Consider the following 57270-nt stretch of genomic DNA (forward strand, 5'->3'; position numbering starts at 1 on the left):
GCGACATCAGCGGCACCTGGATCAACCAGGTGGCGATCGATGCTGCCGCCAAAGGCGTCCCCCTGCGTGAAGCGCTCCAGGCCTATGGCCCGAACCTGGAATGGGACATCAACACCAAGGCCGGTCAGGCCCGCTACACCAACGGTTTTGAAAATGTCGACGGCAAGCTGCTGGGTGAACAGTCCGGCGCCTGGAAAGTCGACTTTTATGGCAGCTCGGCCAGTGAGCTCAAGCGTGACGGCAAGCAACTGAGCCAGTCCGCCAGCGACAACGAGCCCGAGCAAGTCTTCGACCGCGTACAGATCCAGGTACCGGATGGCGCACCGATGGGCGCCAGCTTCGAACGCGCGCTGTATTCCGCCTACATGGGCGGCGGCTGGACAATCGTCAACGGACCTGGCGAAGGCAACACGGTTCAATTCCAGGCCGACGGCCAGGTGACCGGCCTTCCCGGCAGCGATCGCTATGCGTTGTGCCTGGCCGGCGATTGCGCATCCATGAGCGGCGGCAATGACAACATGTGGTTGCAACTCAATGGCCAGGGCAACGCCTGGATCTTTGCGCGCAAGGGCAAGGAGCTGGAGATTTTCCAGACCGTAAACACGGCGCAGGGGGACGAGATGCCTTCGTTCACCCCGGGTGAACGCAAGTGGTTGCTGGAAAAGCAATAAGTACTTGAGAAGATCGCAGCCTGCGGCAGCTCCTACAAGGTTTTCTACACATGTAGGAGCTGCCGCAGGCTGCGATCTTTTTTACTGTTAGCAGCGCCCGTCAATGATCGCCGCATACCCCTCGCGAAAACTCGGGTACTTCGGCGCCCAGCCCAACGCCTTGGCCCGCGCATTGCTGCAGCGCTTGCTGCCAGTGCGACGTACGCTGTCGTCATCGGCCCATTCGGTCACACCCAGATACTCACGCAACCAGCCCACCACATCGGCCAGCGCTGCCGGCGCGTCATCGACGCCGATGTAGACATCATCCAGCGCCACGCCACGCCGATCCGCCTCAAGCAGGCACGCCATCAATCCTGCGGCGTCGTCGGCATGAATCCGATTGGCATACAACGGCGGATCAGTTACCACGCGATACCCCCGACGAACCTGAGTCAACAGCCACTCACGGCCCGGGCCATAAATGCCGGTCAGACGCACGATGCTCGCCGGAATGCCGCTCTTGAGGGCAAGTTGCTCAGCTTCGAGCATCACTCGCCCGGAATAGCCCGCCGCCACGGCCGGTGAAGCCTCGTCGACCCATTCGCCATTCTGCTGACCGTAGACACTGCTGCTGGAAACGAACAACAGGCGATTGGGCACCTGCCCGTAGTCGTCCAGCCACTCCAGCACGTGCTCCAGGCCCTGGACATACGCAGCGCGGTAACCGGCTTCGTCGTGATCGGTGGCCGCCGCGCAATACACCAGGTAATCCACTGCGCCGATTGGCCAGGTAGCCGGGCAATCTTTGTTGAACAGGTCACCGGCCACGCCGATGACGCCCTTGGGCAGGCGTGAAACGTCGCGTCGCAGACCATGGACCTCCCACCCCGCCGCCAGCAATTGCGTGGCGAGGCGGCTGCCGACATCACCACAACCGGCGATCAAAACAGTAGGCGCAGACATCAGAAAACTCCCATCGGAAAGCCACAGACTAGCGCCGGCAATAGACAGGCGGCTAGCAATGCAGGAAAAAAAGAGACGCTATTACTTTTGTTAACAAGAATTAATTGCAATAATGCCTCCCCACTTTTGTTCTCGGCCTTCGAGGCCTGGAAGAACATCACCCGTTTTTTCTCTCAGGTCCGGCCAGCATGACACGCAATCAATTCTCCGCTTCGCCAACCAAACGACCTCGCGCCTGGAGCGCGGTGGCCGCCCTGCTCCTCGGCCTGATGCTCGCGCCAGTCGCCGCATTCGCCGATGTCCAGGCGCCAGCCACACCGGCCGCCACCGCGCCGGCTCCGGCCGATCACGCCGCCCCGGCCGTTGCTCCGGTCGCGACCGATCCTGCCCAGGCCGCACCGGCAGAAACGCTGGGTGAAGACGTCCCTGAAGTCCTCGAAGCCGACAACACCCTGGGCATGGCCCATGACCTGTCGCCGTGGGGCATGTACAAGAATGCCGACATCATCGTGAAAATCGTGATGATCGGCCTGGCCATCGCCTCGATCATCACCTGGACCATCTGGATCGCCAAGGGTCTTGAGCTGATGGGCGCCAAGCGTCGCCTGCGCGGTGAAATCGCCCAACTGAAAAAATCCGCCTCCCTCAAGGAAGCCAGCGCCACCGCGGCGAAGGAAGGCACCCTGGCCAACCTGCTGGTACATGACGCCCTCGAAGAGATGCGCCTGTCGGTCAACAGCCGTGAGAAAGAAGGCATCAAGGAACGCGTCAGCTTCCGTCTTGAGCGCCTGGTCGCGGCCTGCGGTCGCAACATGAGCAGCGGCACCGGCGTGCTGGCCACCATCGGTTCCACCGCGCCGTTCGTCGGCTTGTTCGGTACCGTGTGGGGCATCATGAACAGCTTCATCGGCATCGCCAAGACCCAGACCACCAACCTCGCCGTCGTCGCCCCCGGTATCGCCGAAGCCCTGCTGGCTACCGCGCTGGGTCTGGTTGCAGCGATCCCTGCGGTCGTGATCTACAACGTCTTTGCCCGCTCCATCGCCGGTTACAAGGCCCAGGTGTCCGACGCGTCGGCACAGGTCCTGCTGCTGGTCAGCCGCGACCTCGACCACCAGCCTGAGCGCAGCTCGCAACCGCACATGGTGAAAGTGGGGTAATCGGCCATGGGCCTGCATTTGAAAGAAGGGGCAGACGACGATCTGTCCGAAAACCACGAAATCAACGTTACGCCGTTCATCGACGTGATGTTGGTGCTGTTGATCATCTTCATGGTGGCAGCCCCGCTGGCCACCGTGGACATCAAGGTCGACCTGCCCGCCTCGACCGCCAAGCCGGCGCCGCGGCCAGAGAAACCGGTGTTCCTCAGCGTCAAGGCTGACCAGCGCCTGTTCCTCGGCGAAGACGAAGTGAAGGCCGAAGCACTCGGCGCCACCCTCGACGCCAGGACCCAGGGCAAGAAAGACACGACAATCTTCTTCCAGGCTGACAAAGGCGTGGATTACGGCGACCTGATGAGCGTGATGGACAACCTGCGCTCTGCCGGTTACCTGAAGGTAGGTCTGGTCGGTCTCGAGTCGGCAGCCAAGAAATGATCACGACGCGCCATAAGCTGACGCGTTACGGCGGTAGCCTGGCAGTAGTGCTGGGCGTTCACGCACTGGCCATCGCGCTGGCGCTGAACTGGTCCGCCCGTCCGCCCATCGAATTGCCTCCCCAGGCAATGCTGGTCGAACTGGCACCGGTTCCTGCCCCACCACCGCCTGCTCCGCCGAAGGTCGTCACCCCGCCGCAGCCACCGACTCCGGTTGAAGAACTGCCGATACCCAAGCTCGCCGAAGCGCCGAAAGCTGAAATTGCCGTGCCCAAGCCCGTCAAGCCAAAGCCCAAGCCGCAGCCGCCCAAGCCGGTAGAGAAGAAACCCGAGCCGCCGAAGGAAAAACCGGCCGAAGAAAAACCGGCCGAAACCCAGCAGACTCAGGCACCGACGGAGAAATCCGCCCAGCCTGCGCCGGGCCCGTCGCCTGCTCAAATGGCGGCCAAGGCCAGCTGGCAAGGCACCTTGCTGGCGCATCTGCAGAAGTACAAAAAGTACCCTGCAAGTGCACAGGCACGGGGCAAGGAAGGCATGAACCGTCTGCGTTTCGTCGTGGATGCCGAAGGCAATGTGTTGTCGTTTGAGCTGGTAGGCGCCTCGGGCACTGCCGATCTGGACCGGGCCACCCTGGAAATGATCCGCCGCGCCCAACCGCTGCCCAAGCCACCGGCTGACATGCTGACCAACGGCTCCATCGAAATCGTTGCCCCGTTTGTGTATTCGCTGGAGAAACGCCGCCGGTAAGCGCACCACAACCCCATGTGGGAGCGAGCTTGCTCGCGATAGCGGTCTAACATTCAACGTAGATGTCGAATGCTGGGCCCTCATCGCGAGCAAGCTCGCTCCCACAGTGGTTTCTGCCAGCAGGAAGGTCGCGTTCCAAGCCTAAAAGGCACCGAAAGGTGCCTTTTGCATATCTGCCAGCGGCAAACCGGCATTGTCCGGTGTCACTCGACGCACTCAGTCTGATAACGTGCGTCTATCGATTGCAGCCGGTATGCTTGGCCCGCAACTACATGGACGCTAGCTATGACCCTCACAGAATTACGCTACATCGTTACCCTCGCCCAAGAGCAGCACTTCGGCCACGCGGCCGAGCGTTGCCACGTCAGCCAGCCGACCCTGTCGGTGGGCGTGAAAAAGCTTGAAGACGAACTCGGTGTGCTGATTTTCGAGCGCAGCAAAAGCGCCGTGCGCCTGACGCCGGTCGGCGAAGGCATCGTGGCCCAGGCGCAAAAAGTGCTGGAGCAGGCCCAAGGCATCCGCGAACTGGCCCAGGCCGGCAAGAACCAACTGACCGCCCCACTCAAGGTCGGCGCGATCTACACCGTCGGGCCGTACCTGTTTCCGCACCTGATCCCACAACTGCACCGGGTCGCCCCGCAGATGCCGTTGTACATCGAAGAAAACTTCACCCATGTGCTGCGCGACAAGCTGCGCAACGGCGAACTCGACGCGATCATCATCGCCCTGCCGTTCAATGAAGCCGACGTGCTGACCCTGCAGCTCTACGACGAGCCGTTCTACGTGCTGATGCCGGCGCAGCACCCGTGGACTCAAAAGGAATCCATCGACGCCAGCCTGCTCAACGACAAGAGCCTGCTGCTGCTCGGCGAAGGCCACTGCTTCCGCGATCAGGTGCTGGAAGCCTGCCCGACCCTGGCCAAAGGCAACGACGGCGCCAAGCACACCACAGTGGAATCCAGTTCCCTGGAAACCATTCGCCACATGGTCGCCTCGGGCCTCGGGATTTCGATCCTGCCGTTGTCGGCGGTCGACAGCCATCACTACGCCCCCGGCGTGATCGAAGTGCGACCGTTGTCGGCACCCGTACCGTTCCGCACCGTGGCCATTGCCTGGCGCGCCAGCTTCCCGCGCCCGAAAGCGATTGAAATCCTCGCTGACTCCATTCGCCTGTGCTCGGTGGCCAAGCCAGCGACGCAAGTCGCTGCGGGCTAAGCAACGGTCATGAGCGAGTTGTCGCAAGTGTCGGTGACGGCACTCAAGGGTGTCGGTGAAGCCATGGCCGAGAAACTGGCCAAGGTCGGCCTGGAAAACCTCCAGGACGTGCTGTTTCACCTGCCGTTACGCTATCAGGATCGCACCCGTGTCGTGCCGATCGGCGCACTGCGGCCCGGGCAGGATGCGGTCATCGAAGGCACCGTCAGCGGTGCCGATGTGGTCATGGGCCGGCGGCGCAGCCTGGTGGTCCGGTTGCAGGATGGCACCGGGGGCTTGAGCCTGCGGTTCTACCATTTCAGCAACGCGCAAAAGGAAGGCCTCAAACGCGGCACGCGGATTCGCTGCTACGGCGAGGCGCGACCCGGTGCTTCAGGGCTGGAGATCTACCACCCGGAGTACCGCGCCATCACCGGCGACGAACCGCCGCCAGTGGATGAAACCCTGACCCCGGTCTACCCGCTCACCGAAGGCCTGACCCAACAGCGCTTGCGCCAGTTGTGCATGCAGACCCTCACCCTGCTCGGCCCCAGCAGCCTGCCCGACTGGCTGCCAAACGAACTGGCTCGCGACTACCAATTGGCGCCGCTGGCCGATGCGATCCGCTACCTGCACAACCCGCCCGCCGATGCCGACGTCGATGAACTGGCCCTCGGTCACCACTGGGCGCAGCACCGCCTGGCTTTCGAAGAACTGCTGACCCATCAGCTGTCGCAACAGCGCCTGCGCGAAAGCATGCGCGCCCTGCGTGCGCCCGCGATGCCCAAAGCCACCAAGCTGCCGGCCAAATACCTGGCCAACCTCGGCTTCAGCCCGACCGGTGCCCAGCAGAGGGTCGGCAACGAAATAGCCTATGACCTCAGCCAGCACGAACCGATGCTGCGGCTGATTCAGGGCGACGTCGGCGCCGGTAAAACCGTGGTCGCCGCCCTTGCCGCGCTGCAAGCGCTGGAGGCCGGTTATCAGGTCGCGCTGATGGCGCCCACCGAGATTCTCGCCGAACAGCACTTCATCACCTTCAAGCGCTGGCTCGAGCCGCTGGGCATTGAAGTCGCGTGGCTGGCCGGCAAGCTCAAGGGCAAGAACCGCGTCGCCGCGCTGGAGCAAATCGCCAGCGGCACGCCAATGGTGGTCGGCACCCACGCGTTGTTCCAGGACGAAGTGCAATTCAAGAACCTGGCGCTGGTGATCATCGACGAACAGCACCGTTTCGGCGTACAGCAGCGTCTGGCCTTGCGGCAGAAAGGCGTCGGCGGGCGCATGTGCCCGCACCAGTTGATCATGACCGCCACGCCGATTCCGCGCACGCTGGCCATGAGCGCCTACGCCGACCTCGACACCTCGATCCTCGACGAACTGCCCCCCGGCCGAACCCCGGTCAACACCGTGCTGATCACCGACACCCGGCGGGTCGAAGTCATCGAACGGGTGCGCAGCGCTTGCGCCGAGGGGCGTCAGGCCTATTGGGTGTGCACGCTGATCGAAGAGTCGGAAGAACTGACCTGTCAGGCCGCGGAAACCACGTACGAAGATCTCACCGCCGCCCTCGGCGAGTTGAAAGTCGGGCTGATCCACGGTCGCATGAAGCCTGCGGAAAAAGCTGCGGTGATGGCCGAGTTCAAGGCCGGCAACCTGCAACTGTTGGTCGCGACCACGGTGATCGAAGTCGGCGTGGACGTGCCCAACGCCAGCCTGATGATCATCGAAAACCCCGAGCGCCTGGGCCTGGCGCAATTGCACCAGTTGCGCGGCCGCGTCGGCCGGGGCAGCGCCGTCAGCCATTGCGTGCTGCTCTACCATCCGCCGCTGTCGCAGATCGGCCGCCAGCGCTTGGGCATCATGCGCGAAACCAACGATGGTTTCGTCATCGCCGAAAAGGATCTGGAACTGCGCGGCCCCGGCGAAATGCTCGGCACCCGGCAAACCGGCCTGCTTCAGTTCAAGGTCGCCGACCTGATGCGCGATGCCGATTTGCTGCCCGCCGTGCGGGATGCCGCCCAGGCATTGCTCGAGCGCTGGCCGACTCACGTCAGCCCGCTACTCGACCGATGGCTGCGTCATGGCCAACAATACGGCCAAGTGTGACAACCATCACGGTTTCTGAGGCGTGGCCCCAAGCAAGCTGGTTATACTCCTGCAATTGTTTTAGTCCGGATACAGACCATGACCGAAGTTGCCTTCGCACCCGACACCCCGCACGCTCCGTCGGTTATTCGGCTGATGCTGGGCAAGTTGGGCATTGCCTACGAAGAAGTGCTGGACCGTCACGGCCTCAATGCCGCGCGCAAAGTGCAGGCCGTTCTGCTGGAAGACAGCGTTGGCGTGCTGATGGTGCTGTTCCCGCAGAGCCAATTGCTGGACCTCAATCGCCTCACTGAGCTAACCGGCCGCCGCCTCGCCGCCGTACCCACCGAACGCCTGACAAAAATGCTCGGCAAGCACAACCTCAGCTTGCTGCCGGGCCTGCCGGCGCTGACCAGTTCACCGTGCCTGTACGACGAAAGCCTGCTGCGCGAGCCGAAGTTGCTGATCAACTCCGGTGAGCCGGGCGTGCTGCTGGAAATCACCAGCGAAGACTTCAAGGTGACCATGCTGACCAAGGCCAGTGCCGCCAATTTCGGCGAAAACCTGACCAGCATCCGACCCAACCTCGACCGCCCCGATGACGACCGCGAGGAAATCACCCAGGCCGTCCAGGCGTTCACCGCGCGGCGCATCCAGCAGCGTCTGGAAGCAACCATCGAAATTCCGCCGCTGGCCGAAACCGCGCAAAAAATCATCAAGCTGCGCGTCGACCCCAACGCCACCATCGACGACATCACCGGCGTGGTCGAAACCGACCCGGCGCTGGCCGCACAAGTCGTGAGCTGGGCGGCATCGCCGTACTACGCCTCGCCGGGCAAGATCCGCTCGGTGGAAGACGCCATCGTCCGGGTGCTGGGCTTCGACCTGGTGATCAACCTGGCGCTGGGCCTGGCCCTGGGCAAAACCCTGAGCCTGCCCAAGGACCACCCGCAACACTCCACGCCGTACTGGCAGCAATCGATCTACACCGCCGCCGTCATCGAAGGCCTGACCCGCGCCATGCCGCGCGCCCAGCGTCCGGAAGCCGGCCTGACCTACCTGGCCGGCCTGCTGCACAACTTCGGCTACCTGCTACTGGCCCATGTGTTCCCGCCGCACTTCTCGCTGATCTGCCGCCACCTGGAGGTCAACCCGCACCTGTGCCACAGCTTTGTGGAACAACACCTGCTGGGCATCAGCCGGGAACAGATCGGCTCGTGGCTGATGCGCTACTGGGACATGCCTGAAGAACTGGCCACCGCCCTGCGCTTCCAGCACGATCCTCACTACGACGGTGACTTCGCTGAGTATCCGAACCTGGTGTGCCTGTCTGTGCGCCTGCTGCGCAGCCGAGGCATCGGATCCGGCCCCGACGAAGACATCCCCGACGCCCTGCTCGAACGCCTTGGCCTGAGCCGCGAAAAGGCTAATGACGTGGTCAGCAAGGTTCTGGAAGCTGAAGTGCTGTTGCGCGAACTGGCTTCGCAATTCACTCAGTCATAAAAAGCGGCTCCCACACTCGGTCAAGTGTGGGAGCCGCTTTGCTCGCGAAGAGTTCCAATTAATTAACTGACGCATTCAAGCCAGATAGCGCAACACCCAACCTCCATCAGCCGCACTATATCCAGAGACTACGATTCGACCGTCTTGCGTTATTACCATTGTCCCTGAGTCATTGTAGTCCGGGTTTTCTGGCTCATCTTTATAAACATTCCAACCTTTACCATTAAACGCCGGATCCAGAGTTCCATCAGGCAGGAAGCGGGCAATCGGCACCCGACGGTAATATGGGGCTGCAACCCCCTTAAGCTCACCAATGACAACGATTGCCCCATCTTCCTGAATTTCGCAGTGCCGCCAAACCGTATGTTCATCATTACTCAGATGGGTTAACAACGGCTTCCCGTTGTTGAAAACCTGATTGAATGACCCGCTAGCATTGAGTACTAAGACCAACCCCGCGTGAAGGACGTTAGTATAGTCGGCGCATACAATAACAATCCTTCCATCAGTGTCTCTGACGGTTATTTTGAAATTGAAGACCCAATAAATAAATGACATGAGGATCAAAGCGCGTCCATCATTGAAGTCTCTATCGACGCTTCCGTCCTGATTATAGCGCACCAGATACAGATTACTGGCTCCTGGATTTCCTCTCTCGTCATATCCAGCAAGTACCAAAATTTTGCCGTTTTCCAATAGCGTCGAGTCCTGAAGAGCATTGCCCTCATACTCAAAGCCCACAGGCTTAATGGGTACATAGCCAATACCATTGAAAGATGTATCCACCGAGCCATCTGGATTCAATCGCCATACAGCTGGTGCGGATGGATTAGGCCAATCGAGCCCCCTACCGTTGAAGGAAATTTTCCCCGTCGACCGATCAATCGCAACCCCCCCATCACTACCTGCGATGTGGGTGCCTTCTTCAGTGAGTTTATTTCTCGCTATATACACTGACGCCGTCGGGATTGGAGCGGAAAGGTCCTGAGGAGAATCGTACATGACGACTCGTATTCCCCCCTCTCCGAACGACTCATCCAACGTTCCATCCTGAAGCTGCCGACATAAGACCCTTCCCCTTGAAATCGGGTAATGGATCAACCATCCACCATTCATGGCCGGAATGATTCGAGGAAGTAAATTGTGATACAGCGGCAATTCTACAACGCCCTTGTCACCGAACTCTTGATCAATTGTTCCATCCACATTCAACCTGATGGTTGCTAACTGATAGCTTTCCGGTTTGGTCGTAACAACGAGCAACTTGCCCTCGGGCAATGGCAGAGCGGCTACCGGCTCTGGCGACAACAACACCCTACCGTTGTTGCCAAATGATGGATCGAGGGTTCCTGCGTTTGCTATTGCATGCAAGTCATTCATGGTGGCATTACTCTGGGGTTACTGAGTGTCCGCAAAGGACGCCGCACCAATGAAACCCCCAAATGCATCATGAATCACCTGTCAACAATGACAGTTCGACCTTCGTCAGAAGCCAAGTTAATGACCCCTTGAGCCACCCAGAGCAGGAACACTTACTTTTTTCGAGGCTTCAAATACTTGGTCAACCCCTGGAACCAGATCACCAGCGCCGGGTTGCCCTTGATCTGGATCGTCTTGTCCTGAATCCCCGTCATGAACGCCAGTTGCTTGTTCTTCGCCTGCATCGTGGCGAAGCCGTATGCGGCGTCTTTAAAGGCAATCGCAAACGCAGGCTCGGCATGCACACCCGATTGGCTGGTGATGCGCTGGTCCTTCACGCGGAAGTGCCGCGCCACCTTCCCGTCCAGGGTCTGCAACTGAAACACCAGATCCTTGTCACCCAACTGCTGCTGAAACGCCGGATTGGTCCGGCTGGCCTTACCCATCAACAAACCCAGCATCCACAGCAGAAAACGAAATTTCATGCGCACAGCCTCAGAAGAAAAATGAACGGCTGGGGCAGTTTAACGGCTTCAGGCGATAACACCAGTATCTGCTTGCGTTAGAAGAAGATCAGAACCATCACCCTCACGATGACCACCAAGTCACAATTATCCAAACTTCCCTCCAGACCACTCCACACGCCACTCCTACACCAAACGAAACACATTCTGTAGGAGCTGCCGAAGGCTGCGATCTTTTGATCTTCAACCCTGCGAACTTATCGGAAACTTCCTTCAAAATGCTGCGCTATGCAGGAACTAGGCGAGTTTTGGATTCATCGATAACCTCTGATCGTCACCGCCAAAAACGGCGACCGGATGTGCAAGTCCGAAATCGGGAGCAAAACTTCTTAACCAAGGATTTACACCAATGACTCCGATACCCGACGCATCCGAAAACGAAGCCACATCCCCCTACGAATCCCTCGATTCCAAAAAACTCCACGAAGCCGCCGAACGCGCCCTCGATCACTATCTCGCCCCACCAAAAGAGACACCAACGAAACGCAGCGGCCAACTCTTCAGCGTCTGCCCGGACATCAATACCGAAGCACTCTTGGCCAACGCCTCGGAAGATCTGCTGTCCATCAGCGCCATCGCCGCGGACCTGGCCGATGATGTAGACGGCTCGCGCCGCTCAGTAGCCCTGGCGATCAGTCGCGTGGCTGAGGGGGCGCATTTGCTGGTAGAGCGGGCGCTGGATCATCTGGATGAGCCGCAAATGGCGGCGACTCTCGCCAAGCAACAAAGCGGGCTCGGCTGATTCACCACCCACAAAAAATGGGCACCCAACCTGGTTGGCGTGCCCATTTTTTATTCCACTCCCCCGCTGCGCGGGAGGTGAAAACGGATTACGGATTAACGCTGTCTTTCAACGATTTGCCTGGCTTGAATGCAACGGTGTTGCTGGCCTTGATTTTGACGGGTTCACCGGTTTGCGGGTTTTTGCCGGTGCGGGCACCGCGATGGCGTTGCAGGAAGGTGCCGAAGCCCACCAGCGTCACGCTGTCTTTGCGGTGCAGGGCACCGGTGATTTCTTCAAGAACGGCGTTGAGAACGCGGTTGGCTTGTTCTTTGGTGAGGTCTGCTTTTTCAGCAATGGCTGCGGCGAGGTCTGGTTTACGCATGTGAGTGAAGCCCCTTTGACGGTTTGTTGTTGTTATGTCCGTGCTGCTCTCTGCGGAGCAGCGCCAAAAGCGCCGCAGGTGCTCTACTCTGCGGCAGACGGGAGTGAGGATGGCACGCAGTGAGGCCCCGCGCCAGTATCGGCGCGGCCATTGTTAGGGCAAAAGGGGGGTGATTCCGACAGAACGACCGGTATTTACGCCAACAGGGCCGGAAGCTCTTTGTTCAGGGCCAGTTTTTCCATCACGGCGGCACCGGTGAGGGCGTAACCGAGCAGCTTGCCCGCGGCATCGCGGCATAAAACCTTGATGTCGGCGCCCTGCCCTTCGACTGTCCAGATGCCCTCTGCACCCCGTGGTGGCGGGGACACCACCAACGGGCAGACCGGGGTTTTGACGGTGATCGGCATCGGGCCATAGGTGACGGCGGCCGGGTTGCCGGCCAGGGTTTGCGCCAGCGCCCTCGCACAGCTCATCAGGGGCATGACGTACAGCAGATTCAGCCCATCGACCTCGGCACAGTCGCCCAGGGCGTAGATGTTGGCGTGGGAAGTCTTCAGGTGCCGATCGACCATGATGCCGCGGTTGACCTGCAAACCGGCCGCAGCCGCCAGGTCGACGCGCGGGCGCAGGCCAATGGCCGAGACCACTACGTCGCACGGGATCACCTGGCCATCGGACAGGTGCGCTTCCAGGCCGTCAGCCACGCGTTGCAGGCGGTTGAGCACCGGGCCGAGGTGGAAACGCGCACCGAGGCTTTCGAGGCCAGCCTGCACCGCAGCGGCGGCCGCCGGGTGCAGCAGGGTCGGCATGACTTGTTCGCACGGCGCAACCAGTTGCACTTCGTAGCCGCCCAGGGTCAGGTCGTTGGCGAACTCGCAGCCGATCAGGCCCGCGCCGAGCAGTAGCACGCGGCGCTTGCCGGCCGCCGCCGCACGGAAACGTGCGTAGTCTTCCAGGTCGTTGATCGGGAATACGCAATCCGCCGCGTCGCCCTCAATGGGCACGCGCACGGTTTCGGCGCCCCAGGCCAGGATCAGGTCGCGGTAGATCACCGCTTCTTCACCGATCCACAGGCGCTTGTGGCCCGGGTCGATGCCGCTGATGCGCGTGTGGGTGCGTATTTCGGCCTTGAGCTGTTCAGCCATGGCGCCGGGTTCGGCCATGCTCAGGCCGTCGGCATCCTTGTTTTTGCCGAAGCCGGTGGAGAGCATCGGCTTGGAGTAGGAGCGCCCGTCATCGGCGGTAATCAGCAGCAGCGGGGTTTCGCTATCGAGTTTGCGAAACTCGCGGGCCACGTTGTAGCCAGCCAGGCCGGTGCCAATGATTACGACAGGTGCGTTCATTCCTTACTCCTCAATTATTCAGGCAGCGATTTCGATCATTTCAAAATCCATTTTGCCCACACCGCAGTCCGGGCACAGCCAGTCTGCCGGGACGTCTTCCCAACGGGTGCCCGGCGCAATGCCGTCATCCGGCCAACCGTCGGCTTCGTTGTAGATCAGGCCGCAGACGATACATTGCCACTTTTTCATCAAGTACTTCCTCAGGGTTCAGGCGTTTTGCCGGCCGGACGGTCGATGGTTGCAGCACTGCCGTCCAACTCAGCGCGTTTTGTACTGATCGGGGCCGCCGGATGCAAGCCTGTTCGGCGCAACGGCAGGCCATTTCAATCGATATCGGCGGCTGACATGTTAAGCTCGCCGCCTCATTTGCTGCCAATAATGACTCATTGTGCATCACACAGAATCCCCCTCTCCAGCTCCTCTCTGGCTCTCGCGCAGCGAACTGGCACCCCTCCCCGATGCCTCCACCCTCGACTGGCTATTCGACGAAGGCTCGCTGACCAGACGTCTGATTCATCTGTCGAATGATGCCTTCAGCGTCTCGCCGATGTTCGAAGGCTGGCAACCCCTGCGTGCCGACGAGTGCGCAGCACTGGACCTGGCCGATGGCAGTGAGGGCTGGGTGCGCGAGGTGTATTTGCGCGGTCATGGCCAGGCGTGGGTGTTTGCGCGTAGCGTGGCGTCACGCAGTGCATTGCAAGGCGACGGTTTGCACATGGACGAACTGGGCAGCCGCTCGCTGGGCGAATTGCTGTTTTGCGATCAGGCCTTCCAGCGCCGGGCCATCGAGGTTTGCCATTATCCGCAAGCGTGGCTGCCCGCCGAGGTGCAATCGCCTGGGCTGTGGGGCCGTCGCTCGCGCTTCGACCGAGGTGCCTTGAGCGTTTTGGTGGCCGAAATTTTCCTGCCTTCCCTGTGGGACGCCGCCTGCGCCCAATCGGAGAACCGTTGATGTACCAAAGCCTGCTCAAATCCTTGAACCGCTTGAACCCTCGGGCCTGGGATTTCATTCAGCTGACCCGCATGGACAAGCCGATCGGCATTTACCTGCTGCTCTGGCCAACGCTGTGGGCGCTGTGGATTGCCGGCAAGGGTTCGCCGTCCCTGGCCAACATTGTGATTTTCGTCCTCGGCGTGGTGCTGACCCGCGCCGGCGGCTGCGTGATCAACGACTGGGCGGACCGCAAGGTCGATGGTCATGTGAAGCGTACCGAGCAGCGGCCGCTGGTGAGCGGCAAGATCAGCTCCAAAGAGGCGCTGGTGTTCTTCGCATTGCTGATGGGCGTGAGCTTCCTGCTGGTGCTGTGCACCAATGCCGCGACCATATGGCTGTCGTTGGGCGGCCTGGCGCTGGCATTCAGTTACCCGTTCATGAAGCGCTACACCTATTACCCGCAAGTGGTGCTGGGTGCCGCATTTTCGTGGGGGATGCCGATGGCGTTCACCGCAGAAACCGGTGAACTACCGGCAGTTGCATGGCTGCTGTGGATTGCCAACCTGATGTGGACTGTGGGTTACGACACGTATTACGCGATGACCGACCGCGATGATGACCTGAAGATCGGCGTGAAATCCACGGCAATCCTGTTCGGCGACGCGGACAGGGTGATCATCCTGGCCCTGCAAGGGCTGGCGCTGGGTAGCCTGTTGCTGGCGGGTTCGAAGTTCGACCTTGGTGGCTGGTTCCACCTCGGATTACTGGTGGCGGCGGGCTGCTTTGCGTGGGAGTTCTGGTACACCCGCGGCAAGGACCGGATGCGCTGTTTCAAGGCGTTTTTACACAATCACTGGGCAGGTTTGGCGATTTTCGTCGGGATTGTGCTGGATTACGCGCTGCGTTGAAGCATCAAAAAGATCGCCGCCTTCAGCAGCTCCTGCAGAGCAACGAAGGCAGCGATCTGGTGCGGCAGGCTACATCCGTTACATATGCTCGTGAACGACGTGCCAGACGTCTTTCTTCTTGTCACCCGTCATGTCTCCGGGTTTCTTGTCGTCCTCGTAGTAGTACAGCGGCTTGCCGTCATAGGCCCATTGCATCTTGCCATCGTCACGCTTGATGACTGTCCATTTACCTTCGGCCTTGGCACCCGCCGGCGCCATCATTGGCGGCCAGTATTTGGCGCAGTCGCCGTTGCACATCGACTTGCCGCCCGCGTCCTTGTCGAACGTGTACACAGTCATGCCCTTGTGATCGACCATCATGCCGTCTTTCATCATCGCCGGGTCGGCGGCAAAGGCCAGTGTCGGCAGCGTTAACGCAGCAGTGACCAGCAAAGCCTTCCAAGATTGAGCCATGTAGTTCATGGAAACCTTCCTTTTGTGGTTGTCAGGATTCGGAATTAGAGCTTAGTCCAGGTTCGCTACAATCGCAGGGCAACTAAAATACTGTCACACGACTGCAATAATTCCGTTATCTAATGCGGCGCAAGACAGTTAAATGACAAGAGGATTAAGGGCATGGTTGGCAGGAGCATTCTGATCGTCGACGACGAAGCGCCTATTCGCGAAATGATCGCCGTTGCGTTGGAAATGGCCGGCTATGACTGCCTGGAGGCTGAAAACTCCCAGCAGGCCCACGCCATTATCGTCGACCGCAAACCGGACCTGATCCTGCTCGACTGGATGCTGCCCGGCACGTCCGGCATCGAACTGGCCCGTCGCCTCAAGCGCGATGAACTGACCGGGGACATCCCGATCATCATGCTCACCGCCAAGGGTGAAGAGGACAACAAGATCCAGGGCCTGGAAGTCGGCGCCGACGACTACATCACCAAGCCGTTTTCCCCCCGTGAGCTGGTCGCGCGCCTGAAGGCCGTGCTGCGCCGTGCCGGTCCGACCGACGGCGAAGCGCCAATCGAAGTCGGCGGCCTGCTGCTGGACCCGATCAGCCACCGCGTGACCATCGACGGCCGTCCTGCCGAGATGGGCCCGACCGAATACCGCCTGCTGCAATTCTTCATGACCCACCAGGAACGTGCCTACACGCGTGGCCAGTTGCTGGATCAGGTCTGGGGCGGCAACGTCTACGTCGAAGAGCGTACCGTTGACGTGCACATTCGACGCCTGCGCAAAGCCCTCGGCGATGCTTACGAAAATCTGGTACAAACCGTGCGCGGCACTGGCTACCGGTTCTCAACCAAGGCCTGATGACCGCAGCGGTTCCACTTTCAAGGACGTATTTTTTTCGTGAACCAAAACTGGCATGGCACCCTGATTCGCCACATGCTGCTGCTGGTCACCGCCTGCCTGGTGATCGGCCTGATCACCGGCTATTACGGCTGGAGCCTCGCCGCAGGCCTGGGTCTTTACCTGGCCTGGACCCTCAAGCAATTGCTGCGTCTGCACGAGTGGCTACGCCTGCACAAACCCGATGAAGCGCCACCCGACGGCTACGGCCTGTGGGGCGAGGTGTTCGACAGCATCTACCACTTGCAACGCCGCGACCAACGGGTACGCGGGCGCCTGCAAGCGGTGATCGACCGGGTTCAGGAATCCACTGCTGCGCTGAAAGACGCGGTGATCATGCTCGACACCGACGGCAACCTGGAATGGTGGAACCGCGCCGCCGAAACCCTGCTGGGCCTCAAGACGCCACAAGACAGCGGCCAACCGGTGACCAACCTGGTACGCCACCCGCGCTTCAAGGAATACTTCGAGCAAGACAGTTACGCCGAGCCGCTGGAAATCCCTTCGCCAACCAACGACCGCGTGCGCATTCAACTGTACATCACCCGCTACGGCAACAACGAACACTTGATGCTGGTGCGCGATGTGACGCGCATCCATCAGCTGGAACAGATGCGCAAAGACTTCATCGCCAACGTTTCCCATGAACTACGCACGCCGTTGACGGTGATCTGCGGCTACCTGGAAACCTTGCTCGACAACGTCGACGAGGTGAACCCGCGCTGGAGCCGTGCCTTGCAGCAGATGCAGCAACAAGGCGGACGCATGCAAACCCTGCTCAACGACCTGTTGTTGCTGGCCAAGCTGGAAGCCACCGATTATCCGTCGGACAACCAGCCGGTGCCGATCGACGGCTTGCTGCAATCGATCAAGAGCGACGCGCAGCAGTTGTCCGGCCAGAAAAACCAGAAAATCACCCTGGAAGCCGACCCGACGATTCTGCTCAAGGGCAGCGAGGCGGAGTTGCGCAGCGCGTTTTCCAACCTGGTGTTCAACGCGGTGAAATACACCCCGGCCGAAGGCAACATCCGTATTCGCTGGTGGGGCGATGACCAAGGGGCGCACCTGAGCGTGCAGGATTCCGGAATCGGCATCGATAACAAACACCTGCCGCGCCTGACCGAACGCTTCTACCGCGTCGACTCCAGCCGCAACTCCAACACCGGGGGCACCGGCTTGGGGCTGGCGATCGTCAAACACGTCTTGTTACGACATCGGGCACGAATGGAAATCAGCAGCGTACCGGGCCACGGCAGCACCTTCACCTGCCACTTTGCCCCGGCCCAGGTCACCAAATCCCGGGTTATCAGCACCGCCGACTGATACCGGTCAGCACGCACCACTAGGCAACTGGCCGGTCAGCCGCTACATTGGCTGACTTGCGCCTGCCTTTCAGGCGCGGTTTTTTACTTCCCTCTCGAATATACGGAACCCGCAAAACTCCATCATGGACCCTTCCCCTGGTTTGACCCTCGCTACCATTTTCGCCGACTTCGGCATGATTCTTTTTGCTCTGATCCTGGTTTTGCTCAACGGATTTTTCGTTGCGGCGGAATTTGCCATGGTCAAGCTGCGCTCGACCCGGGTCGAGGCCATCGCTGACAAAAACGGCTGGCGCGGGCACATCCTGCGCACCGTGCACAGTCAGCTCGATGCTTACCTGTCGGCCTGCCAATTGGGTATCACCCTCGCCTCCCTGGGCCTGGGTTGGGTCGGTGAACCCGCGTTTGCCCACATTCTTGAGCCGCTGTTGAGCGCGGTCGGCGTCGAGTCGGCCGAAGTGGTCAAGGGCATCTCGTTCTTCACCGCCTTCTTCATCATTTCGTACCTGCACATCGTGGTCGGCGAACTGGCCCCCAAATCCTGGGCGATCCGCAAACCCGAGTTGCTTTCGCTGTGGACCGCCGTGCCGCTGTACCTGTTCTACTGGGCCATGTACCCGGCCATCTACCTGCTCAACGCCAGCGCCAACACCATCCTGCGCATTGCAGGCCAAGGTGAGCCCGGCCCACATCACGAACACCATTACAGCCGTGAAGAACTGAAACTGATCCTGCACTCCAGCCGTGGCCAGGACCCGAGCGACCAAGGCATGCGCGTGCTGGCCTCGGCGGTGGAAATGGGCGAACTGGAAGTGGTCGACTGGGCCAACTCCCGCGAAGACCTGGTGACCCTGGAGTTCAACGCGCCGCTCAAGCAGATCCTGGCGATGTTCCGTCGCCACAAGTTCAGCCGTTACCCGGTGTACGACAGCGAACGCCAAGAGTTCGTCGGCCTGCTGCACATCAAGGATCTGCTGCTGGAACTGGCAGCGCTGGACCACATTCCCGAGTCGTTCAACCTGGCCGAACTGACCCGCCCACTGGAGCGCGTATCGCGGCACATGCCGCTGTCGCAGTTGCTGGAGCAGTTCCGCAAGGGCGGCTCGCACTTCGCCGTGGTCGAAGAGGCCGACGGCAACATCATCGGCTACCTGACCATGGAAGACGTGCTGGAAGTACTGGTAGGCGACATCCAGGACGAACACCGCAAGGCCGAACGCGGGATCCTCGCGTATCAGCCGGGCAAGCTGCTGGTGCGGGGCGATACGCCGCTGTTCAAGGTTGAACGACTGCTGGGCATCGACCTCGACCACGTCGAAGCCGAAACCCTTGCCGGGCTGGTCTATGAAAGCCTGAAGCGAGTTCCGGAAGAGGAAGAAGTGCTGGAAGTCGAAGGACTGCGGATCATCATCAAGAAGATGAAGGGGCCGAAGATCGTTCTGGCCAAGGTGTTGATGCTGGACTGATCTGCGGCTGAAGGACCTTTTGTGGCGAGGGGGCTTGCCCCCGTTGGACGGCGAAGCCGTCCCAAGACCATTGATCGCGGTATTTCAGCAAAAACGTGGTCACTGGATTCAGGGCTGCGTCGCAGCCCAACGGGGGCAAGCCCCCTCGCCACAATTGATCGCCGTCGCCTTCACTGCTTGCCCAACGCAAAGTTGGGCAGCGCGCTGACCGGCTGGTTGAACTGATACGGAATCGATACCAGCCCCAGCCCCGTATTGCGCTGCACCACGAAGTGCAAATGCGGCCCGGTGCTGTTGCCGGTGTTGCCGGACAACGCCAGCGCGCTACCGACCGTTACCCGCTGACCTTCCCGAACGCAGACCGAGCCTTTCTTCAGGTGCAGGTAAACACCCATGGTCCCGTCATCGTGCAGCACCCGCACGAAATTGCCGGATGCATCGGTGCCGCGCCCGCTCTGTCTGTTCTCGGTTTTCACCACCACCCCGCCTCGCGCGGCAATGATCGGCGTGCCCTCAGGCATCGCGATGTCTATGGCGTAACGGCTCTTGGGCCCGAAGTGGCTGTAGGGGCCATTGGCGCCCTGGCTTATCCGGAACGGTCCGCCACGCCAGGGCAACGGGTACCGATAGCCCACCGTGGGCCCTGAGGGGTCGCCCAGGGAGTAATTGAACTTCGGGACGTACGCTATCGGCTTCCCACCTTTAGTCGCCGTGAACTGCGCCAGGCGAACGCTGCTGCGTAGCGGTATCACGCACCGAATCGTCCCGCCCGGCACACCGTTGGCGTTCTTCACCCCGGCAAAACTCAATTCGACTTCTACCGGCGCATACAGGTCATTGCGCACGTACACGCTGTGCACGCCGTTCTTCTTCATGATGATGAGGCGCACCTGACGCTCAAGGTGCTCGACCATGCCATCGCGAAAAACGAACACATGGGCGCCTTTGCTGGGGCGGTCGCTGTAGGACACCACGCCATAGACATCTTTGGATTTGTAGATGGTCATGGCCATGGCCGAGTTGGCGACCATGAACAGGCCACATAAAAGCAGCAGGCGCGTGAACATGAGCAAAGATTCTGTCGAGTGAGATCTGGGATGGAGCCTAGCAGCTGCAATGGACCCGGGTAGTCGGCAGATGTTTCAGAAAAGGTGTTCAACAGATGTGCGGTAGCCGTGATAGCCCCTTCGCGAGCAGGCTCGCTCCCTCATGAGAACGCATTCCAAATGTGGGAGCGAGCCTGCTCGCGTAAGCGGACTTGCAGGCGACGCTAAATCAAGCGCCAGGAATGAAGTGCTTCTGCGCAGTACCACGCGCAATCAGGCGCGAGATGTAATCGAGCTTCTGCGCATCCTGGTCGACAAAACGAAAGGTCAGTTGCAGCCAGTCGCTGTCGGGCTTCGGTTCGTGGGCCACGACGGCGTGCAGGTAACCGTTGAGGCGGGCGATTTCGGCGTTGTCGCCCTGCTCCAGGTCCAGCACGGCGCTGTCGAGGATCTGCGGCAGGGCCTCGGTGCGCTTGACCACCAACAGGGCTTCCTTGAGGCTCAAGGCCTTGATCACGCATTGCGTGATGCCGTTGGGCAATCGCAATTGACCCTGGCCACGGCCACTGGAGGGCGCCGAAGAGGCCGCAGGCGCCTTGACCGGCGGGCTGCTGAGCAAGCCTTTGGACGGTGCGGATGCGGGTGCGGTCGTTGGCATGGCGACGGGGGCCTTGCCACCGGTCAACGCAGCGAGGGAGTCGTTAGCGAATGCAGGACTGGTCTTGGTCGCGGCAACGTTGATCAAGGCATCGAGTTTGCCGACCTTGTGCAGCGCCTGCTTGACCTTGGTGATCAGTTGCTCGTTGGTGAACGGCTTGCTGACGTAACCGGAAACTCCGGCCTGGATCGCTTGGACAACGTTCTCCTTGTCGCCACGGCTGGTCACCATCACGAAGGGCATGGATTTGAGGTTGTCCTGTTCGCGGCACCAGGTCAGCAATTCCAGACCGGACATTTCCGGCATTTCCCAGTCGCACAGGACCAGGTCGAAGGCTTCCTTGGCCAGCATGGCCTGAGCCTTTCTGCCGTTGATCGCGTCTTCGATCCGCATGCCCGGGAAATAATTGCGCAGGCACTTTTTCACCAGGTCACGAATGAACGACGCATCGTCCACGACCAATACACTGACCTTACTCATCCAAAACCCCCTTTAAAAAATCCCGGCCAGCATACCGCCTTGCTGATGGCACATTGCCAAAAACCTTCAGTCACGCCGGACTTTTCGTTCGCGGGTGCTGCTTTTCGAATTTGTAAGCCACAAACAAAAACGCCCGGCCAAAAGGCCGGGCGCTTTACTTGGGCAACCTTACTTATCGTCAGTTTTGCCCGGAACATTAGCGCTTTCGCCACTGGTTCCTTCAACTTCTTCCTTCATGCGCTTGAGCCCGAGGTGCCGCACGTCGGTGCCGCGTACCAGGTAAATCACCAACTCCGAGATATTGCGCGCGTGGTCACCGATACGCTCCAGTGAACGCAGCACCCAGATAATGCTCAGAACCCGCGAAATGGAACGCGGATCTTCCATCATGTAGGTGGCCAGTTCACGCAGGGCGGTCTTGTATTCGCGGTCGATGATCTTGTCGTACTGCGCCACCGACAAGGCCAGTTCGGCGTCGAAACGGGCAAAGGCGTCCAGTGCGTCACGGACCATGTTGCGCACCTGGTCACCGATGTGGCGCACTTCCACGTAACCACGCGGCGCTTCGCCTTCTTCGCACAACTGGATGGCGCGACGGGCGATCTTGGTCGCTTCGTCACCGATGCGCTCCAGGTCGATCACCGACTTGGAAATGCTGATGATCAGGCGCAGGTCGGACGCTGCCGGCTGACGACGGGCCAGAATGCGCAAGCATTCTTCGTCGATGTTGCGTTCCATCTGGTTGATCTGGTCGTCGATCTCGCGCACCTGCTGGGCCAGGCCGGAGTCGGCCTCGATCAGCGCGGTGACCGCGTCGTTGACCTGCTTCTCGACCAGCCCGCCCATGGCCAGGAGGTGGCTGCGCACTTCCTCCAGTTCGGCGTTGAACTGCTGGGAGATGTGGTGTGTAAGGCCTTCCTTAGAAATCATGTTGTCTGCTCCGCAAAAGCTGTGAGCTGCAAGCTACAAGCTGCAAGCTGATGTGTGTCGTACCCGAACCGCTCTGACTTGCCGCTTGAAACTTGCGGCTCGTGGCTGCTGCTAGCCGTAGCGACCGGTGATGTAGTCTTCGGTCTGCTTCTTCGCCGGGTTGGTGAACAGGGTATCGGTGTCGCCAAACTCGACCAGCTTGCCCATGTACATGAACGCGGTGTAGTCAGACACCCGCGCCGCCTGTTGCATGTTGTGGGTCACGATCACGATGGTGAACTTGGATTTCAGTTCGTAGATCAGCTCTTCGACTTTCAGCGTGGAAATCGGGTCGAGTGCCGAGCACGGTTCGTCGAGCAACAGCACTTCCGGCTCGACGGCGATGGTGCGGGCGATCACCAGACGCTGCTGCTGACCACCGGACAGGCCCAGTGCCGACTCGTGCAGACGGTCCTTGACCTCATCCCACAGTGCCGCGCCTTTCAACGCCCACTCGACGGCTTCGTCGAGCACGCGCTTCTTGTTGATGCCCTGGATGCGCAGGCCGTAAACCACGTTTTCGTAGATGGTTTTCGGGAACGGGTTGGGCTTCTGGAACACCATGCCGACGCGACGACGCAGCTCGGCCACGTCTTCGCCCTTGCGGTAGATGTTGTTGCCGTACAGGTTGATCTCGCCTTCAACGCGGCAGCCGTCAACCAGGTCGTTCATGCGGTTGAAGGTACGCAGCAGCGTGGACTTGCCGCAGCCGGACGGGCCGATGAAGGCGGTCACGCGCTGTTTCGGGATGTTCATGCTGACGTCGTACAGCGCTTGTTTTTCGCCGTAGAACAGGCTCAGGCCCGGCACTTCGATGGCTACGGTTTCCTGCTCGAGGTTCAGGCTCTGCTTGTCGCGACCCAGGGCCGACATGTTGATGCCGTGGGTATGTGCTTCGTGCTGCATGGGAGGCTCCCTGTGCTAACAAATTCGGTTCGTTTTCCGCTGGCCAAGGCCTGCGGTTACACAATTCTTTCTGTAGGAGCGATCCTGCTCGCGATGGTCGTTCAGACACAGAAAATGTGTCGGATGTACCTTCTTCGCGAGCAGGCTGGCTCCTACAGGGTTATCAGCTATCCAGCGCCTTGTACTTCTCGCGCAGGTGGTTACGGATGTACACCGCCGACAGGTTCAATGTCGCGATCACCAGCACCAGCAGCAACGCCGTGGCGTACACCAGCGGTCGCGCGGCTTCGACGTTCGGGCTCTGGAAGCCGACGTCATAGATGTGGAAGCCCAGGTGCATGATCTTCTGGTCCAGGTGCAGGTACGGGTAGTTACCGTCCACCGGCAGCGACGGCGCCAGTTTCACCACGCCCACCAACATCAGCGGCGCCACTTCACCCGCGGCGCGAGCCACCGCGAGGATCATGCCGGTCATCATCGCCGGGCTGGCCATCGGCAACACGATCTTCCACAAGGTTTCAGCCTTGGTCGCGCCTAGGGCCAACGAGCCTTCACGCACGGTGCGAGGGATCCGCGCCAGGCCTTCTTCGGTGGCCACGATCACCACCGGCACCGCCAGCAGTGCCAGGGTCAGAGAAGCCCAGAGCAGACCCGGTGTGCCGAAGGTCGGTGCCGGCAGTGCTTCCGGGAAGAACAGACGGTCGAGCGAGCCACCCAGCACGTAGACGAAGAAGCCCAGGCCGAACACGCCGTAAACGATCGCCGGAACGCCCGCCAGGTTGTTCACCGCGATGCGGATCACCCGGGTCAACGCGTTCTGCTTGGCGTATTCACGCAGGTACACCGCCGCCAGCACGCCGAACGGGGTCACGATCATCGCCATGATCAGGGTCATCATCACGGTGCCGAAGATGGCCGGGAAGATCCCGCCCTCGGTGTTCGCTTCACGCGGGTCGTCGCTCAGGAACTCCCAGACCTTGCTGAAGTAGAAACCGATCTTGGTGGTCGTGCTCATGGCGTTCGGCTGATAGGCGTGAACCACTTTGCCGATGCCGATTTCGATTTCCTTACCGTTCGCATCGCGGGCGGTCAGGCTGTCGCGGTTGAACTGCGCATGCAGATCGCTCAGGCGCGCTTCAACATCCTGATAGCGAGCATTGAGTTCGGCGCGCTCGGATTCCATGTCCGCTTGTGCGGTGGCGTCGAGCTTGCCATCCAGCTCCAATTTGCGACCGTGCAGACGGATGCGCTCGAGACCGGCGTTGATCGCGCCGATGTCGGTTTTTTCCAGGTTCTTGAGCTGTGCAGCCAGCTTGTTGACGCGGTCGACACGGGCCTGCAACTCAGGCCATGCGGCTTCGCCTTCAGCGACAACCTTGCCATCCTGTTTGACGTTGACCAGGTAACCGTAGAAGTTGCCCCACTCGCGACGCTCAATGGCCATCAGCTCCGGCGGCGTCGTCTGCTTGGTCAGCCACTCGCCGACGATCCAGGTGAAGTCGTTGCCGTTCAGGTCACGGTTGCCGACCTTGATCAGCTCGCGGGTCATGAACTCCGGGCCTTCGTCAGGCACCGGCAGTCCGGCGCTCTTCAGGCGGGCACGTGGCACTTCTTCCTTCTGTACGATTTCGCCGATCACCAGGTGATTGGCCTGGCCCGGTACGTCGTAACTGGCATGCACCAGGTCAGCCGGCCAGAAGTGACCCAGGCCACGCACGGCAATCACTGCCAGCAGGCCAATGGTCATGATGACCGCGATGGACACCGCGCCACCGCTGATCCAGACGCCGGGGGCGCCGCTCTTGAACCATCCTTTCAGGGAGTTCTGTTTCACAGACTTCTACCTTTGCTTAAAGCGACGAGTATTTCTTGCGCAGACGCTGACGAATCAGTTCCGCGAGGGTGTTCATGACGAAGGTGAACAACAGCAGCACCAGCGCCGAGAGGAACAGCACGCGGTAGTGGCTGCCGCCGACTTCCGATTCGGGCATTTCCACTGCAACGTTGGCTGCCAGGGTGCGCAGGCCTTCGAACAGGTTCATTTCCATGACCGGGGTGTTACCGGTGGCCATCAACACGATCATGGTTTCACCGACCGCACGGCCCATGCCGATCATCAGCGCCGAGAAGATGCCCGGGCTCGCGGTGAGGATCACCACGCGGGTCATGGTCTGCCACGGCGTGGCACCGAGGGCCAGGGAGCCCAGGGTCAGGCCGCGAGGCACGCTGAACACGGCGTCTTCGGCGATCGAGTAGATGTTCGGGATGACCGCGAAGCCCATGGCCAGGCCGACCACCAGGGCGTTGCGCTGGTCGTAGGTGATGCCCAGGTCGTGGGAGATCCACATGCGCATGTCGCCACCGAAGAACCAGTTCTCCATGAACGGGCTCATGTACAGCGACAGCCAGCCCACAAACAGGATCACCGGAATCAGCAGCGCACTTTCCCAGCCATCCGGGACTTTCAGGCGGATCGACTCAGGCAGGCGGCTGAAGGTGAAACCGGCGACCAGGATGCCGATCGGCAGCAACATCAGCAGGCTGAAGATGCCCGGCAAGTGCCCTTCGACATAAGGCGCGAGGAACAGACCGGCGAAGAAACCGAGGATCACCGTCGGCATCGCTTCCATCAGCTCGATCACTGGCTTGACCTTGCGGCGCATGCCCGGAGCCATGAAGTACGCGGTGTAGATCGCCGCGGCAACGGCCAGAGGAGCGGCCAGCAGCATGGCGTAGAACGCGGCTTTCAGGGTACCGAAGGTCAGCGGCGACAGGCTTAGCTTGGGTTCGAAGTCGGTGTTGGCGGCGGTCGATTGCCAGACGTATTTAGGCTCGTCGTAGTTCTCGTACCAGACCTTGCTCCACAGCGCGCTCCACGAGACTTCCGGGTGCGGGTTGTCGAGCACCAGCGGGTGCAACTTGCCGCCAGCTTCCACGATCAGGCGGTTGGCACGAGGTGACAGACCGAAAACACCCTGGCCTTCAGCGACCGGCTCCACCAGCAAGGTGCGGTGGGCGGTGCTGTGGAACACGCCAAGCTTGCCGGACGCGTCGAGGGCAACGAAGCCCTTGCGGCGTTCTTCGGCAGTGATTTCAACGATAGGCGTGTTGCCCATCTGGAAGGTGCGAATCTGCTTCAGGCGTTGCTCGCCATCGGGGTCGCGCGCCATGAACCACTGGGCCAGACCACCCTTGGAGTCACCGATGATCAGCGAGATGCCGCCCACCAGCTGGGTGCTGGCGGTGACTTCGGTTTCGCCGTTTTCCACCAGTTTGTATCGACCGTTGAGGCTCTTGTCGCGCAGGCTGAACACGTCGGCCTGGGCACGCCCGTTGACCACGTAAAGCCACTGCTGACGCGGGTCGACGAAAATATTCTTCACCGGCTCGGTCATTTGCGGCAGTTCGATGCGCTTCTGCTCGTTGGTGACTTCGCCGGTCATCATGTTCTCTTCGCTGGTCAGCGACAGAACATTGAGTTGCGAACCGGTGGAGCCGACCAGCATCAGGGTCGAATCGTTGGCGTTGAGGCTGACGTGCTCCAGCGCACCGCCGGCTTCGTTCACCGCGATTGGCGCTTCGCCATACGGGTACTCGACGGCCGGGGTGATGGTCTTCTTGCCTTCCGGGTAGCTGACTTTATAGGTGTGACGGAACACCAGGACCTGGCCGTTGGACAGACCCACCGCCACCAGCGGGTGACCTGGCTGGTCTTCACCGATGGAGGTCACGGTGGTGCCGGCCGGGATCGACAGATCGACGCGCTTCAATTCAGCGCCACTGTCGATGTCGAAGAACAATGCCTGGCCCTTGTCGGAAACCCGCATCGCAACCTGGTTCTGTTCTTCCAGGGAGATCATCAGCGGCTTGCCGGCGTCTTGCATCCAGGCTGGCGTGATGGCGTCCTTGGACGTCAGGCTGGCACCCTGGAACAGGGGCGCGACGACGTAGGCAAGGAAGAAGAAGATCAAGGTGATCGCACCCAGAACAGCGAGGCCGCCAACGAGGACGTACCAGCGGGTCAGACGATCTTTGAGCGCGCGAATGCGGCGCTTGCGTTGTAGCTCAGGCGTATTGAAATCAATTCGCTTGGGGGGATTAGTAGTCATGTTGGAATTGGCCAGATCATTCATTCGCACACCCTAGCGATCCTGTATGACAGAAAGATGACAGTGCGGTGACGCAACAAATCCGCCGCTGGCGGTAACCAGCAGCGGATAGAGAATTAGATGTGTATGGGGGCGGCTCCTGCCACCCCCATGTGAGTCCGAGGGGGTTCACCTCGGACTCAATTTGTTACTTTTTTGCGACTTCAGCGCCGCCTTCCGCCAGACCCAGGTCAGCCAGAGCTTTGGCAGCTACTTTGGCCGGCAGTGGGATGTAACCGTCTTTCACTACAACTTCCTGACCCTGTTTCGACAGAACCAGTTTCACGAACTCGGCTTCCAGCGGGGCCAGAGGCTTGTTCGGGGCTTTGTTGACGTACACGTACAGGAAGCGGGACAGCGGGTACTTGCCGTTCAGGGCGTTTTCTTCGGTGTCTTCGATGAACTCGGTGCTGCCTTTCTTCGACAGAGCAACGGTTTTCACGCTAGCGGTCTTGTAGCCGATGCCCGAGTAACCGATGCCGTTCAGCGAGGAGCTGATCGACTGCACGACCGAAGCCGAACCTGGCTGCTCGTTCACGTTAGGCTTGTAGTCGCCTTTGCACAGGGCTTCTTCCTTGAAGTAGCCGTAGGTGCCGGATACCGAGTTACGACCGAACAGTTGAACCGGCTTGTTGGCCAGGTCGCCGGTCACGCCCAGGTCACCCCAGGTTTTGACTTCGGTCTTGGCGCCGCACAGACGCGTGGACGAGAAAATCGCGTCGACCTGTTCCATGGTCAGGTGCTGGATCGGGTTGTCCTTGTGTACGAATACAGCCAGGGCGTCCACTGCAACCGGGATAGCGGTTGGCTTGTAGCCGTACTTCTGCTCGAAGGCAGCCAGTTCGGTGTCCTTCATCTTGCGGCTCATCGGGCCCAGGTTGGAGGTGCCTTCAGTCAGCGCAGGTGGCGCAGTGGCGGAGCCGGCGGCCTGAATCTGGATGTTAACGTTCGGGTATTCTTTCTTGTAGTTCTCGGCCCAGAGGGTCATGAGGTTGGCCAGGGTATCGGAACCAACGCTGGACAGGTTGCCCGACACACCAGTGGTCTTGGTGTAGCTCGGGATAGCAGGGTCAACAGCGGCAACCGCGTTGGCAGTCGCAACGCCAGCAGCGACAAAAGTCATTGCCGCCATCAAACGCTTCAGTTTCATGCCTTACTCCTAGCAGATAGGGTGTGTTATTCGGGGCCAAGTATCAGCAGGCCGTGTGAACACTCTATGGCTGAAATATGACAATTGGATGAAAGGCCAGCACTCCGCTAAGAAGGCTGGCCTTTCAGTTGTAACTATAGATGTGAGGAGTGCTGTGATCGTTCGCCGTCAGCGGCCCTTCTTCCAGAGATATGCACCTACCAGAATCCCCACCCCGCACAGCACCGCCACATAATACGCAGGCCCCATCGCACTCTCCTTGAGCAACAGGCTGACGATCATCGGCGTCAGACCGCCGAAAATCGCGTAGGCGACGTTGTAGGAAAACGACAGGCCGCTGAAACGCACCACCGGCGGGAACGCCTTGACCATCACATACGGCACCGCGCCGATGGTGCCGACCAGCAGACCGGTCACGGCATACATCGGGAACAGCCAGTCGGGATGATCGGCCAGGCTGTGGTAGAAGGTCCAGGAACTGGCCAGCAACGCGGTACAGCCGATCACGAAGATTCGTCCCGCACCGAAGCGATCGGCCAGTGCGCCGGCAATAATGCAACCAAAGCTCAGGAATACGATCGCCACGCTGTTCGCCTGCAGGGACGTGGTTGGCGAGAAGTGATAGACCGTCTGCAACACAGTCGGGGTCATCAGGATCAACACCACGATGGCGGCCGACAGCAACCAGGTCAGCAGCATCGAAATGGCAATCGCACCACGATGGTCACGCAGCACCGCCCGCAGCGGCACTTCTTCGGCCAGGGCCTTGCGCTGTTGCAGCTCGGCGAACACCGGGGTTTCGTGCAACCAGCGACGCAAGTACACCGAAAACAGGCCAAACACACCCCCCAGCAGGAACGGGATCCGCCAGGCGTAATCCGCTACTTCCACCGGGGTATAGAGGCTGTTGATCGCCGTGGCGACCAGCGAGCCGAGCAGGATGCCCGCCGTCAGGCCGCTGGTCAGGGTGCCGCAGGCATAGCCGACATGCCGCTGCGGAACGTGCTCGGAAACGAAGACCCACGCCCCCGGCACTTCACCGCCAATGGCCGCGCCCTGGATCACCCGCATCAACAGCAGCAGGATCGGCGCCCACATGCCGATCTGCGCATAGGTCGGCAGCAACCCCATGATCAAGGTCGGCACCGCCATCATGAAAATGCTCAGGGTGAACATTTTCTTGCGGCCCAGCAGGTCGCCGAAGTGCGCCATCACGATGCCGCCCAGCGGCCGCGCCAGGTAGCCGGCGGCGAAGATGCCGAAGGTCTGCATCAGGCGTAGCCACTCAGGCATGTCCGCCGGGAAGAACAGCTTGCCCACCACCGTGGCGAAGAACACGAAGATGATGAAATCGTAGAACTCCAGCGCGCCGCCCAGGGCAGACAGCGATAGAGTCTTGTAGTCGTTGCGGGTCAGCGGACGTGCGGGTTGGTCTGGCTGCGCGATGCTCGAGGGCGCTGTGGTCATGGCAAGGGCTTCTCTTATAGTCGGATCTGCAACTTCAACAACGCTGGCTGAGGTTTGGGCAGGTCCGGCACGATAGCAAATTGTTCGAAAAAGCACATAGAGGTGCGTTTTTGACGGTCAAAATGAGAACCGGACGGTCGTCGCGGAGTCTACCGACCGATATACTCAAAGCCTGCTCCGGTTTTTGAGGGGTTGCTGTGCGAAAACGCCTGTCAGGTTCATAGGCGATTTCGCAGAGTTTCCCTTTAGGCGCCTTATGGAAAACGTGACGAACGTAGTATGTTCGGTGCTGAATCGTTTTTCCCGAAGACGGCTACCACCAGCAATACCAACGAAGAGTCACGGGTCAGAGGCACCCCCGGAATGATAGAGCTCGAACAAGAAGATCCGATCCCGCAAGGCGACCTGGCCCTGCAAATCACCGCGCTTCCTCGCGAAACCAACGGCTTTGGCGATATTTTCGGCGGCTGGCTGGTGGCGCAGATGGATTTGGCAGGCACCGCGATGGCCAGCAAGGTCGCTGGCGGGCGCGTTGCAACCGTTGCGATCGACCGCATGGCATTTCTGGTTCCGGTAGCGGTGGGCGCTCAGCTCTCCTTTTATACCCAGGCCCTGGAAATCGGTCGCAGCTCGATCAAGATGATGGTCGAGGTCTGGAGCGACGATCCACTGTCCAGCGAGTGGCGTAAAGTGACCGAAGCGGTGTTTGTGTTCGTTGCCATCGACGGCAGCGGTCGCACCCGCTCGGTTCCGCCTCGGGCTCGCTGAAAGAGTTTCTAAACCTGGTAGCCGTTTTGCGGTCGATAGTCGTCCACGTTACTGATCGAGAGCTGTCCCATGAGCACGCCCAATGTTGAAGCCGTAAAACTGGATGAACTGAACTGCTGGCGCATCCGCCACGGTCAGGCCGAATTACTGGTGGCCCAGCAAGGCGCGCACATCCTCAGCTATCAACTGGCCGGCCAGCCGCCGCTGATCTGGCTCAACGACGAGGCCGTGTTCAAGACCGGCAAGAGCATCCGTGCCGGCGTGCCGGTGTGCTGGCCGTGGTTCGGCAACTTTGCGCGCAACCCGCAAAGCGTTCAGGCGATGCGCACCAGCAATGAAGCACCGTCGGCTCACGGCTTCGTGCGAGCGATGGATTGGGAACTGGGCGGCATCGAAGCCGAAGGCGAAAGCCTGAAGGTCGAATTCCTCCTGCCCTACCCCGACGGTGGCTTTCCCGGCTGGCCGCACCAGGTGGATTTGACGCTGAGCATTCGCCTCGACGAGCAATTGCACATCCAGCTGACCAGCCACAACCGGGGCGCTGAAACCGTCAGCATCAGCCAGGCGCTGCACAGTTACTTTGCCGTCAGCGATGTGCGCGAGGTGCATGTCGAAGGTGTGGATGGCCTCAACTACATCGAAACCCTGGAAGACTGGAAAACCAGGCAACAGTCCGGTGATTTGCGCTTTACCGGCGAAACTGACCGCATCTATCTCAACGCCCCGCCACTGCTGAGCATCGTCGATCCGGCCTGGGAGCGACGCATCGAACTGACCAGCAGCGGATCGCGTACAGCGGTGATCTGGAATCCGTGGATCGACCGCGCCGCTGCGTTCAGCGACATGGCCGACGAAGGCTGGCAGCGCATGCTGTGCATCGAGACGGCGAACGTGATGGGCGATGTGGTGAACCTGAAACCAGGTGCCAGCCATACCCTGGGCGTGAGCGTCGGTAGCAAGCCGCTCTAAGCAACACCACAAAACCAATGTGGGAGCGTCGACCGGCTGCTCCCACAGTTTTTTGTGCCAGGCCTTCTGGCGGCGCGTTACAGATCCGACTCTTCCACCACCCGTACCTTCTGCGCATCCAGCGCATACGCCGCATCAGCCAGGTCATTGCTGACCTTCTCGACTTTCAGCGTGCCGGTGACCCACAGCGGCGTGTAGATATCGTTCAGCTTCAGGCCCTTTGGATAGCGCACCAGCACCAGCTGGTTGGGCGGCGGCGGTGGCACGTGGATGCACGCGCCCGGGTACGGCACCAGGAAGAACAGCGTACTGCGGCCCTTGGCGTCGGACTCCAGCGGCACAGGGTAACCGCCAATGCGGATGTTCTTGTCGTTCATCGACGCAACGGTCTTGGTCGAGTACATCACCGCCGGCAAGCCCTTGGCCTGCTTCATCCCACCCTTGTCGGTGAAAGTGCCGTTGGCTTCAGGGGAGTTGTGGTCGATTTCGGGCATGGCCTCGAGGGCCTTCTGGTCCGACTTGGGCATCAGTTCGAGCCAGTCGGTTTCCGGCAGTTCGCCAGCATGGGCAAAGCCCGTTCCCAATAAAATCAGAGTCAGCAGAAGACGGCGCATGAAGGTGCTCGGTATAGGAAGGATCAGGAAACGCCGAGCATTCTAGCCCTCCCGGCTTGTGCGGCCGAGAGGACTTTGTCGCTTGGTTCAGTTCTTTTTGACCAGGCCGTAGATCACCAGCAACACAACAGCGCCCACCAGCGCACCGATGAAGCCTGCACCCTGGCCAGCCTGATAAATGCCCAGAGCCTGGCCGCCGTAAGTGGCCGCCAGCGAACCGCCGATACCGAGCAGGATGGTCATGATCCAGCCCATGCTGTCATCGCCCGGTTTCAGAAACCGCGCCAGCAGGCCGACGATCAAGCCGATAAAGATGGTTCCGATGATTCCCATGGCATTTCCCTCTGATTTGGTAGATATGCGAAAGCCTAGTCAGACTTTGGCATCCTGCCATGAGAGAACGGCGGCCCCTGAATGGTTCCGCCGCTGCCACATGAAACTATTCGGCGATCAGCGCTTCGACCTTGAGGATCTGCGCGGTCAGCGTTTCGCGATCTGCGCAACGCAGGTTGGCGTGACCGACCTTGCGGCCGACCTTGAAGGCCTTGCCATAGTGATGCAGATGGCAATCGGCGATGGCCACGACCTTCTCGGTCTCTGGCACCTTGCCGATGAAGTTGAGCATCGCGCTCTCCCCAACCTTGGCGGTCGAACCCAACGGCAGACCGGCAACGGCCCGCAGGTGGTTTTCGAACTGGCTGCACTCTGCGCCTTCGGTGGTCCAGTGGCCGGAGTTGTGCACGCGCGGGGCGATTTCGTTGGCCTTGAGGCCACCGTCGACTTCAAAGAACTCGAACGCCATCACGCCGACGTAATCCAGCTGCTTGAGCACACGGCCGGAGTAGTCTTCGGCCAAGGCTTGCAACGGGTGATCGGTGCTGGCCACGGACAGCTTGAGAATGCCGCTTTCGTGGGTGTTGTGTACCAGCGGATAGAAGCGGGTTTCACCGTCGCGGGCACGCACGGCGATCAGCGAGACTTCACCGGTGAACGGCACGAAACCTTCCAGCAGGCAGGCCACGCTGCCCAGCTCGGCAAAGGTGCCAACCACATCTTCTGGCGTGCGCAGGACTTTCTGACCCTTGCCGTCATAACCCAGGGTACGGGTCTTCAACACCGCCGGCAGACCGATAGAGGCCACGGCAGCGTCCAGATCAGCCTGGGACTGAATGTCGGCGAACGCCGGGGTAGGAATCCCCAGGTCCTTGAACATGCTCTTCTCGAACCAGCGATCGCGGGCGATGCGCAGGGCTTCGGCGCTCGGGTAGACCGGGACGAATTGCGACAGGAAGGCCACGGTCTCGGCCGGAACGCTTTCGAACTCGAAGGTCACCAGATCGACTTCATCGGCCAGCTGACGCAAGTGATCCTGATCGCCGTAATCGGCTCGCAGGTGTTCGCCCAAGGCGGCTGCGCAAGCATCCGGCGCCGGGTCCAGGAAAGCGAAGTTCATGCCCAGCGGAGTGCCCGCCAGCGCCAACATGCGACCCAATTGGCCGCCACCGATTACACCGATCTTCATCGTCAACAACCTCAGGCGATGCGTGGGTCTGGATTGTCCAGGACGCTGTCTGTCTGCTCAGCACGGAAGGTTTTCAGCACCTCGTGGAACTGCGGGTGCTTGGCGCCAAGGATACTCGCCGACAGCAGCGCTGCGTTGATCGCGCCCGCCTTGCCGATGGCCAGGGTGGCGACCGGAACGCCCGCTGGCATCTGCACAATGGAAAGCAGCGAATCAACGCCCGACAGCATTGCCGATTGTACTGGTACGCCGAGCACCGGCAGGTGGGTCTTGGCCGCGCACATGCCAGGCAAGTGGGCTGCGCCACCGGCACCGGCGATGATCACCTCGATGCCACGCGCCTCGGCTTCTTCAGCGTACTGGAACAGCAGGTCCGGGGTGCGGTGGGCAGAAACCACTTTCACCTCGTAGGGGATGCCGAGCTTTTCCAGCATATCGGCGGTGTGGCTAAGGGTGGACCAATCGGACTTGGAGCCCATGATCACGCCAACCAGTGCACTCATCGTCGTGCCTCTTCTCTCTGGGCGCCCGCAGGCGCGTCAAAAAACAACAAGCCACGCAGGATGCGTGGCTTGATTGTACGAATTATGGCCGGTCGTAACCGGCCGAAGGCCGCGCAGTATACCTCAATGAAGCAGATAAACAGCCCCTGTTGCGACCATCTGTCATATGGCCCAAAGCGCCGGTTTTATTGACTCGAAGGTCAGCCAACGTTCAACACAAAACACCGTGGAACTTGAGCTCGATCCTGATTGCTCCAAACAACAAAATCCCCTGTGGGAGCATTTGGTGGTTTCAAGAACCGGTTGTGCCTTGGGCCGCGCCACCTTCCAGCTTGCGCCACAACAACCGCACGTTGGCCTTGCGCACCAGAGCGCAGCGATACAGGCGAATCTCCAGCGGCACGTGCCATTGCGGCCCGCCACAGACCACCAACTCACCCCGCGCCAGCTCGGCACGCACGCTCAGTTGCGGCACCCAGGCGATGCCAAGGCCTTCCAGGGCCATGCTTTTCAGGCTGTCGGCCATGGCGGTTTCGTAGATGGTGGTGAAGCGTAGCGCCCGTTGACGCAGCAGCATGTTCACCGAACGGCCGAGAAACGCACCGGCACTGTACGCCAGTAGCGGCACGCTGCCTTCGCCTTCCAGATCGAACAGGGGTTTGCCGTCGGCGTCGGCGGCGCAGACCGGCAGCATCTCGGTGTGGCCAAGGTGCAGCGAGGGGAAGATTTCCGGGTCCATCTGCATCGCGGCATCAGGGTCGTAGAACGCCAGCATCAGATCGCAGCCGCCTTCACGCAAAGCATGCACGGCGTCGCCGACGTTGGTCGCCACCAGCCGCGTGGCGATGTTCAGGCCTTCGTTGCGCAACTGCGCGATCCAGCGAGGAAAGAAACCCAGTGCCAGGGAGTGTGCAGCCGCGACCTGCATCACTTCGCCCTGCCCGCCTTCAAGGTGATGCAGATGACGCAGCACTTCGCCGAGCTGTTCGACTACGGTGCGCGCGGTGACCAGAAACAATTGCCCTGCCGCCGTCAGCTCCACCGGCGTGCGCGAACGGTTGACCAAGGTCAGCCCGAGCGCCGCCTCCAGGCTGCGGATTCGCCGACTGAACGCCGGCTGCGTCACGAAGCGCCGCTCGGCCGCCTGGGAGAAACTGCGGGTGGCAGCCAGGGCACTGAAGTCCTCCAGCCATTTGCTTTCCAGATTCATCACGTCCTCCCGGACACGCACCAATTTAGGTCACACGCTCGCCGTCAAGCCGGCGTCACACGGGCATTATGCCGAATATGCATAGCCTAGTGTTTAACAGCATTGGCCCAAAATTCTCCACAGGCCTAGCATTCGCAGCGTTCCGGCACAGACCGGGTCCATATTGAGATGATTTCTATCATGTCCTCCGCTGCATCATTCCGCACAGAAAATGACCTGCTTGGCGCCCTCGAAGTTCCGGCTCAAGCGTATTACGGTATCCAGACCCTGCGAGCGGTGAATAACTTCCGCCTTTCGGGCGTTCCGATTTCGCATTACCCGAAACTGGTTGTCGGCCTGGCCATGGTTAAACAGGCCGCCGCTGACGCCAACCGTGAGTTGGGTCACCTGAGCGAAGCCAAGCACGCTGCCATCAGCGAAGCCTGTGCACGTTTGATCCGCGGCGACTTCCACGAAGAGTTCGTGGTGGACATGATTCAAGGCGGCGCTGGCACTTCGACCAACATGAATGCCAACGAAGTCATCGCCAACATCGCGCTGGAGGCCATGGGTCACCAGAAAGGCGAGTACCAGTACCTGCACCCGAACGACGACGTGAACATGGCGCAGTCGACCAACGACGCCTACCCGACGGCAATCCGTCTGGGTCTGTTGCTCGGTCACGACGCCCTGCTGGCCAGCCTCGACAGCCTGATTCAGGCGTTTGCGGCCAAGGGCCAGGAATTCAACCACGTCTTGAAGATGGGTCGTACCCAGTTGCAAGACGCCGTGCCGATGACCTTGGGTCAGGAATTCCGCGCTTTCGCCACCACCATGGGCGAAGACCTGGCCCGTCTGAAGACGCTGGCCCCGGAACTGCTGACTGAAGTGAACCTGGGCGGCACCGCGATCGGTACCGGCATCAACGCCGACCCGCGCTATCAGGCCCTGGCTGTACAGCGCCTGGCGCTGATCAGTGGTCAACCGCTGGTTCCGGCGGCCGACCTGATCGAAGCCACTTCCGACATGGGCGCCTTCGTGCTGTTCTCCGGCATGCTCAAGCGCACCGCGGTCAAGCTGTCGAAGATCTGCAACGACCTGCGCCTGCTGTCCAGTGGCCCACGCACCGGCATCAACGAGATCAACCTGCCGGCACGTCAACCAGGCAGCTCGATCATGCCAGGCAAGGTCAACCCGGTTATCCCGGAAGCCGTTAACCAGGTGGCCTTCCAGGTCATCGGTAACGATCTGGCGCTGACCATGGCAGCCGAAGGCGGCCAACTGCAACTGAACGTGATGGAGCCGCTGATCGCCTTCAAGATCTTCGACTCGATCCGCCTGCTGCAACGCGCCATGGACATGCTGCGCGAGCACTGCATCGTCGGCATCACCGCCAACGAAGCACGCTGCCGTGAACTGGTCGAGCACTCGATCGGCCTGGTTACCGCGCTGAACCCGTACATCGGCTACAAAAATGCCACCCGCATTGCCGGCCTCGCTCTTGAAAGCGGTCGTGGCGTGCTGGAACTGGTGCGCGAAGAAGGTCTGCTCGACGAAGCCATGCTCGCCGACATCCTGCGCCCGGAAAACATGATTGCTCCGCGTCTGGTGCCTCTGAAGGCATAACCCGACGCGTTACCTGTAGCACCGCTCACCAGGTCGAGGGACTAGACACCTCTCACCTTTTGAGGGCTTGGAGATCACTCTCCAGGCCCTTTTTTTTAACTGTTTGATCCTGAGAACCTATGTCTGGGGACTGACCAATGTGGGAGCGGGCTTGCTCGCGAAGACGACGGCATATTCAACAAAGCCATATCTGATACACCGCTTTCGCGAGCAAGCCCGCTCCCACAGAAAAGCAATCTCCACATAAGCCCGACGCCGGTAACGTCGGGTGCTTCAAAGGCTTCGCTTCACCGAATGCACCACAACCGTGCAGACGGACGGCACTGTCATCGGTATAGTGCCGCCCCTCTTCGCGTGAGCGGTCGTCGGTAGCGAGGCCACAACCCATGCGAAACCCGAACTAATAACAAACCCGCGATATGAAACCGGGACGAACGTCGAACCGCCCGTTGTGCCGTGCGCCAAGGGGTGTAACTCGATGTGTCTGTCCGGCCAGCATTGTTGCCTACACAAAAAACAGCGAGGAATAATCCATGCTCGAAGTCATTAACGACTTCCTCTCAGGGAAAGTACTGATCGTGCTCATTGTCGGGCTCGGTAGCTACTTCACGATCCGCTCGCGTTTCGTTCAATTGCGTCACTTCTTCCACATGTTCGCGGTGTTCCGCGACAGCCTCAAAAGCAGCGCCGGGCAACTCAGTTCGTTCCAGGCCCTGATGCTCAGCCTCGCCGGCCGCGTCGGTGCGGGTAACATCGCCGGGGTCGGCATTGCCGTGACCCTCGGCGGCCCCGGTGCCGTGTTCTGGATGTGGGTGACCGCGCTGGTCGGCATGTCCAGCAGCTTCTTCGAATGCTCCCTCGGCCAGCTCTACAAGCGCTGCGATTCCGAAGGCCAGTTCCGTGGTGGCCCGTCCTATTACATCCAGCATGGTTTGCAAAAACGCTGGTTGGGCATGCTGATGGCGTTCCTGCTGCTGGTGACGTTCGGCTTCGCCTTCAACGGCCTGCAGGCCCACGCCGTGACGCACTCGCTGAACAACGCGTTCGGCCTCGACACCACTTACACCGGCATCGGTCTGGCCGTACTGCTGGGCCTGGTGTTCATCGGCGGGATCAAGCGCATCGCCAAGGTCGCCGACCTGTTGGTGCCGGTGAAAACCCTGGTGTACATCGGCGTGACCCTCTACGTGATCGTGCTGCAGTTCGACCACGTACCGGGCATGTTGATGACCATCGTCAAGAGCGCCTTCGGTCTGGACCAGGCCTTCGGCGGCCTGATCGGCAGTGCCATCGTCATGGGCGTGAAGCGTGGTGTGTTCGCCAACGAAGCAGGCCTGGGCAGTGCGCCGAACGTGGCTGCTGTCGCGGCGGTCGAGCACCCGGTGGCACAAGGTGTGGTCCAGGCATTCAGCGTGTTCCTCGATACCTTCGTGATCTGCACCTGCACCGCGCTGCTGATCCTGCTCTCCGGCTTCTACACCCCGGGCTTCGAAGGCGACGGCATTGCCCTGACCCAGAACTCGCTGGCCGCCGTGGTCGGTGACTGGGGCCGGATGTTCATCTCCGTGGCCCTGGCGTTGTTCGTGTTCACCTCGATCCTCTACAACTACTACCTGGGCGAGAGCAACCTGCGCTTTTTGATCGGTGAAAACCGCAAGGCGCTGATGGGCTATCGCGCGCTGGTACTGGTGCTGATTTTCTGGGGCGCCATCGAAAACCTCGGCACCGTATTTGCCTTCGCCGACATCACCATGACCATGCTCGCGTTCGTCAACCTGATCGCGCTGTTCCTGCTGTTCAAGGTCGGCATGCGCATCCTGCGTGACTACGATGACCAGCGCGCTGCTGGCATCAAGACCCCGGTGTTCGACTCTGCCAAGTTCCCTGACCTGGACCTGGACCGCCAAGCGTGGCCGGCCAACCCGCCTGCCGCTGTCGGCAAGGCTGAAGTTGAGCCGCAAGGTGTACCTGTAGCGCAACGCTGACAGGTGAAATGACAGGCGCGTCCCCAGCGCCCGTCAGTTAAAGTTCGAAAAACTGTGGGAGCACACTTGCTCGCTCCCACAGGAACTATTCCTTTCGGAGAATCCCCATGAATTCCTCGACCTACCCCGCCGCCCAGCACGTCATGGTGCTCTACACCGGCGGGACCATCGGCATGCAGGCCAGCGCCAACGGCCTGGCCCCGGCATCCGGCTTCGAAGCGCGGATGCACGACTATCTGCACAGCCAGCCTGAGTTGGTAGTGCCGCATTGGCGCTTCCGTGAAATGTCGCCGTTGATCGACAGCGCCAACATGACCCCGACGTATTGGCAGCAGTTGCGTGAAGCGGTGGTCGATGCGGTCGATGTTCAGGGCTGCGACAGCGTGCTGATCCTGCATGGCACCGACACCCTGGCCTACAGCGCCGCAGCCATGAGTTTCCAGTTGCTCGGCCTGCATGCCCGCGTGTGCTTCACCGGCTCGATGCTGCCGGCCGGCGTCACCGATAGCGACGCCTGGGAAAACCTCGGCGGCGCGCTGGTTGCACTGGGCCAAGGCCTGGCGCCGGGCGTGCATCTGTACTTCCATGGCGAATTGCTGGACCCGACCCGTTGCGCCAAGGTGCGCAGTTTTGGTCGGCATCCGTTCAAGCGGCTTGAGCGTCAGGGCGGCGGTATGAAGGCGACTTCGCTGCCAACACAGTTGAATTACAACCAGCCCAAACAATTGGCGATCGTCGCCGTGCTGCCGCTATTTCCCGGCATCGGCGCCGAGGTGCTGGATGGTTTGCTCGACAGCGGCATTCAGGGTCTGGTGCTGGAGTGCTACGGCAGCGGCACCGGCCCGAGCGACAACCCCGGGTTTCTCGCCAGCCTCGGCCGTGCGCGGGACAACGGCGTGGTCGTGGTAGCGGTCACGCAATGCCACGAAGGCGGGGTTGAACTGGATGTCTATGAAGCCGGCAGTCGCTTGCGCGGTGTGGGCGTGTTGTCCGGTGGCGGCATGACCCGTGAAGCGGCGTTCGGCAAATTACATGGGTTGTTGGGTGCGGGGCTTGAGGTGGGCGAAGTCCGTCGGCTTGTCGAACTCGACCTGTGCGGCGAACTGAGCTGACACCACACCACCCTTGTGGGAGCGAGCCTGCTCGCGATAGCGGTCTACCATTCACATTGATGTGACTGATCCACCGTCATCGCGAGCAGGCTCACTCCTACAAGGGACATCACCCGGCATACAACTTGCTGCGTTCCAGCCACCCCTAGGCTGGAAGTCCTCATGCTCCACTCCCACCTCACCACGCTCAACGCGGTCTCCCTGGTCCTCGATGCCTTTAAGGCACAAGGCTTGTCCAGCGAAGCGCTGCTGGCCGGCAGCGGTATCAGCGCGGCGGATCTGAACCGTGCCGACACGCGCATCACCACCAATCAGGAAATGCAGGTCTGTGCCAACGCCGTTGCCCTCAAGCGTGACATCGGCCTGGAACTGGGCCGGCGGATGCACGTTTCCTGCTACGGCATGCTCGGTTACGCCCTGCTCACCAGTGCCACCTTCGGTGACGCTTTGCGTCTGGCGATGCGCTATCCGGCGCTGCTGGGAACACTTTTCGAACTGAGCCTTGAAGACGATGGCGAGCGCATCTGGTTCGCCGCCGCCGATTACCGCGAGAGCCCGGCCATGGCGGTGTTCAACGCCGAGTTCTGCCTGGTGTCGCTGAAAGTCACCTGCGACGACCTGCTCGGCCATTCCCTGCCCTTGCTAGGCGCACGCTTCGAACATGGCGCGCCCGACTACCAAGTGACCTACGCCGAACACTTCAACTGCCCGGTGCACTTCGGCGCGCGGAACAACGCCTTCGCCTTCGACAAGCACTGGCTCGACCAGCCACTGCCGCTGGCCGATGTCATCACCCATCAAGCCATGGCCGAACGCTGCCGCAAACAGAATATCGAGTTCACCGGGCGACAGGCCTGGCTAGGACGGATCCGCCAACTGCTCAGCGCGCAACTGAATGCCGCGCCCGGGCTGGAGGGGCTGGCCGAGCAAATGAACTGTTCGGCGCGGACCTTGCGCCGACATCTCAAGGACATGGGATGCAGCTATCAGGAACTGCTCGACGAACTGCGCTTCGAGCAGGCCAAGCAAATGCTTTGCGAGGATCAATTGCCGATCTATCAGATTGCCGAAGCGTTGGGCTTCAGCGAGACCGCGAGCTTTCGCCATGCCTTTGTGCGCTGGAGTGGTGTGGCGCCCAGTCAGTTCAGGCCACATGGGTAATCCTGTGGGAGCGAGGGGCGAATTTCGGTCAAACGTTTTGGCCATATCGATCCCCTTTTGGCCTTTCTTGCCGTTCTCCGTTTCGCCGTGCGCCGCAACACTGGGGGCAACCGAATCAGCCCTGCGGAGAACAAGAAATGCTGACGATCTACTCGGACGATCATCACCTGCACCACGGCCGTTGCGAACTTATCGACGGTCAACTCAAGCCCTGCTTCGAGATGCCTTCGCGCGCCGACCACGTGCTGCAACGGGTAAAAAACCAGAACCTTGGCTCTGTAGAAGCACCGAAGGATTTCGGCCTGGAGCCCATCGCGCGCATCCACAGTCGCGACTACCTCGACTTCTTCAAAGGTGCCTGGACACGCTGGACCGAATTCAACACCGACGGTGACCTGCTGCCCTACACCTGGCCTGGACGCACCTTGCGCCCGATCAAACCCACCAGCCTCCACGGCCAGCTTGGTTATTACAGCTTCGACGGCGGCGCCCCGATCACCGCCGGCACCTGGCAAGCAGCGTACAGCGCAGCGCAAGTTGCCCTCACCGCCCAAGCGGAAATCCAGCGCGGTGCCCGATCTGCTTTCGCCCTGTGCCGTCCACCGGGGCACCACGCCGCCAGCGATTTGATGGGCGGTTATTGCTACCTCAACAACGCCGCCATCGCCGCCCAGGCGTTCCTCGATCAGGGCCACAAAAAGGTCGCGATCCTCGACGTCGACTACCACCACGGCAACGGCACCCAGTCGATTTTCTACGAGCGCGGCGACGTGCTGTTCACCTCGATCCACGGCCATCCGGAAGCCGAGTTCCCGTTCTTCCTCGGCTATGAAGATGAACGCGGCGAAGGTGCCGGCGAAGGGTTCAACTTCAACTATCCGCTGGCCGCCGGTTCAGGCTGGGACACCTGGAGCGCAGCGCTGGAACAAGCCTGCAAAGAGATCGAAAGCTACGGCGCCGACATCGTCGTGGTGTCCCTGGGTGTCGATACCTTCAAGGACGATCCGATCTCGCAATTCAAACTCGACAGCCCGGATTACCTGGCCATGGGCAAGCGCATCGCGGCCTTGGGCGTACCGACACTGTTCGTGATGGAAGGCGGTTACGCGGTGGAAGAAATCGGCATCAATGCCGTGAACGTTCTCGAAGGTTTTGAAAGCGCTTAATGAGGAAGTAGAAAAATGAAAAGTCTTAAGCGTTTTATTTTTCCAGCCCTGTGCGCCACGCTGCTCAGCGGCACCGCACACGCTGAAGAGCGAACGTTGCGCGTCTACAACTGGTTCGACTACATCACCCCCAAGGCCTTGGAAGACTTCAAGGCCCAGAACACCCAGACCAAACTGGTCTACGACATTTTCGACACCAACGAGGCACTGGAAGCCAAGCTGCTGACCGGCAACTCCGGCTACGACGTGGTGGTGCCGTCCAACGTGTTCCTCGCCAAACAAATCGAAGCCGGGGTATTCCAGCCCCTGGACCGCAGCAAGCTGCCGAACTGGAACCACCTCGATCCCAAGCTGATGAAGCTGATCGAAGCCAACGACCCGGGCAACAAGTTCGCTGTGCCATACATGTACGGGACCATCCTGATCGGCTTCAACCCGGACAAGGTCAAGGCAGTCCTGGGCGCCGACGCGCCGGTAGACAGCTGGGACCTGATCTTCAAGGAAGAGAACATCAGCAAGCTCAAGCAGTGCGGTGTCGCCCTGCTCGACTCGCCGTCAGAGATTTTGCCGCTGGCCCTGCAACACCTCGGCCTGGACCCCAACAGCAAGAAGCCTGCGGACTACGACAAGGCTGAAGCACTGCTGATGAAGATCCGTCCGTACATCACCTACTTCCACTCGTCCAAGTACATGGCCGACATTGCCAACGGTGACATCTGCGTTGCAGTCGGCTATTCCGGCAGCTTCTCGCAAGCCGCCAACCGCGCCAAGGAAGCCAAGAATGGTGTGGTCGTCGACATGCGTTTGCCGAAGGAAGGCGCGCCGATCTGGTTCGACATGCTTGCGATTCCGAAGGGGGCGAAAAACCCCGAAGACGCCTACACCTTCATCAACTACCTGCTGCAGCCGCAGGTGATTGCACCGGTCAGTGACTTCGTCGGCTATCCGAACCCGAACAAGGACGCCACGGAACTGGTCGACCCGGCGATCCGCAATAACCCTAACCTGTATCCGACCGATGCGGCGATGGGCACGCTCTACACCCTGCAACCGCTGCCGCGCGATGCCGAACGTGCGCGGACCCGGGCCTGGACCAAGATCAAGTCCGGGACTTGAGATCAGAAAAACCTCCTGCCGTTGCTGGCAGGAGGTTTTATTGTTGAAACTCAGGCCAGGCGATGCAAATTTGTCACTTTGAAAGTTGCTTCAATTTCTTTGTAAGGAGACTCTTTAATCAGTGTTACATTGAAAGAACCAGAGAACTCCTGTTGATTACCCTCACAACAAATACGAGCTCGACCAGACTCCGCAGGATATTCCAGATTCGGTTCCCCTGCATTTTCTATCATATAGCCGATGGTGACTTTTCCATCGAGACTGACATCATGCTCTCCGTCACCAAGATCTTCATCGGCCGCCACGGATATATATCGCCGATTATTTCCCTCATAAATGACTCCCACCACGATCCTTACACCAAAACTGATAAAGCCTTGAACGTCGTCGGCGTCAAAGGCAGCACCATCAATCGTTGCAGTAAAGTAGTCGCCCGTTACCTGTCGCAGGCCCTGGCACCTCGTTGCTTCCATCGCTGCTTTCAGGCACTTTGCGTGTAAATGTTTCATAGAAATATTCCTTGATGAGCTCAAGCAAAAAAAACGCCCGAATTCAGGTCATGACTTCATTGGGTCGAATGATAAATAGATATATAAAACGGCAATAAGGAGACACGAAAGCAATTATCGACTTTGCTAGCGCACACACTTTCTCCGTTACGCACTAATTATTTATGCGCATTAACAGGCCCGGTCAATCCTGAAAGTGTTTCATATAACTTTGTTACAACTACAACTACAACTTCGACGCTTAACTATGCCCCCCGGCTACGACATGGTGGGTTACCTGAACCCGAACAAGGACGACACGGAACTGGTCAACCCGTCGTTATCAAGACCTGCGTTTACGCGGTTTTTTGCCCGCAATACTTATTTACCGCCAACACCGTCCTGCCCGTCACTACCTTGCGGGAGATCGCACACCGAACGTTCAACGGTGCCAATCCCCCAAACAGGATGTGACCCATGCCCGATACTTCAACCTCTCCTTCCGCTCCCGATCTCTCAGCCGATCAAGACGACTTGCTTACCCAATTGGTGGCAGGCCCCTCGATCAGGGAGGTCGCCACTCATGCCTTGCAACCGGCCCTGAAAGCGCTGTACCCGGACCTGCACATCGACCCGCGCCTGGCCATGGTGGTTACCCCGACCTGGACCTTTCACGAACAGCGTGTCGCCCCAGGACCACGCCGCTTTGAATCCTTGACCGACGCGTTGGTACGCCATGGTGTAGCAGCCACCCCCGTGATCTACCTCGATGGCGAGCACTACCTCACGCTGCAACCGCTGAAACCGATTCCCGCGCAATTACCCGTCAGAATCGATGCCATCGGGCGACTGCTCAACGAGTTGGCGCCGCTGCTGTTTGTCGCGTTTCAAGAGCAACAGGTCGACTACTGGAACCAGTACACCCGAGCGTCCGCTCCACGGTGGAAAAGCCTGTCCAACTCGCTGCGCGAACTGTGGAACATCGAATCGAACACGAACTGGGATACCGACCGCTACGCCATGGCCCGCAACCTGTTCGCTTACCCGGACAAAAGCACGCGCGAGCCTCACGACCCCTATCATTCACGGGCATGCCTGATCGACCTCGACGGCTTGAGCGACGGTGTCTCGACACACCTCAACATCCTCGACATGGCAGTACTGATCGGAACCCAGGGCACCCGCAGCCTCATCATTACTCACACCATTACCCACGGCTTTCAGACATACGACTCGTTGCAGGAACTGGGCGAATCCTTGCTGACGTACACCGACGGACAAACACCCGGAAACACCCTGCAATGGCGCCTGATCGAGCCGGAGGGCAATTACTTCGACCATCTGGCGTGCAACCTGATTGCCCTGCAAGCGGACTCGATTGGCGCCCTGGCGAACGATAGCGCGGCAGTGAATCCTGACCTGGCACCGCACATCAGCCGCTCAACGAGCGAGCTCGACCCAAAGGACAAACAAAATCCCTCTCGATTCAATCGGGTCGAGCAAGCATTGCCAGACTGGATGGCCAGCGCTTCCTCCAGCGATCTCACCGCTTACAGCCGTCACCTGATGGATCTGGCACAAGTACAGAATCAGAACGCCGGTCAGTCGTTTCAGGACGGGATCAAGCCGATCCGCGAATTCGCCCTGGATCAACTGCACGATGCCATGCTCAAAGAGCACGCAGATGCCGCACAGTTGAATCTGGCGGACATCGAGATCGTGGTCGATAGCGTGGTGGTCTGGGGCGCCTTCGTGCCGCTGGTCGAGCCCGAGCGCACCACGCTGAGCCTGGCCGACCTTACACTGCAAAACCTGATTGCCCTGCCGCTGGGTAACAAAACCGTGCACAGCACCAGCGCCGCAGCGCTGCCGACATGGTTGACGGTGAGTTACCTGGAGGCGCTGATCACCAGCGTCGATATTGGCAAGACCTATCCGACGCTGATCAAAAGCAAACTGCTCGACGATCCCCTTGAGCGCCTGCGGCGCCAGAATCTGTTCACCAGCCACTTGCGGGTCGAGCTTCCGCTGCTGGCGTTGCAGCAAAAGATTCGCACACAGGGCGGGATTGATGAACGGGGTTACCGCTATGTCGCGGCTGTGGTTCAGGTGCTTGATGCCAACCGCTGGGTGGATGGCCAGGAAATTGTCATTCGCCCGCTGGCGTTCAAACCCGGCTGGCGCCTGAGTGCCTCTGCGGACGAAGTGGCCAACATGTTCGTGATCGGCCCACGGCAGATGGACAAAGGCCCGTGCCTGCTTTACCGCCCGCTGCTCGATCAGCAGTTGAACCAGTACCCGACAGCGGCCAACCTGGTCTATGCCATCAAACACACGCCGGCACTGCGTCAATCGGTGCTCGCCTGGTTGCCGGACAGCGTACGCGCCAATTACGCGAACTACGTGTTCACCGGCGATCGGCCTTCGGTCTGGTCCCTCTCGCAACTCCTGGCTGACCCACTGACCCCACTGCAAATGGGCGGCACGCTTTCCCTGGGTACCGGAATCGTCGCTTCCGATTACCTGGCCAACCTGTTCAAGGCCAACGTCAACGCGCTGGTCCAGCTGGCGCAACGGCAATCGGTGTCCAATACGCAGAATCGCTGGGCGACTTTCAAGCAAGCGGCGTGGATGATTCTAAACGCAGCGCTGCCTTTTCTCGGCCGCACCGTCGGCACGGCCGCCTGGATCTGGCAGGTACTGGATGACCTGCAACAAACGGTGGACGCCGGCGAGAGCGGTGACCGACAGCAGCAGAAAACAGCGATGACTGACCTGCTGCTGACCCTGGCCATGGTGCTCGCCCACCACGCCAGCACGCGCCATGCGACTGCCCGCAGAGTCGAGGAAAAAACCTCACCAAAGGTCGCGACCGAAGTTGAGGACAAACCGGCATCCCCGCCGGTTGTGGTTGTTCAGCTACCCGATACCGGCGTCGAACCAGCCTCTTCGCAGCATCGAATATCCGTGCTGACGGGTGCCGCCCTGAGCCTGGAGAAAACCCTGGATCGCTTCAAAGTCACCAAACCCGAACCACTCACCCCACCCGACAGCAATAACGGCGTCTACCGCCATCTCTATCGCCACGGGACCCAGTACTACGCCCCGGTCGGTGAGCGCTGGTTCGAAGTGGCCGTTGAGGAAACAGGTGAGGTATCGATGATCGACTCACAGCAGCCCCCCCCACATAGCGGCCCAGCATTGATCAGCAATCAACGGGGTGATTGGTTTGTCGATACGCGCCTGCGTCTGCGGGGCGGCGGTTTGTCGAGTCGGCGCAAGGCATTGAAACAACAGAATCGCCAGCGCGTCACCGAGCTCAAACAGCAGTTGGCCGAATTCAATAACGAACGCGAAAGCGCACGTTCAGAGCTGACGGATGCCTACAACCAAATGAAGGCCGCCAGCGACGAGACACGGCCTGCCATTCAACAGCAATTCCTCGACAAACTTGATGGACGCACCGCCCAATACGCGGCCCCCATTGAACAATTGAAATCGCTGAACCTGCTCGATACGGTTTCCAGCTTCCGCACCGACATGGTCGAGATGCTCGGCACCCAACTGTTTTTCAACCAGACATGGCTCGATCAAAAAAAACCGATATTCACCCAAAACCTGCGCGAGACTCTGGCGCTGCTGGAGGCGGAAGAAACGGCAGACGGGACTGGCGGGCGAGCGAGCTATCAAAAAATGATCGACCTGACGGAGGACATGATCGGCAAAATCGAGTTTGCTCAATCACGCTTCCAGGAGTTGAGTCGACTAGGTAGAAGCGCTGCGGAAATGGTCAGCACCTACAAGGCAAAACTGCCGGCTTACAGCCCGAACGAACTCAAGGCGCTTCAGGTTTCGCTGTCCCGCGGGGTATGCCTCAAAGAAGGTGACAGCGTTGCGTTGAACGAAGCCCGAAGCGAATTCGAGCGCCTGCTCGACACGACCAATCTGGTTATCCAGACCTCGCAAGAGCTGATACTGCGAGATAACGCCTGGGCGTCAGGTGAACGCATCGATGCCCTCAATGGCATGCTCGAACAGTTCGTGGCCATCGATCAATCCTTCGATGACTTCGCCCTCAACCACAAGGATGCAGCACACGAGCAACCGCTCAGGCATTTGCGCAACCGGGTCAGCGAATTCCAGCAGGACACCGAAGGCTGCCTGGCGCAGTTGCTGCGAGAGGAGCTGCCCAGGGAACCCAGGCCAGGAACTTCCAGACCTACACCGGCTTCGCGCAAACGGGTGGTGAAAACACGCTTCAATGGCACGGTCGTTGGCGAAGTCCGCCCTTCTGCACCGGGTGAGCCGGTTCTGCTTGATGTGCACGCGCCCGTGACCGGAAAAGTCATCGCCACCTTTCACGAAAAAACACCTGGGGTCTGGCTTGAACGGGTTCCTGCCAGACGTCGCCGTCCGACGACTCCAGCACCGGCACTCAACACGCAAATGGCCCATGGCCGGATACTGCTCGATGGCCTGGAAAGCTTTATCCAGCAATCCGAAGCGAGCGCAAAAAAGCCCGGCCGCATCCCGGTGGAAATCGAGGAACTGTTCCAGCAAAAAGCCGACCATTTCGACCAGAGTGCCAGGACCCTGGAACAATCCCTGATCAGCTCCAACAGCACCGATGAACCCGAAGTTGCCGCAACGCAGCTGGCTGCGGAGTTGAACCAGGCGCGAGATCGACTGTACGCCGAGGGTCAACGAATACGCATCGATATGACCAAACAGCAACCACCCACGGCCGCCCGCGTCGAATGGCTGCGAAGCAAAAATGAAATCGACATTGTGCGCAGCAGTGATCGACGCCGGCTCAAGGGCCCGCGCAAGGACTACATGCAGGAGTATGAAATTCGCGAACGCCGAAACCAGCAAGTGCTGTGGTATGCGCATTTCCACTACGCCAGCCAGGACGCGCCGGTCGACGCCTTCACCGCTGCACATCTGAAACTGCGGGATCAACGCCTGCTGACGGGCACATACGACCTGCGCTCGGCCACCACCAACCCGCAAGTGATTGCTATCTATCGCAGCCAGATCAGCCCGCAACTGGCACGTGCGCTGTTCTTCTCGTAAACCCGGGAGCGCCAATTGGCCTCCTGGCACAACACAGGGAAGCCTATAAGCGTGCGGACTGCCAATCCGCGCGCTTCAGCCGGCACGCCACACCGCCCGCAACCGTTGCAATGCCGCCTCGATGGCCTTTTCGGGCACTGCGGCAAAGCCCAGTACCAGACCGGCGCGTTGATCCATCGGGGTTGCGGACTCCGGCAACCAATAGCTGCTCAAGCCGTTGACCTCGACATCGACACCGCTCGCCAACTCGATTAGCTCGCGCTCACGGGCCACGCTGTCGACCGGCACGGTCATGTGCAGTCCCGCGGCGACGGTGGGCAGCTTGCCGACGCCTGGAATATCCTGCGGCCAACCATTGAGCAAGGTGTTGCGCCGACTTAACGCCGCACGCCGCATGCGCCGGATGTGCCGCTGGAAATGCCCGGCCGCCATGAACTCGGCCATCACCACCTGGGTGCTGACTTCGGAATGCCGCACGTCCACCGCACGTCGCTGTGCAAAGGCCTGCACCAGCCCCGGCGGCAGCACCAGATAACCGAGACGCAACGCCGGAAACGCGACCTTGCCGAACGTACCGACATACAACACCCGCCCGTGACGATCGAGTGCCGCCAAAGGCGCCAGTGGCGCGCCGCTGTAGCGGTACTCGCCATCGTAATCATCCTCGACGATCCAGCCTTGGGTGCGCTCGGCCCAGGCCAGCAACTCCAGGCGGCGCGCCAGGCTCATGACCACACCGGTGGGATACTGGTGGGACGGCGTAACGTAGGTCAGCCGACAATCATCGAGTGCTGACAGTTCGCTGCAATTGATGCCTTCGCTGTCCACCACTACCCCATGCAGCCGTGCGCCCGCCACGGCGAAGGCATGACCGGCTGCCCGATACCCCGGATTTTCAATCGCCACCCTGTCACCAGGCTCTACCAGCAACTGTGCACAAAGGCTGATTCCCTGCTGCGCGCCACTGGTGATCAGAATTTGTTCAGCCGTGCACTGCATGCCCCGCGAACTGCGCAAATACGCAGCGATCATCCCGCGCAACCGTGCATCGCCTGCCGGGTCGCCGTAGCACAACTGTTGAAAATCCGGTTTGCGCCAGAAAGCCGCATTCAGCTTGGCCCAGACCTCGAATGGAAACAGATCGAACGCCGGGACACCGACCCGAAATGCCCGGGGTGGACCGCTCGGCGGACTGGCCAAATGGTTGTTTTTGACTCGAGTCAACGGATCGTTGTGGATAACTTTGCTGGATGGATCAACAGGTAAATCGGGGCAATTTGTGGATAAGGCTGTGGGTAACCCTGTTGAAAACCCTGTGGATACATTTGTGGATAGTTTTTTTGCCGGTACGGTTGCCTGGGGCAATTGCGCCACATAAGTCCCGTCGCCTACCCGCCCTTCGATAAACCCTTCGGCGTACAACTGATCGTAGGCACGCACCACGCTGTTACGGGAAATCGCCAGCGCGGCGGCCAGATCACGACTGGCAGGCAGACGCGTACCGCTGGCCAGTCGCCCATCCAACACGCGCGTGCGCAATGCCTGGTAGAGCTGACGACTCAGCCCCTGGCGACGATCAAGTTCGATACCTGCGGGATTGAAGGTCAGGGACAGTGGTTCGCTGGTCATCGCAATGGACCCATGAAATTGGTCATTAATGGCTCTTACAACAGACCAATAGCCTGCCTAGGATGCAAGCATTCGCCAAGGAAAATATCTCCATGTACACGCCACGCGCTTTTGCCATCGACGAGTTGTCCCAACTGCATGAACTGATCCTCGCCACCCGCCTCGCCATATTGGTGACCCACGGTGAAAGCGGCCTGCAAGCCAGCCATGTACCGGTGCTGCTGCATTGCGAACAAGGCTCGAACGGCACGTTGTACGGGCATCTGGCCAAAGCCAATCCACAGTGGAAAGACCTGCGCGACGGCGCCGAAGCCCTGCTGATTTTTGCCGGTGCCGACGCCTACGTCAGCCCTGGCTTCTACCCGAGCAAGGCCGAACACGGCAAAGTCGTGCCGACCTGGAACTATGTCGCCGTACACGCCTATGGCCGAGCCGAAACCTTTAGCGATGGCGGGCGGCTGCTCGACATCGTCAGCACCCTCACCGACCGTCATGAAGCTGGCCGCGCCCAACCGTGGTCAGTGGCCGATGCCCCCGCCGAATACATCGACGGCATGCTCAAGGCCATCGTCGGTTTCGCCATTCCCATCGACCGCCTGGAAGGCAAGCGCAAACTCAGCCAGAACCGCAGCCCCGCCGACATCGACGGCGTGCGCAAAGGCCTGGCCGCCAGCCTAGACGTCAACGACCAAACCCTCGCCCAATTGATGCGCTAAGGAAGTCACCATGAGTCAAATCGACATTCGCCAAGTCACCGCCGGTGATCACGCGGCCTGGTTGCCGCTGTGGCAAGCCTACCTGCGCTTCTACAAAACCGAATTGCCGGAGGCCGTCACCCAAAGCACCTGGCAGCGCATGCTCGATCCGAACGAGCCAACCCACGCCGCCCTCGCCCGGGTCGACGGTAAAGCGGTGGGCATGGTGCATTTCATCTACCATCGTTCGAACTGGGCCATCGAGAACTCCTGCTACCTGCAAGACTTGCTGGTGGTCCCTGAAACCCGTGGCACCGGCGTCGGCCGCCAGTTGATCGAGTTCGTCTACGCCACGGCCAAGGCCGACGGTTGCAACAAGGTTCACTGGCTGACCCACGAAACCAACGCCACCGCGATCCAGCTCTACGAGCGCATCGCCGAACGCCCGGGTTTCATCCAGTTTCGTAAAGCCATCTAGGTTCAAGGAGAACAGCATGTCGATTTCACTCGCCGACTGGAAAGGCGTCCCGGCCCCCACGACTCAACTGATCGAAGGGCGTTACATCCGCCTGGAAAAACTCGACCCGGCGCGCCACGGTGACGACTTGTTCAACGCCCTGCAAGGCCCCGGCGCCGACCCGAAACTCTGGGACTATCTGCCTTACGGCCCCTTCCCGGAGCGCAGCGTCTTCAACGACTGGCTGAACAACCACGCGGCCAGCAGCGACCCGTATTTCTTCAGCGTGATCGACCGCGCCAGCGGCGAGGTCCAGGGCATTCTCAGCCTGATGTCCATCGTCCCGGCCCAGGGTCGCATCGAAATCGGCCACGTCACCTTCGGCGCCCCGATGCAGCGCTCGCCGAAAAGCACCGAGGCGGTTTACCTGTTGGCCAAGGAATCCTTTGCCCTGGGCTATCGTCGCCTGGAATGGAAATGCAACAACGCCAACGCCCGCTCCAAATACGCGGCCGAGCGCCTGGGCTTCAGTTTTGAAGGGGTGTTCCGTCAGCACATGGTGGTCAAGGGCCAGAATCGCGACACCGCGTGGTACTCGATTCTGGACTCGGAGTGGCCAGCGATTGGCGCGGGTTTCGAGAAGTGGCTGGGCGATGAGAACCAGACGGCTTCGGGGCAGGCAAAAACGTTGGCGGAATGTCGCAGCTGACCATCTGAGCAAAACCTGTGGCGAGCAAGCGGACTTCCTCGCCATAGCCATGCGGATTCAGCTGATATCACGCCGAATTCGCACCACCCCCATCTTCAATCCAAACGGCCTGAATACGGCGTTCAACGACTTCAGCGTCTGATTCCCTTCTCCGTGCTCGATATGCACCAGCGTACGCACCGATATTTTGCACATTTTCGCAAATTGAGTCTGGTGCAGGCCGGTAACCTCGACTCGCAATCGGCGAACCGCTTCGCCAATTTCAAGAGTGCCCTGAGCTAAATCTTCTTGAATGCTTTCTATGAGCACTGTGCGCTCAGCAACGGTCATGCTCATTTCAAGCCCCACTCTTTCAAACGTTGCTCCAGATTTCTCAATGCAATTTGCGGGTGATTCATGGTCGCGTCAGGCAGGCCGCTGGCAGCCAGAATATCGGGGAGCGCCATCAGACGATTTGCATCCTCACGCAATCGCTCAAATGAATCCTGTACGTCACTTAAAGCGGCTAATGGGTCTTCCGGGGCAGTGATGTCGGCCAATGTACGGCACACCCCACGCCAATTAACGTCACCCGCTCTCTCAAATTCTTTTGGCCACTTGGTGGTGCGTGTCACACCTTCGTCGTCCATCACCATGGGCGCCAGATCATAGATGGGTGCAAGGCGAAACGAGGCGTCATCACGGATGATTGCGGTATTGCGTCCGTGGTTATCCGAGTTGCCGAGGATTTTGTTGATCAGATCCCGACGAAGATAATCGGCAACGAGATTCGGAATTTGATCCGCCTGCCCCGCCTCCCGCCAAAGTCCTGCCAACAACCGGATAACGTCCATGTGATTCAAAGCGCTACCCGGTGTCGTGATGTTTGCCAGCGAGTAGATTGACTCCACGGCAAAGCGTTCGACGCCTTGGGCGGTCACCTGGCGGTCAAAACGCTGCATCCACAAGCTGGGTTTGGTCGCTTCCTCCAGCGCAAGCCCTTCGACTGCCACAGTCTCGATCCCCAGACTCTGGATAGCCCGGTAGTAGTGATACTCGCTTCTGAGGATTACCTGATCCGTTTCCAGTCCTTTGTTGCGGGCGAACTTCACAAACCAATGTTGAGTGACATCGGCGTCGTCAAGTACTGCATCCGGGTACAGTAACCCCGCCTTGTTCTGGGCCAACAAAAGCTTCGGCGCCTCACCACCTGCACCTGTTGCTCCACCAATGGCAGCCCCCTGCTCATAGGCGTACTCAAGAAATCGATTATTGCGACTGATGACGTCCTGCCGCTCGAAACCTATCGGTTCACGCTGATCCACCGCTTCAGCAGATTCCTTGACCCGTATATTTCCAATCGGCGCCGGCGTGCTTCTCGCCAACAGGTAGAGGTCTGCATTGACGTCCGCGGGCTTGTCTTTGCCTATATGCGCCAAAAGGAACCTTTTGGCTGCACCGGCGGGTGCAATATCATGTACGAATGCTGGCGCATTGGATCGTCTGCCATCCCAATCCAAAGGGAATCTCGCGCTCACTGCCTTGGCGAACGGAGTTCCAATATCCTCGTAATTTTCAAAAAGATACGTTTGTTGATAGCCAAAACTGCAGCGACTTTCGAAGCCTTTTTCAGGGCTGTCGAAGCTCAAAACCATGGCGTCGTGCCAGTTTCCTGCCCAATAGATCTGTAAAGTCAGATCGTACATGACAACACCACCTGCATTAAAATGCACATATCTCAGAATAATTATCACACTGGATGCAATATAGTGCACATAAAGAAAGCAAGCACAGCGCCAATGTGTATTTAAATGCAGATACAGTCGCTTAAAAACATGAAAAACGCAAAATAATGCAGATCCAACTGAACCAATAATTCGAGAGCAACAAAACCGAAAATTGTATTACTGACGATGCCGGGGAGTCTGATCGCCGAATACCGGGCAAAAAAAGGGGAGCACATGCTCCCCCGAGGTATAAAGCGTTGAATCGCGGCTGTTAAATCAGCCTTCGATCTCGATCAGGATCTCGCCCGGGTTCACCCGGTCGCCCTTGGCCACGTGAATGGCGGTGACTTTACCGGCGATGGCAGCCTGGACTTCGGTTTCCATCTTCATCGCTTCGGTGATCAACACGGCCTGGCCTGCCTTGACGGTGTCGCCCTCCTTGACCAGCACGTCGACGATGTTGCCCGGCATGGTGGTGCTGACGTGACCCGGAGCAGTGGCTTGCTTGCGCTTGCTGCTGCCGCCACCGACGAATTCGTTGAGCGGTTCGAACACCACTTCTTCCGGCATGCCGTCGATGGACAGGTAGAAGTGACGCTTGCCCTCGGCCTTGACGCCCACACCGGTGATGTCGACGCGGTAGGTTTCGCCGTGAACGTCGATGACGAACTCGGTCGGTACGCCTTCGCCACCCGCCGAGGCGACGCCGCCGGCTTCAGGAATCGGCAACAGCACTTCAGGTGTCAGGGTGCCCGCAGCACGCTCTTCGAGGAACTTGCGACCGATGTCCGGGAACATGGCGTAGGTCAGCACGTCTTCTTCAGACTTGGCCAGTGCACCGATATCGGCGCGCAGCTTGGCCATTTCCGGCTTGAGCAGATCGGCCGGGCGAACGTCGATCACTTCTTCGCTGCCGATGGCCTGACGACGCAGTTGTTCGTTCACGGTGCCCGGCGCCTTGCCGTAGCCGCCTTGCAGGTACAGCTTCACTTCATTGGTGATGGTCTTGTAGCGCTCGCCGGCCAGCACGTTGAAGAACGCCTGGGTGCCGACAATCTGCGACGTCGGGGTCACCAGCGGCGGGAAGCCGAGGTCTTCACGAACCCGCGGGATTTCGGCCAGCACTTCGCTCATGCGATTGAGTGCGCCCTGCTCTTTCAACTGGTTTGCCAGGTTGGAAATCATCCCGCCCGGTACCTGGTTGACTTGTACACGGGTGTCGACGGCGGTGAATTCGCTTTCGAACTGGTGGTACTTCTTGCGCACGGCGTAGAAGTACAGACCGATCTCCTGCAGCAGTTCCAAGTTCAGGCCGGTGTCGAACTCGCTGCCTTTGAGGGCGGCGACCATCGACTCGGTACCCGGGTGGCTGGTGCCCCAGGCGAAGCTGGAGATCGCGGTGTCGATGTGATCGGCGCCGTTTTCGATGGCCTTCATTTGGCACATCGCGGCCAGGCCAGCAGTGTCGTGGGAGTGAATGAACACTGGCAGCGATTGCTCGGCTTTCAGGGCCTTGACCAGTTCGCCGGTGGCGTACGGGGTCAGCAGGCCGGCCATGTCCTTGATCGCTACCGAGTCGCAACCCATGGCTTCCATTTGCTTGGCCTGGTTCACGAAGGCCTCGATGGTGTGCACCGGGCTGGTGGTGTAGGCGATGGTGCCCTGGGCGTGCTTGCCGGCAGCTTTCACCGCTTCGATGGCCACGCGCAGGTTACGCACGTCGTTCATGGCGTCGAAGATGCGGAACACGTCGATGCCGTTGACCGCTGCCTTGGCGACGAAGGCCTTGACCACGTCGTCGCTGTAGTGGCGGTAGCCCAACAGGTTCTGACCGCGCAGCAGCATTTGCAGGCGGGTGTTAGGCAGCGCCGCGCGCAGCTGGCGCAGACGCTCCCACGGATCTTCTTTCAGGAAACGTACGCAGGCGTCGAACGTCGCGCCGCCCCAGCACTCCAGCGACCAGTAGCCGACTTTGTCGAGCTTGTCGCAGATCGGCAGCATGTCTTCGGTGCGCATGCGGGTGGCGAGCAGCGATTGGTGGGCGTCGCGCAGGATTGTGTCGGTAACGTGGATTTTCTTAGTCATTGGAATATTCCTCACAGGCCTGCGTGGGCGGCGATGGCGGCGGCGATGGCCAGGGCCAGCTCTTCGGGTTTGCGCTTGATCGAGTAGTTGGTCAGTTCAGGGTGGCTTTCAACGAAGCTGGTGTTGAACTGTCCGCTACGGAATTCCGGATTGCGCAGGATTTCCTGGTAGTACGCGGCGGTGGTCTTGACCCCTTGCAGACGCATGTCGTCCAGGGCGCGCAAACCACGGTCCATCGCCTCTTCCCAGGTCAGCGCCCACACCACCAGTTTCAGGCACATGGAGTCGTAGTAAGGCGGGATGGTGTAGCCGGTGTAGATCGCCGTGTCGGTACGCACGCCAGGACCGCCGGGCGCGTAGTAACGAGTGATCTTGCCGAAGCTCGGCAGGAAGTTGTTCTTCGGGTCTTCGGCGTTGATCCGGAATTGCAGGGCGAAACCACGGTGCTGGATGTCTTCCTGTTTCACCGACAGCGGCAGGCCGGAGGCAATGCGAATCTGCTCACGGACAATGTCGATACCGGTGATTTCTTCGGTGATGGTGTGTTCCACCTGCACCCGGGTGTTCATCTCCATGAAGTACACCTCGCCCTCGGCGAGCAGGAACTCCACGGTACCGGCGTTCTCGTAACCCACGGCCTTGGCTGCGCGCACCGACAGGTCGCCGATATAGGCGCGCTGTTCAGGGGTCAGTTGCGGGCTCGGGGCGATCTCGATCAGCTTCTGGTTGCGACGCTGGATCGAGCAGTCACGCTCGAACAGGTGC

Annotated in this window: 51 protein-coding genes (2 of these 51 running past the window's edge); 25 read left to right on the forward strand and 26 right to left on the reverse strand. The window is 60.0% G+C overall.

The annotated features are described in order from the left end of the window. On the forward strand, window positions 1-671 hold the 3' portion of the coding sequence (locus AABM52_RS29975; protein WP_347909763.1) for a hypothetical protein. It extends 70 nt beyond the left edge of the window; only the last 671 of its 741 coding nucleotides appear in the window; its start codon lies off the left edge, out of view; the stop codon is at window positions 669-671. Window positions 672-758: 87 nt separating this feature from the next. Here AABM52_RS29975 and AABM52_RS29980 read toward each other — a convergent pair whose 3' ends face one another. After that, window positions 759-1616, reverse strand: a complete 858-nt coding sequence (locus AABM52_RS29980) for an SDR family oxidoreductase (RefSeq protein ID WP_347909764.1) — start codon at window positions 1614-1616, stop codon at window positions 759-761. 188 nt (window positions 1617-1804) lie between these two features. On the opposite strand from AABM52_RS29980, the gene exbB reads away from it, so the two are divergent. The 6 genes from exbB (at window position 1805) to AABM52_RS30010 (ending at window position 8739) form a co-directional block, all read left to right on the forward strand. Continuing rightward, window positions 1805-2776 (forward strand): tonB-system energizer ExbB, encoded by a 972-nt coding sequence (gene exbB / locus AABM52_RS29985; RefSeq protein WP_347909766.1) that lies wholly within the window; start codon window positions 1805-1807, stop codon window positions 2774-2776. Between the two features lie 6 nt (window positions 2777-2782). Further along, window positions 2783-3211: a TonB system transport protein ExbD gene (gene exbD, locus AABM52_RS29990; RefSeq protein ID WP_347909767.1), complete on the forward strand. Its 429-nt coding sequence runs from the start codon at window positions 2783-2785 to the stop codon at window positions 3209-3211. After that, window positions 3208-3957 (forward strand): energy transducer TonB, encoded by a 750-nt coding sequence (locus tag AABM52_RS29995; RefSeq protein ID WP_347909768.1) that lies wholly within the window; start codon window positions 3208-3210, stop codon window positions 3955-3957. Before exbD ends, AABM52_RS29995 begins: the two co-directional genes overlap by 4 nt. Before the next feature lie 285 nt (window positions 3958-4242). Then, complete coding sequence (locus tag AABM52_RS30000) at window positions 4243-5172, forward strand: LysR substrate-binding domain-containing protein (RefSeq protein ID WP_347909769.1); 930 nt, start codon at window positions 4243-4245, stop codon at window positions 5170-5172. Window positions 5173-5181: 9 nt separating this feature from the next. Further along, the gene (gene recG / locus AABM52_RS30005; RefSeq protein WP_347909770.1) at window positions 5182-7257 is read left to right on the forward strand and encodes an ATP-dependent DNA helicase RecG; all 2076 of its coding nucleotides are present in this window, start codon (window positions 5182-5184) and stop codon (window positions 7255-7257) included. A 78-nt stretch (window positions 7258-7335) separates the two neighbouring features. Then, window positions 7336-8739, forward strand: a complete 1404-nt coding sequence (locus AABM52_RS30010) for an HDOD domain-containing protein (protein WP_347909771.1) — start codon at window positions 7336-7338, stop codon at window positions 8737-8739. Between the two features lie 75 nt (window positions 8740-8814). Here the strand turns inward: AABM52_RS30010 and AABM52_RS30015 are convergent, their stop codons facing one another. Together AABM52_RS30015 and AABM52_RS30020 are read right to left on the reverse strand one after the other, a co-directional pair. Then, window positions 8815-10119, reverse strand: a complete 1305-nt coding sequence (locus tag AABM52_RS30015) for a hypothetical protein (RefSeq protein WP_347909772.1) — start codon at window positions 10117-10119, stop codon at window positions 8815-8817. Window positions 10120-10271: 152 nt separating this feature from the next. Then, the gene (locus AABM52_RS30020) at window positions 10272-10643 is read right to left on the reverse strand and encodes a helicase (RefSeq protein WP_347909773.1); all 372 of its coding nucleotides are present in this window, start codon (window positions 10641-10643) and stop codon (window positions 10272-10274) included. 388 nt (window positions 10644-11031) lie between these two features. Between AABM52_RS30020 and AABM52_RS30025 the strand changes: the two genes are divergently transcribed. Continuing rightward, window positions 11032-11424, forward strand: coding sequence for a DUF6124 family protein (locus AABM52_RS30025; RefSeq protein WP_347909774.1), 393 nt, complete (start codon window positions 11032-11034; stop codon window positions 11422-11424). An 88-nt stretch (window positions 11425-11512) separates the two neighbouring features. Here the strand turns inward: AABM52_RS30025 and AABM52_RS30030 are convergent, their stop codons facing one another. The 3 genes from AABM52_RS30030 to AABM52_RS30040 form a co-directional block, all read right to left on the reverse strand. Beyond that, window positions 11513-11788 (reverse strand): HU family DNA-binding protein, encoded by a 276-nt coding sequence (locus tag AABM52_RS30030; RefSeq protein WP_003195589.1) that lies wholly within the window; start codon window positions 11786-11788, stop codon window positions 11513-11515. A gap of 194 nt (window positions 11789-11982) precedes the next feature. Then, entirely contained in the window at window positions 11983-13131 is a 1149-nt protein-coding gene (locus AABM52_RS30035; RefSeq protein WP_347909775.1) for an FAD-dependent oxidoreductase, read from the reverse strand. A gap of 18 nt (window positions 13132-13149) precedes the next feature. After that, window positions 13150-13320: a rubredoxin gene (locus AABM52_RS30040; RefSeq protein ID WP_007995385.1), complete on the reverse strand. Its 171-nt coding sequence runs from the start codon at window positions 13318-13320 to the stop codon at window positions 13150-13152. A gap of 199 nt (window positions 13321-13519) precedes the next feature. Here AABM52_RS30040 and AABM52_RS30045 point away from each other — a divergent pair, with 199 nt between their 5' ends. Together AABM52_RS30045 and ubiA are read left to right on the forward strand one after the other, a co-directional pair. After that, window positions 13520-14083 (forward strand): chorismate lyase, encoded by a 564-nt coding sequence (locus AABM52_RS30045; RefSeq protein WP_057712730.1) that lies wholly within the window; start codon window positions 13520-13522, stop codon window positions 14081-14083. Continuing rightward, window positions 14083-14973: a 4-hydroxybenzoate octaprenyltransferase gene (ubiA, locus tag AABM52_RS30050; RefSeq protein ID WP_347909776.1), complete on the forward strand. Its 891-nt coding sequence runs from the start codon at window positions 14083-14085 to the stop codon at window positions 14971-14973. Before AABM52_RS30045 ends, ubiA begins: the two co-directional genes overlap by 1 nt. 78 nt (window positions 14974-15051) lie before the next feature. Here ubiA and AABM52_RS30055 read toward each other — a convergent pair whose 3' ends face one another. After that, entirely contained in the window at window positions 15052-15435 is a 384-nt protein-coding gene (locus AABM52_RS30055) for a hypothetical protein (RefSeq protein WP_347909778.1), read from the reverse strand. Window positions 15436-15588: 153 nt separating this feature from the next. On the opposite strand from AABM52_RS30055, the gene phoB reads away from it, so the two are divergent. The 3 genes from phoB (at window position 15589) to AABM52_RS30070 (ending at window position 19105) form a co-directional block, all read left to right on the forward strand. Continuing rightward, the gene (gene phoB, locus AABM52_RS30060; RefSeq protein ID WP_003229608.1) at window positions 15589-16278 is read left to right on the forward strand and encodes a phosphate regulon transcriptional regulator PhoB; all 690 of its coding nucleotides are present in this window, start codon (window positions 15589-15591) and stop codon (window positions 16276-16278) included. A gap of 75 nt (window positions 16279-16353) precedes the next feature. Next, window positions 16354-17640: a phosphate regulon sensor histidine kinase PhoR gene (gene phoR / locus AABM52_RS30065; protein WP_347912708.1), complete on the forward strand. Its 1287-nt coding sequence runs from the start codon at window positions 16354-16356 to the stop codon at window positions 17638-17640. Window positions 17641-17764: 124 nt separating this feature from the next. After that, window positions 17765-19105, forward strand: a complete 1341-nt coding sequence (locus AABM52_RS30070; RefSeq protein ID WP_104450297.1) for a hemolysin family protein — start codon at window positions 17765-17767, stop codon at window positions 19103-19105. 170 nt (window positions 19106-19275) lie between these two features. Here AABM52_RS30070 and AABM52_RS30075 read toward each other — a convergent pair whose 3' ends face one another. The 8 genes from AABM52_RS30075 to AABM52_RS30110 form a co-directional block, all read right to left on the reverse strand. Next, window positions 19276-20172 (reverse strand): M23 family metallopeptidase, encoded by an 897-nt coding sequence (locus AABM52_RS30075; RefSeq protein ID WP_347909780.1) that lies wholly within the window; start codon window positions 20170-20172, stop codon window positions 19276-19278. Window positions 20173-20380: 208 nt separating this feature from the next. Continuing rightward, window positions 20381-21289: a response regulator gene (locus AABM52_RS30080; protein ID WP_347909781.1), complete on the reverse strand. Its 909-nt coding sequence runs from the start codon at window positions 21287-21289 to the stop codon at window positions 20381-20383. A gap of 168 nt (window positions 21290-21457) precedes the next feature. Next, on the reverse strand, window positions 21458-22219 hold the full coding sequence (gene phoU / locus AABM52_RS30085) for a phosphate signaling complex protein PhoU (RefSeq protein ID WP_046038908.1): 762 nt from the start codon (window positions 22217-22219) through the stop codon (window positions 21458-21460). 111 nt (window positions 22220-22330) lie between these two features. Further along, complete coding sequence (gene pstB, locus AABM52_RS30090) at window positions 22331-23164, reverse strand: phosphate ABC transporter ATP-binding protein PstB (protein WP_007971742.1); 834 nt, start codon at window positions 23162-23164, stop codon at window positions 22331-22333. Between the two features lie 163 nt (window positions 23165-23327). Continuing rightward, the gene (gene pstA / locus AABM52_RS30095) at window positions 23328-24998 is read right to left on the reverse strand and encodes a phosphate ABC transporter permease PstA (protein WP_347909782.1); all 1671 of its coding nucleotides are present in this window, start codon (window positions 24996-24998) and stop codon (window positions 23328-23330) included. Between the two features lie 16 nt (window positions 24999-25014). Continuing rightward, entirely contained in the window at window positions 25015-27048 is a 2034-nt protein-coding gene (locus AABM52_RS30100; RefSeq protein WP_347912709.1) for an ABC transporter permease subunit, read from the reverse strand. 412 nt (window positions 27049-27460) lie between these two features. Further along, window positions 27461-28462 (reverse strand): phosphate ABC transporter substrate-binding protein PstS, encoded by a 1002-nt coding sequence (locus AABM52_RS30105; protein ID WP_007992839.1) that lies wholly within the window; start codon window positions 28460-28462, stop codon window positions 27461-27463. Between the two features lie 168 nt (window positions 28463-28630). Continuing rightward, a complete protein-coding gene (locus AABM52_RS30110) occupies window positions 28631-29929 on the reverse strand; it encodes an MFS transporter (RefSeq protein ID WP_347909783.1) in 1299 nt (432 codons plus the stop codon). A 363-nt stretch (window positions 29930-30292) separates the two neighbouring features. On the opposite strand from AABM52_RS30110, the gene AABM52_RS30115 reads away from it, so the two are divergent. Both AABM52_RS30115 and AABM52_RS30120 read left to right on the forward strand, forming a co-directional pair. Beyond that, window positions 30293-30697, forward strand: a complete 405-nt coding sequence (locus AABM52_RS30115; RefSeq protein ID WP_007942704.1) for an acyl-CoA thioesterase — start codon at window positions 30293-30295, stop codon at window positions 30695-30697. Between the two features lie 69 nt (window positions 30698-30766). Next, the gene (locus AABM52_RS30120; protein ID WP_347909784.1) at window positions 30767-31666 is read left to right on the forward strand and encodes a D-hexose-6-phosphate mutarotase; all 900 of its coding nucleotides are present in this window, start codon (window positions 30767-30769) and stop codon (window positions 31664-31666) included. A 77-nt stretch (window positions 31667-31743) separates the two neighbouring features. On the opposite strand, the gene AABM52_RS30125 is transcribed toward AABM52_RS30120, so the two are convergent. The 5 genes from AABM52_RS30125 to AABM52_RS30145 all read right to left on the reverse strand — a co-directional run bounded on the left by AABM52_RS30125 (window position 31744) and on the right by AABM52_RS30145 (window position 35515). Beyond that, on the reverse strand, window positions 31744-32280 hold the full coding sequence (locus tag AABM52_RS30125; RefSeq protein WP_347909785.1) for a DUF3299 domain-containing protein: 537 nt from the start codon (window positions 32278-32280) through the stop codon (window positions 31744-31746). 87 nt (window positions 32281-32367) lie between these two features. Then, the gene (locus AABM52_RS30130; protein ID WP_007928514.1) at window positions 32368-32613 is read right to left on the reverse strand and encodes a GlsB/YeaQ/YmgE family stress response membrane protein; all 246 of its coding nucleotides are present in this window, start codon (window positions 32611-32613) and stop codon (window positions 32368-32370) included. A 106-nt stretch (window positions 32614-32719) separates the two neighbouring features. Then, on the reverse strand, window positions 32720-33802 hold the full coding sequence (locus tag AABM52_RS30135; protein WP_347909786.1) for a 5-(carboxyamino)imidazole ribonucleotide synthase: 1083 nt from the start codon (window positions 33800-33802) through the stop codon (window positions 32720-32722). 11 nt (window positions 33803-33813) lie between these two features. Beyond that, complete coding sequence (gene purE, locus AABM52_RS30140) at window positions 33814-34305, reverse strand: 5-(carboxyamino)imidazole ribonucleotide mutase (RefSeq protein ID WP_347909787.1); 492 nt, start codon at window positions 34303-34305, stop codon at window positions 33814-33816. 292 nt (window positions 34306-34597) lie between these two features. Next, window positions 34598-35515, reverse strand: coding sequence for a LysR substrate-binding domain-containing protein (locus tag AABM52_RS30145; RefSeq protein ID WP_008045548.1), 918 nt, complete (start codon window positions 35513-35515; stop codon window positions 34598-34600). A gap of 180 nt (window positions 35516-35695) precedes the next feature. Between AABM52_RS30145 and aspA the strand changes: the two genes are divergently transcribed. The 6 genes from aspA to AABM52_RS30175 all read left to right on the forward strand — a co-directional run bounded on the left by aspA (window position 35696) and on the right by AABM52_RS30175 (window position 43660). Then, window positions 35696-37120, forward strand: coding sequence for an aspartate ammonia-lyase (aspA, locus tag AABM52_RS30150; protein ID WP_008045549.1), 1425 nt, complete (start codon window positions 35696-35698; stop codon window positions 37118-37120). A 533-nt stretch (window positions 37121-37653) separates the two neighbouring features. Then, window positions 37654-39105 (forward strand): alanine/glycine:cation symporter family protein, encoded by a 1452-nt coding sequence (locus AABM52_RS30155; RefSeq protein WP_347909788.1) that lies wholly within the window; start codon window positions 37654-37656, stop codon window positions 39103-39105. 107 nt (window positions 39106-39212) lie between these two features. Next, window positions 39213-40217 carry an asparaginase gene (locus tag AABM52_RS30160; protein WP_347909790.1) on the forward strand — a complete coding sequence of 335 codons (1005 nt, stop codon included), beginning with the start codon at window positions 39213-39215 and terminating at the stop codon, window positions 40215-40217. Between the two features lie 162 nt (window positions 40218-40379). Next, window positions 40380-41378 carry an AraC family transcriptional regulator gene (locus tag AABM52_RS30165; RefSeq protein ID WP_347909791.1) on the forward strand — a complete coding sequence of 333 codons (999 nt, stop codon included), beginning with the start codon at window positions 40380-40382 and terminating at the stop codon, window positions 41376-41378. Between the two features lie 137 nt (window positions 41379-41515). Continuing rightward, window positions 41516-42544, forward strand: a complete 1029-nt coding sequence (locus AABM52_RS30170) for a histone deacetylase family protein (protein ID WP_347909792.1) — start codon at window positions 41516-41518, stop codon at window positions 42542-42544. Between the two features lie 15 nt (window positions 42545-42559). Beyond that, window positions 42560-43660, forward strand: a complete 1101-nt coding sequence (locus AABM52_RS30175) for a polyamine ABC transporter substrate-binding protein (protein ID WP_347909794.1) — start codon at window positions 42560-42562, stop codon at window positions 43658-43660. Between the two features lie 50 nt (window positions 43661-43710). On the opposite strand, the gene AABM52_RS30180 is transcribed toward AABM52_RS30175, so the two are convergent. Then, complete coding sequence (locus tag AABM52_RS30180; protein ID WP_347909795.1) at window positions 43711-44169, reverse strand: hypothetical protein; 459 nt, start codon at window positions 44167-44169, stop codon at window positions 43711-43713. A gap of 456 nt (window positions 44170-44625) precedes the next feature. On the opposite strand from AABM52_RS30180, the gene AABM52_RS30185 reads away from it, so the two are divergent. Next, window positions 44626-49224: a hypothetical protein gene (locus AABM52_RS30185; RefSeq protein ID WP_347909797.1), complete on the forward strand. Its 4599-nt coding sequence runs from the start codon at window positions 44626-44628 to the stop codon at window positions 49222-49224. Window positions 49225-49299: 75 nt separating this feature from the next. On the opposite strand, the gene AABM52_RS30190 is transcribed toward AABM52_RS30185, so the two are convergent. Beyond that, the gene (locus AABM52_RS30190; RefSeq protein ID WP_347909798.1) at window positions 49300-50853 is read right to left on the reverse strand and encodes a PLP-dependent aminotransferase family protein; all 1554 of its coding nucleotides are present in this window, start codon (window positions 50851-50853) and stop codon (window positions 49300-49302) included. A 92-nt stretch (window positions 50854-50945) separates the two neighbouring features. On the opposite strand from AABM52_RS30190, the gene AABM52_RS30195 reads away from it, so the two are divergent. Genes AABM52_RS30195 through AABM52_RS30205 form a run of 3 tightly spaced genes read left to right on the forward strand, consistent with a single transcriptional unit; the run spans window position 50946 to window position 52714 of the window. Continuing rightward, on the forward strand, window positions 50946-51569 hold the full coding sequence (locus AABM52_RS30195; protein ID WP_347909799.1) for an FMN-binding negative transcriptional regulator: 624 nt from the start codon (window positions 50946-50948) through the stop codon (window positions 51567-51569). Between the two features lie 10 nt (window positions 51570-51579). After that, window positions 51580-52026, forward strand: coding sequence for a GNAT family N-acetyltransferase (locus AABM52_RS30200; RefSeq protein WP_347909800.1), 447 nt, complete (start codon window positions 51580-51582; stop codon window positions 52024-52026). A gap of 16 nt (window positions 52027-52042) precedes the next feature. Then, a complete protein-coding gene (locus AABM52_RS30205; RefSeq protein WP_347909801.1) occupies window positions 52043-52714 on the forward strand; it encodes a GNAT family protein in 672 nt (223 codons plus the stop codon). A gap of 57 nt (window positions 52715-52771) precedes the next feature. Here the strand turns inward: AABM52_RS30205 and AABM52_RS30210 are convergent, their stop codons facing one another. The 4 genes from AABM52_RS30210 to AABM52_RS30225 form a co-directional block, all read right to left on the reverse strand. Beyond that, window positions 52772-53050 carry a helix-turn-helix transcriptional regulator gene (locus AABM52_RS30210; protein ID WP_347909802.1) on the reverse strand — a complete coding sequence of 93 codons (279 nt, stop codon included), beginning with the start codon at window positions 53048-53050 and terminating at the stop codon, window positions 52772-52774. Next, on the reverse strand, window positions 53047-54399 hold the full coding sequence (locus AABM52_RS30215) for a HipA domain-containing protein (protein WP_347909803.1): 1353 nt from the start codon (window positions 54397-54399) through the stop codon (window positions 53047-53049). The genes AABM52_RS30210 and AABM52_RS30215 overlap by 4 nt, the downstream gene beginning before the upstream one ends. 297 nt (window positions 54400-54696) lie before the next feature. Next, the gene (gene oadA, locus AABM52_RS30220; RefSeq protein WP_347909804.1) at window positions 54697-56505 is read right to left on the reverse strand and encodes a sodium-extruding oxaloacetate decarboxylase subunit alpha; all 1809 of its coding nucleotides are present in this window, start codon (window positions 56503-56505) and stop codon (window positions 54697-54699) included. Between the two features lie 11 nt (window positions 56506-56516). Continuing rightward, window positions 56517-57270 carry the 3' portion of an acetyl-CoA carboxylase biotin carboxylase subunit gene (locus tag AABM52_RS30225; protein ID WP_347909805.1) on the reverse strand. It continues 662 nt past the right edge of the window, so the window shows 754 of its 1416 coding nt (coding positions 663-1416); its start codon lies beyond the right edge, outside the window — the gene reads right to left on this strand; the stop codon is at window positions 56517-56519.

The organism is Pseudomonas grandcourensis, from assembly GCF_039909015.1.
Classification (GTDB): domain Bacteria; phylum Pseudomonadota; class Gammaproteobacteria; order Pseudomonadales; family Pseudomonadaceae; genus Aquipseudomonas; species Aquipseudomonas grandcourensis.

Excerpts from the sequence above, each read along its gene's own strand:
- AABM52_RS30110 (WP_347909783.1), bottom strand. The coding sequence starts at position 29,929 with ATGACCACAGCGCCCTCGAGCATCGCGCAGCCAGACCAACCCGCACGT.
- AABM52_RS30120 (WP_347909784.1), top strand. The coding sequence starts at position 30,767 with ATGAGCACGCCCAATGTTGAAGCCGTAAAACTGGATGAACTGAACTGC.
- AABM52_RS30145 (WP_008045548.1), bottom strand. The coding sequence starts at position 35,515 with ATGAATCTGGAAAGCAAATGGCTGGAGGACTTCAGTGCCCTGGCTGCC.
- AABM52_RS30185 (WP_347909797.1), top strand. The coding sequence starts at position 44,626 with ATGCCCGATACTTCAACCTCTCCTTCCGCTCCCGATCTCTCAGCCGAT.
- phoB (WP_003229608.1), top strand. The coding sequence starts at position 15,589 with ATGGTTGGCAGGAGCATTCTGATCGTCGACGACGAAGCGCCTATTCGC.
- AABM52_RS30170 (WP_347909792.1), top strand. The coding sequence starts at position 41,516 with ATGCTGACGATCTACTCGGACGATCATCACCTGCACCACGGCCGTTGC.
- AABM52_RS30040 (WP_007995385.1), bottom strand. The coding sequence starts at position 13,320 with ATGAAAAAGTGGCAATGTATCGTCTGCGGCCTGATCTACAACGAAGCC.
- oadA (WP_347909804.1), bottom strand. The coding sequence starts at position 56,505 with ATGACTAAGAAAATCCACGTTACCGACACAATCCTGCGCGACGCCCAC.
- AABM52_RS30115 (WP_007942704.1), top strand. The coding sequence starts at position 30,293 with ATGATAGAGCTCGAACAAGAAGATCCGATCCCGCAAGGCGACCTGGCC.
- AABM52_RS30200 (WP_347909800.1), top strand. The coding sequence starts at position 51,580 with ATGAGTCAAATCGACATTCGCCAAGTCACCGCCGGTGATCACGCGGCC.
- AABM52_RS30125 (WP_347909785.1), bottom strand. The coding sequence starts at position 32,280 with ATGCGCCGTCTTCTGCTGACTCTGATTTTATTGGGAACGGGCTTTGCC.
- AABM52_RS30195 (WP_347909799.1), top strand. The coding sequence starts at position 50,946 with ATGTACACGCCACGCGCTTTTGCCATCGACGAGTTGTCCCAACTGCAT.
- AABM52_RS30020 (WP_347909773.1), bottom strand. The coding sequence starts at position 10,643 with ATGAAATTTCGTTTTCTGCTGTGGATGCTGGGTTTGTTGATGGGTAAG.
- AABM52_RS30075 (WP_347909780.1), bottom strand. The coding sequence starts at position 20,172 with ATGTTCACGCGCCTGCTGCTTTTATGTGGCCTGTTCATGGTCGCCAAC.
- AABM52_RS30130 (WP_007928514.1), bottom strand. The coding sequence starts at position 32,613 with ATGGGAATCATCGGAACCATCTTTATCGGCTTGATCGTCGGCCTGCTG.
- AABM52_RS30025 (WP_347909774.1), top strand. The coding sequence starts at position 11,032 with ATGACTCCGATACCCGACGCATCCGAAAACGAAGCCACATCCCCCTAC.
- AABM52_RS30010 (WP_347909771.1), top strand. The coding sequence starts at position 7,336 with ATGACCGAAGTTGCCTTCGCACCCGACACCCCGCACGCTCCGTCGGTT.
- AABM52_RS30205 (WP_347909801.1), top strand. The coding sequence starts at position 52,043 with ATGTCGATTTCACTCGCCGACTGGAAAGGCGTCCCGGCCCCCACGACT.
- AABM52_RS30155 (WP_347909788.1), top strand. The coding sequence starts at position 37,654 with ATGCTCGAAGTCATTAACGACTTCCTCTCAGGGAAAGTACTGATCGTG.
- AABM52_RS29995 (WP_347909768.1), top strand. The coding sequence starts at position 3,208 with ATGATCACGACGCGCCATAAGCTGACGCGTTACGGCGGTAGCCTGGCA.
- AABM52_RS30080 (WP_347909781.1), bottom strand. The coding sequence starts at position 21,289 with ATGAGTAAGGTCAGTGTATTGGTCGTGGACGATGCGTCGTTCATTCGT.
- AABM52_RS30105 (WP_007992839.1), bottom strand. The coding sequence starts at position 28,462 with ATGAAACTGAAGCGTTTGATGGCGGCAATGACTTTTGTCGCTGCTGGC.
- AABM52_RS30215 (WP_347909803.1), bottom strand. The coding sequence starts at position 54,399 with ATGTACGATCTGACTTTACAGATCTATTGGGCAGGAAACTGGCACGAC.
- exbD (WP_347909767.1), top strand. The coding sequence starts at position 2,783 with ATGGGCCTGCATTTGAAAGAAGGGGCAGACGACGATCTGTCCGAAAAC.
- pstB (WP_007971742.1), bottom strand. The coding sequence starts at position 23,164 with ATGCAGCACGAAGCACATACCCACGGCATCAACATGTCGGCCCTGGGT.
- AABM52_RS30055 (WP_347909778.1), bottom strand. The coding sequence starts at position 15,435 with ATGAACTACATGGCTCAATCTTGGAAGGCTTTGCTGGTCACTGCTGCG.
- AABM52_RS30030 (WP_003195589.1), bottom strand. The coding sequence starts at position 11,788 with ATGCGTAAACCAGACCTCGCCGCAGCCATTGCTGAAAAAGCAGACCTC.
- AABM52_RS30180 (WP_347909795.1), bottom strand. The coding sequence starts at position 44,169 with ATGAAACATTTACACGCAAAGTGCCTGAAAGCAGCGATGGAAGCAACG.
- purE (WP_347909787.1), bottom strand. The coding sequence starts at position 34,305 with ATGAGTGCACTGGTTGGCGTGATCATGGGCTCCAAGTCCGATTGGTCC.
- AABM52_RS29980 (WP_347909764.1), bottom strand. The coding sequence starts at position 1,616 with ATGTCTGCGCCTACTGTTTTGATCGCCGGTTGTGGTGATGTCGGCAGC.
- ubiA (WP_347909776.1), top strand. The coding sequence starts at position 14,083 with ATGTACCAAAGCCTGCTCAAATCCTTGAACCGCTTGAACCCTCGGGCC.
- recG (WP_347909770.1), top strand. The coding sequence starts at position 5,182 with ATGAGCGAGTTGTCGCAAGTGTCGGTGACGGCACTCAAGGGTGTCGGT.
- exbB (WP_347909766.1), top strand. The coding sequence starts at position 1,805 with ATGACACGCAATCAATTCTCCGCTTCGCCAACCAAACGACCTCGCGCC.
- AABM52_RS30210 (WP_347909802.1), bottom strand. The coding sequence starts at position 53,050 with ATGAGCATGACCGTTGCTGAGCGCACAGTGCTCATAGAAAGCATTCAA.
- AABM52_RS30100 (WP_347912709.1), bottom strand. The coding sequence starts at position 27,048 with ATGCAAGACGCCGGCAAGCCGCTGATGATCTCCCTGGAAGAACAGAAC.
- phoR (WP_347912708.1), top strand. The coding sequence starts at position 16,354 with ATGCTGCTGCTGGTCACCGCCTGCCTGGTGATCGGCCTGATCACCGGC.
- AABM52_RS30015 (WP_347909772.1), bottom strand. The coding sequence starts at position 10,119 with ATGAATGACTTGCATGCAATAGCAAACGCAGGAACCCTCGATCCATCA.
- AABM52_RS30165 (WP_347909791.1), top strand. The coding sequence starts at position 40,380 with ATGCTCCACTCCCACCTCACCACGCTCAACGCGGTCTCCCTGGTCCTC.
- AABM52_RS30175 (WP_347909794.1), top strand. The coding sequence starts at position 42,560 with ATGAAAAGTCTTAAGCGTTTTATTTTTCCAGCCCTGTGCGCCACGCTG.
- phoU (WP_046038908.1), bottom strand. The coding sequence starts at position 22,219 with ATGATTTCTAAGGAAGGCCTTACACACCACATCTCCCAGCAGTTCAAC.
- AABM52_RS30135 (WP_347909786.1), bottom strand. The coding sequence starts at position 33,802 with ATGAAGATCGGTGTAATCGGTGGCGGCCAATTGGGTCGCATGTTGGCG.
- AABM52_RS30160 (WP_347909790.1), top strand. The coding sequence starts at position 39,213 with ATGAATTCCTCGACCTACCCCGCCGCCCAGCACGTCATGGTGCTCTAC.
- aspA (WP_008045549.1), top strand. The coding sequence starts at position 35,696 with ATGTCCTCCGCTGCATCATTCCGCACAGAAAATGACCTGCTTGGCGCC.
- AABM52_RS30070 (WP_104450297.1), top strand. The coding sequence starts at position 17,765 with ATGGACCCTTCCCCTGGTTTGACCCTCGCTACCATTTTCGCCGACTTC.
- AABM52_RS30000 (WP_347909769.1), top strand. The coding sequence starts at position 4,243 with ATGACCCTCACAGAATTACGCTACATCGTTACCCTCGCCCAAGAGCAG.
- AABM52_RS30035 (WP_347909775.1), bottom strand. The coding sequence starts at position 13,131 with ATGAACGCACCTGTCGTAATCATTGGCACCGGCCTGGCTGGCTACAAC.
- AABM52_RS30190 (WP_347909798.1), bottom strand. The coding sequence starts at position 50,853 with ATGACCAGCGAACCACTGTCCCTGACCTTCAATCCCGCAGGTATCGAA.